The organism is uncultured Phocaeicola sp. (assembly GCF_948499155.1).
GTDB classification, from domain to species: domain Bacteria; phylum Bacteroidota; class Bacteroidia; order Bacteroidales; family Bacteroidaceae; genus Phocaeicola; species Phocaeicola faecalis.
The window spans coordinates 1-57,671 of the sequence record NZ_CAOOSE010000013.1 but is presented as its reverse complement, the minus strand read 5'-3'; the positions used below and the strand labels follow the sequence as shown (position 1 = coordinate 57,671).

Annotated in this window: 40 protein-coding genes (1 of these 40 running past the window's edge); 27 read left to right on the top strand and 13 right to left on the bottom strand. The window is 42.4% G+C overall.

What is annotated here, in order from left to right; genetic code table 11:
- The 13 genes from QYT14_RS10870 to QYT14_RS10810 all read left to right on the top strand — a co-directional run.
- A protein-coding gene (locus QYT14_RS10870) for a hypothetical protein (protein WP_288324895.1) crosses the window boundary here: on the top strand, window positions 1-1,225 show its 3' portion. It extends 173 nt beyond the left edge of the window; the window shows 1,225 of its 1,398 coding nt (coding positions 174-1,398); the start codon falls outside the window, past its left edge; the stop codon is at window positions 1,223-1,225.
- 91 nt (window positions 1,226-1,316) lie between these two features.
- The gene (locus tag QYT14_RS10865; protein ID WP_288324843.1) at window positions 1,317-2,327 is read left to right on the top strand and encodes a FecR domain-containing protein; all 1,011 of its coding nucleotides are present in this window, start codon (window positions 1,317-1,319) and stop codon (window positions 2,325-2,327) included.
- 469 nt (window positions 2,328-2,796) lie between these two features.
- A complete protein-coding gene (locus QYT14_RS10860) occupies window positions 2,797-6,006 on the top strand; it encodes a TonB-dependent receptor (protein ID WP_288324892.1) in 3,210 nt (1,069 codons plus the stop codon).
- A 13-nt stretch (window positions 6,007-6,019) separates the two neighbouring features.
- Window positions 6,020-8,008 (top strand): RagB/SusD family nutrient uptake outer membrane protein, encoded by a 1,989-nt coding sequence (locus tag QYT14_RS10855; RefSeq protein WP_288324844.1) that lies wholly within the window; start codon window positions 6,020-6,022, stop codon window positions 8,006-8,008.
- 134 nt (window positions 8,009-8,142) lie between these two features.
- Entirely contained in the window at window positions 8,143-10,665 is a 2,523-nt protein-coding gene (locus QYT14_RS10850; RefSeq protein ID WP_288324845.1) for a glycoside hydrolase family 95-like protein, read from the top strand.
- Between the two features lie 231 nt (window positions 10,666-10,896).
- Window positions 10,897-13,023, top strand: coding sequence for a right-handed parallel beta-helix repeat-containing protein (locus tag QYT14_RS10845; protein ID WP_288324846.1), 2,127 nt, complete (start codon window positions 10,897-10,899; stop codon window positions 13,021-13,023).
- A gap of 1,175 nt (window positions 13,024-14,198) precedes the next feature.
- Window positions 14,199-15,746: a sulfatase gene (locus QYT14_RS10840; protein WP_288324847.1), complete on the top strand. Its 1,548-nt coding sequence runs from the start codon at window positions 14,199-14,201 to the stop codon at window positions 15,744-15,746.
- Between the two features lie 5 nt (window positions 15,747-15,751).
- Window positions 15,752-17,782: an alpha-L-fucosidase gene (locus QYT14_RS10835; RefSeq protein ID WP_288324848.1), complete on the top strand. Its 2,031-nt coding sequence runs from the start codon at window positions 15,752-15,754 to the stop codon at window positions 17,780-17,782.
- Between the two features lie 36 nt (window positions 17,783-17,818).
- A complete protein-coding gene (locus QYT14_RS10830; protein WP_288324893.1) occupies window positions 17,819-19,321 on the top strand; it encodes an arylsulfatase in 1,503 nt (500 codons plus the stop codon).
- The gene (locus tag QYT14_RS10825) at window positions 19,318-20,937 is read left to right on the top strand and encodes a beta-N-acetylhexosaminidase (protein ID WP_288324849.1); all 1,620 of its coding nucleotides are present in this window, start codon (window positions 19,318-19,320) and stop codon (window positions 20,935-20,937) included. The genes QYT14_RS10830 and QYT14_RS10825 overlap by 4 nt, the downstream gene beginning before the upstream one ends.
- Window positions 20,930-22,165: a glycoside hydrolase family protein gene (locus QYT14_RS10820; RefSeq protein ID WP_289307091.1), complete on the top strand. Its 1,236-nt coding sequence runs from the start codon at window positions 20,930-20,932 to the stop codon at window positions 22,163-22,165. Before QYT14_RS10825 ends, QYT14_RS10820 begins: the two co-directional genes overlap by 8 nt.
- A gap of 191 nt (window positions 22,166-22,356) precedes the next feature.
- On the top strand, window positions 22,357-22,719 hold the full coding sequence (locus QYT14_RS10815) for a BlaI/MecI/CopY family transcriptional regulator (protein WP_237038568.1): 363 nt from the start codon (window positions 22,357-22,359) through the stop codon (window positions 22,717-22,719).
- 10 nt (window positions 22,720-22,729) lie between these two features.
- Window positions 22,730-24,400: a M56 family metallopeptidase gene (locus QYT14_RS10810; protein ID WP_289307481.1), complete on the top strand. Its 1,671-nt coding sequence runs from the start codon at window positions 22,730-22,732 to the stop codon at window positions 24,398-24,400.
- Window positions 24,401-24,615: 215 nt separating this feature from the next.
- Here QYT14_RS10810 and QYT14_RS10805 read toward each other — a convergent pair whose 3' ends face one another.
- The 8 genes from QYT14_RS10805 to mscL form a co-directional block, all read right to left on the bottom strand.
- The gene (locus tag QYT14_RS10805) at window positions 24,616-25,389 is read right to left on the bottom strand and encodes a LytTR family DNA-binding domain-containing protein (RefSeq protein WP_288324853.1); all 774 of its coding nucleotides are present in this window, start codon (window positions 25,387-25,389) and stop codon (window positions 24,616-24,618) included.
- Window positions 25,382-26,410 (bottom strand): histidine kinase, encoded by a 1,029-nt coding sequence (locus QYT14_RS10800; RefSeq protein WP_288324854.1) that lies wholly within the window; start codon window positions 26,408-26,410, stop codon window positions 25,382-25,384. Before QYT14_RS10800 ends, QYT14_RS10805 begins: the two co-directional genes overlap by 8 nt.
- Before the next feature lie 41 nt (window positions 26,411-26,451).
- Window positions 26,452-27,741 (bottom strand): TolC family protein, encoded by a 1,290-nt coding sequence (locus tag QYT14_RS10795; RefSeq protein WP_288324855.1) that lies wholly within the window; start codon window positions 27,739-27,741, stop codon window positions 26,452-26,454.
- Between the two features lie 32 nt (window positions 27,742-27,773).
- Window positions 27,774-30,800: an efflux RND transporter permease subunit gene (locus QYT14_RS10790; protein WP_288324856.1), complete on the bottom strand. Its 3,027-nt coding sequence runs from the start codon at window positions 30,798-30,800 to the stop codon at window positions 27,774-27,776.
- A 136-nt stretch (window positions 30,801-30,936) separates the two neighbouring features.
- Window positions 30,937-31,986 carry an efflux RND transporter periplasmic adaptor subunit gene (locus QYT14_RS10785; RefSeq protein WP_288324857.1) on the bottom strand — a complete coding sequence of 350 codons (1,050 nt, stop codon included), beginning with the start codon at window positions 31,984-31,986 and terminating at the stop codon, window positions 30,937-30,939.
- Between the two features lie 122 nt (window positions 31,987-32,108).
- Window positions 32,109-32,936, bottom strand: a complete 828-nt coding sequence (locus tag QYT14_RS10780) for an SDR family oxidoreductase (RefSeq protein WP_237038554.1) — start codon at window positions 32,934-32,936, stop codon at window positions 32,109-32,111.
- A gap of 72 nt (window positions 32,937-33,008) precedes the next feature.
- On the bottom strand, window positions 33,009-34,562 hold the full coding sequence (guaA, locus tag QYT14_RS10775; protein ID WP_237038553.1) for a glutamine-hydrolyzing GMP synthase: 1,554 nt from the start codon (window positions 34,560-34,562) through the stop codon (window positions 33,009-33,011).
- Window positions 34,563-34,816: 254 nt separating this feature from the next.
- Window positions 34,817-35,260, bottom strand: coding sequence for a large-conductance mechanosensitive channel protein MscL (mscL, locus tag QYT14_RS10770; RefSeq protein WP_237038552.1), 444 nt, complete (start codon window positions 35,258-35,260; stop codon window positions 34,817-34,819).
- 151 nt (window positions 35,261-35,411) lie between these two features.
- Here mscL and gap point away from each other — a divergent pair, with 151 nt between their 5' ends.
- The 8 genes from gap (at window position 35,412) to kdsA (ending at window position 41,352) form a co-directional block, all read left to right on the top strand.
- Complete coding sequence (gene gap / locus QYT14_RS10765) at window positions 35,412-36,422, top strand: type I glyceraldehyde-3-phosphate dehydrogenase (protein ID WP_237038551.1); 1,011 nt, start codon at window positions 35,412-35,414, stop codon at window positions 36,420-36,422.
- 154 nt (window positions 36,423-36,576) lie between these two features.
- Window positions 36,577-36,912, top strand: coding sequence for a TM2 domain-containing protein (locus QYT14_RS10760; RefSeq protein ID WP_005939244.1), 336 nt, complete (start codon window positions 36,577-36,579; stop codon window positions 36,910-36,912).
- On the top strand, window positions 36,912-37,316 hold the full coding sequence (locus QYT14_RS10755) for a DUF2752 domain-containing protein (protein ID WP_237038550.1): 405 nt from the start codon (window positions 36,912-36,914) through the stop codon (window positions 37,314-37,316). The genes QYT14_RS10760 and QYT14_RS10755 overlap by 1 nt, the downstream gene beginning before the upstream one ends.
- On the top strand, window positions 37,313-37,729 hold the full coding sequence (locus tag QYT14_RS10750) for a DUF4870 domain-containing protein (protein WP_237038549.1): 417 nt from the start codon (window positions 37,313-37,315) through the stop codon (window positions 37,727-37,729). Before QYT14_RS10755 ends, QYT14_RS10750 begins: the two co-directional genes overlap by 4 nt.
- Complete coding sequence (locus QYT14_RS10745) at window positions 37,726-38,526, top strand: M48 family metallopeptidase (RefSeq protein ID WP_288324858.1); 801 nt, start codon at window positions 37,726-37,728, stop codon at window positions 38,524-38,526. The genes QYT14_RS10750 and QYT14_RS10745 overlap by 4 nt, the downstream gene beginning before the upstream one ends.
- Window positions 38,527-38,644: 118 nt before the next feature.
- Window positions 38,645-39,568: a tRNA (adenosine(37)-N6)-dimethylallyltransferase MiaA gene (gene miaA, locus QYT14_RS10740; RefSeq protein WP_288324859.1), complete on the top strand. Its 924-nt coding sequence runs from the start codon at window positions 38,645-38,647 to the stop codon at window positions 39,566-39,568.
- A 5-nt stretch (window positions 39,569-39,573) separates the two neighbouring features.
- Window positions 39,574-40,503, top strand: a complete 930-nt coding sequence (locus QYT14_RS10735; protein WP_237038546.1) for a YegS/Rv2252/BmrU family lipid kinase — start codon at window positions 39,574-39,576, stop codon at window positions 40,501-40,503.
- Window positions 40,504-40,551: 48 nt separating this feature from the next.
- A complete protein-coding gene (gene kdsA / locus QYT14_RS10730) occupies window positions 40,552-41,352 on the top strand; it encodes a 3-deoxy-8-phosphooctulonate synthase (RefSeq protein WP_237038545.1) in 801 nt (266 codons plus the stop codon).
- Between the two features lie 287 nt (window positions 41,353-41,639).
- Here the strand turns inward: kdsA and QYT14_RS10725 are convergent, their stop codons facing one another.
- The 5 genes from QYT14_RS10725 to QYT14_RS10705 all read right to left on the bottom strand — a co-directional run bounded on the left by QYT14_RS10725 (window position 41,640) and on the right by QYT14_RS10705 (window position 48,114).
- Window positions 41,640-42,152 carry a ferritin-like domain-containing protein gene (locus tag QYT14_RS10725; RefSeq protein WP_288324860.1) on the bottom strand — a complete coding sequence of 171 codons (513 nt, stop codon included), beginning with the start codon at window positions 42,150-42,152 and terminating at the stop codon, window positions 41,640-41,642.
- A gap of 30 nt (window positions 42,153-42,182) precedes the next feature.
- Window positions 42,183-42,335: a CcoQ/FixQ family Cbb3-type cytochrome c oxidase assembly chaperone gene (locus QYT14_RS10720; protein WP_288324861.1), complete on the bottom strand. Its 153-nt coding sequence runs from the start codon at window positions 42,333-42,335 to the stop codon at window positions 42,183-42,185.
- An 851-nt stretch (window positions 42,336-43,186) separates the two neighbouring features.
- Window positions 43,187-43,888 (bottom strand): Crp/Fnr family transcriptional regulator, encoded by a 702-nt coding sequence (locus QYT14_RS10715; RefSeq protein WP_237038542.1) that lies wholly within the window; start codon window positions 43,886-43,888, stop codon window positions 43,187-43,189.
- 111 nt (window positions 43,889-43,999) lie between these two features.
- Window positions 44,000-46,189 carry a glutamine synthetase III gene (locus tag QYT14_RS10710; RefSeq protein ID WP_288324862.1) on the bottom strand — a complete coding sequence of 730 codons (2,190 nt, stop codon included), beginning with the start codon at window positions 46,187-46,189 and terminating at the stop codon, window positions 44,000-44,002.
- Window positions 46,190-46,545: 356 nt separating this feature from the next.
- A complete protein-coding gene (locus tag QYT14_RS10705) occupies window positions 46,546-48,114 on the bottom strand; it encodes a beta-N-acetylhexosaminidase (RefSeq protein WP_288324863.1) in 1,569 nt (522 codons plus the stop codon).
- A gap of 114 nt (window positions 48,115-48,228) precedes the next feature.
- Here QYT14_RS10705 and QYT14_RS10700 point away from each other — a divergent pair, with 114 nt between their 5' ends.
- The 6 genes from QYT14_RS10700 to QYT14_RS10675 all read left to right on the top strand — a co-directional run bounded on the left by QYT14_RS10700 (window position 48,229) and on the right by QYT14_RS10675 (window position 57,601).
- On the top strand, window positions 48,229-50,433 hold the full coding sequence (locus QYT14_RS10700; RefSeq protein WP_237038539.1) for a DUF5686 family protein: 2,205 nt from the start codon (window positions 48,229-48,231) through the stop codon (window positions 50,431-50,433).
- A gap of 81 nt (window positions 50,434-50,514) precedes the next feature.
- Entirely contained in the window at window positions 50,515-51,987 is a 1,473-nt protein-coding gene (locus tag QYT14_RS10695; protein WP_288324864.1) for a TolC family protein, read from the top strand.
- 8 nt (window positions 51,988-51,995) lie between these two features.
- Window positions 51,996-52,991 carry an HlyD family efflux transporter periplasmic adaptor subunit gene (locus QYT14_RS10690; RefSeq protein ID WP_237038537.1) on the top strand — a complete coding sequence of 332 codons (996 nt, stop codon included), beginning with the start codon at window positions 51,996-51,998 and terminating at the stop codon, window positions 52,989-52,991.
- An 11-nt stretch (window positions 52,992-53,002) separates the two neighbouring features.
- Window positions 53,003-54,169 (top strand): ABC transporter permease, encoded by a 1,167-nt coding sequence (locus QYT14_RS10685; RefSeq protein ID WP_288324865.1) that lies wholly within the window; start codon window positions 53,003-53,005, stop codon window positions 54,167-54,169.
- Window positions 54,153-55,403, top strand: a complete 1,251-nt coding sequence (locus tag QYT14_RS10680; protein ID WP_288324866.1) for an ABC transporter permease — start codon at window positions 54,153-54,155, stop codon at window positions 55,401-55,403. The genes QYT14_RS10685 and QYT14_RS10680 overlap by 17 nt, the downstream gene beginning before the upstream one ends.
- A 257-nt stretch (window positions 55,404-55,660) precedes the next feature.
- On the top strand, window positions 55,661-57,601 hold the full coding sequence (locus tag QYT14_RS10675; protein WP_237038534.1) for a glycogen debranching enzyme N-terminal domain-containing protein: 1,941 nt from the start codon (window positions 55,661-55,663) through the stop codon (window positions 57,599-57,601).
- The last annotated feature ends 70 nt before the right edge of the window (window positions 57,602-57,671 follow it).

Here is a 57,671-nt window from a genome sequence, read left to right as displayed (position 1 = left end):
TTTGTTTGAGACGCCCTTGTCTCTAAACACGTTGCAGATAGATGACGAACTCATTATATATAATAAGGTGGAAAAAGAAGCGGATTGTTTTTTGCTGAAGGATTGCACACGAGGAGCCTTCAAGACGAAAGTGTCCAGACATTCTGTAGAAACTCCTTTATATAAATTATCTGATTATGCTTATAAAGTGTTTTTTCCGGATTTGGTCTTGCAGGATACATTGGCCGATCGGATTGCTGATTTGATGAACAAGACCAGTTTGAGCCAAATCTCTTTTGACGGATTGGAGGGCTGTGCCTATACCGGACACGATGAATATGCCACATCTCGTTTTGTAACCCGTTGCTATGCGCAGTTTGATCATAATGTGCTGAATGACGCCAGTCGTTTGAATCATAATTTGTGGCATATCCACACTCGGATGAACTGGGGCGAGCCATGGGGCGAAGCGATGCGTACGGGGCAAGTGGCTAACAGAATAAAGAACCAGGATTTTTTCCGCAGGAATCTTTTCCCGCGTATGCTTGGATGGTTTCTGATTCGATTGGCCGATCGGAAATTCGAATGCTCCACATTGGAGGACGTGGAGTGGGCCTTGTCCGAAGCGGCCGGTTTCGATGCCGGTTATGCGATGACCATTAATACTTCTACGTTGAATAAGCACGGACAGATAGACCAGTTGCTGAAGGCTATTAAGCATTGGGACATTTTGCGTGAAGCCGGAGCCTTTACCGAAGAACAAAGAGAGCGTTTGAAAGACCCTCAGACCGAATGGCATTTGCAGGCAGTGGACGAGAAAAATTATCAACTCTATCCTTTGTTCGTTTCTAAACGCTATCATTGCAACTTGGCAGAACTTCAACCCGGTCAGCCGGGAGGAGCGGACTGGGTTTGGGAAAATACCTATTCCGCTCCCTGTAAACTCCAGTTGAGAGTAGAAGGAGAAGGTTCCGTTTCCAACCTATCGTTTACCACTTCGGAAGGAGTCGTTAGGTTTCCTTGCAAGTTGGAGGGTGGACAATACTTGTTGTATGACTTTGACGGAAAAACTATGATAACAGACAAAAATTATAATCTCATAGAAAGAGTGAATGTGGAAGGAAAACTCCATCTTCCCGCAGTTTCTTCTGCGGTATCTTTCTCTTGCGAGCCGGGAGTAGGAGAGACACCCGAGGTTGTTGTGCGATATGTAACTCGTGGGACTCCCGAGAAAGTTTCTCTGTGAAAATAGATTTTTTTGAAAAAAAATGTATTTAAGTTTAGGAATGTGTCTTTCCTGACTGCCATATAATTAGAAGGACCTAAAAAACATGCGTATGGATTTTAAAGAAAATAATATAGAATTGTTACTTCCCCGTTATTGCGAAGGTATTGCAACGGAGGAAGAACGTCGGCAGGTAGAAAGTTGGATTCAGGAATCAACAGAACACCACCGGATAGTAAAGCAAATGGAGATGCTTTATTTGGCGGCGGACACAGTTCATGTAATGAATAAGGTAAATACAGAAAAGGCGTTAGTTAAAGTAAAAGGTAAAAGGATTGGTAAAAGGAAAGTAGCTTGGTGGGAGTGGACACAGCGTGTTGCCGCAGTGCTGTTTCTCCCGCTGCTTGCTGCTTCGTTGGTTCTGTATTACGGCAATAAGCCTGAACTGGTGCGGATGTTGGAGGCGCGGACAAATCCGGGTATGATGACTTCGGTAGTTCTGCCCGACAGCACAGTGGTTTACTTGAATTCTGAATCGACATTGCGGTATCCTTCCACTTTTGAAGGACGGAATCAGAGAAAAGTGGAACTGACAGGTGAGGCATTTTTTAAAGTGATAAAGGATGTGGAGAAACCTTTCATCGTGTCTACTACCCATCAATCTCAAATAGAAGTGTTAGGAACAAGTTTTAATGTGGAGGCCTATGACGATATGTCGGATGTGTCGACTACCTTGATTGAAGGAAAAGTAAATTTCAGTTTCCAAACCGGTGCTCAGAAAAAACGAGTAGCGTTGAAACCGGGACAAAAAGTAGTGTATGATTCGACAAATGGTACAACACATTTATATGAAACTTCGGGTGAAACTGAAACATCATGGAAAGACGGAAAGATTATTTTTAATAATACATCATTGAACGATGCTTTGCATATTTTGAGCAAACGTTATAATGTAGTCTTTACGCAGACCAATGCACATTTGGATGAGTCGTATACAGGAACCTTCACCAATCAACGGCTGGAACGTATTTTGGAATACTTTCAGTTGGCATCCAATATCCGGTGGAGATATATTGACGGAAAAGACGCATCACAACAAAAGACGCATATTGAAATCTATTAATAACCTTAAATTGAATGTAATATGAAAGAATTATCACCTTAGAAACAAAAAGCATACGGGAAAATATTGGCGTATCTTCCCGTATGGAAAATCGGTCTTTAATTAAAGCTTGTTTGGCGACAAGCTGAAACTAACTAATTTTAAAACTTTAAGTCATTACAAAAGTATGAAAAATAATTGTAGTATCCAATTTTCGAGGATACCAAATTTCTTATGGCTTGCCTCGAAAAAAATTCCACGAACTATGAAGCTATTTGTTCTTTTCTTTATCTGCTCCTTAGGATTGGTCTATGCGTCCGATTCGTATGCACAGACGGCTATTGTCAATGTAGAGGTACAGAACAAGACGGTTAGGGAAGTCTTGAAGGAAATTGAAAACCAGTCTGAATTCGGATTCTTTTTTAGTAATAAGCATATTGATCTGAATCGTCGTGTATCGGTCACTTCACGTAACAGTGATATTTTTAAAGTGCTGGAGAAGGTATTTGAAGGTACGAATGTGAAGTATTCCGTTTTGGATAAAAAGATTGTTTTGACCACCAAAGCTGAAAGTGTATCGGTTGTGCAACAGGGTATTTTTAAAGTAACGGGTAAAGTGGTAGATGAAACGGGCGAAGGTGTCATCGGGGCTACTGTACAAGAAAAAGGAACTGCCAATGGTACTGTCACTGATATGGATGGAAATTTTGGATTGAATGTATCTAAGAAAGAGGTTTCTTTGGAAGTTTCTTATATCGGTTATAGCAAAATGGTAGTTAGGGCGATTGCTGGAACTCCAGTTAAGATAACCTTAAAAGAAGATACGGAAGTATTAGATGAAGTGGTGGTAGTGGGTTATGGTACACAAAAGAAGGTGAACTTGACTGGAGCTGTTAGTCAGGTCGGTGAAAAAGCGCTAGAGTCGCGTCCTGTACAAAATGTATCGCAGGCATTGCAAGGGTTGGTTCCCGGTATGACTTTTGGTGTTGATGCCAAAGGTGGTCAGTTGAATAATGCCCCTTCCGTATCTATTCGTGGTGCAGGAACAATTGGCAAAGGTTCTACAGGCTCTCCATTGATTTTGATAGATGGTGTAGAGGGTAATATGAACTTGCTTAATCCGTTGGATATTGAAAGCATTTCTGTATTGAAAGATGCATCGGCTTCTTCTATTTATGGTTCTCGCGCTCCGTTTGGGGTTATTTTGATTACAACTAAGCAAGGAAAGACTGGTAAACCGGTAGTAAGCTATAATACTAATATTCGTTTTAATAGTCCTCTTACTGATTATGATATGATGGATTCCTATCGCTTCATGCATTATTATAATGATGCACGTACTAATGGTGGACAGGCAGCTTATTTTAGTGATGAGCAAATAGCTAATGTTTTGGCTTATCAGCGTGGAGAAGTAGGAAAAATTATTCCGGTTACAACTTCAAATACATATACACACAACTGGGCAAATGCTAATACCGATTGGTATGATGTATTTTTCAAAGACCATGCCATGTCTCAGGAACACAGCTTGAGCTTGAGTGGTGGTACGGAACGTTTTTCTTATTATCTGTCCGGCAATTTTATGGATCAGGAAGGCTTGTTGAATTATGCTGACGAAAGCTATTATCGTTATTCTGTAAATGGGAAAATCAATGCGAAAATAAACAAAAACATAAGTCTCTCTTATAATACCAAATGGTTTCGTACTAATTATGAAGCTCCTTCTTATTTGAATCAATTATTTTTCCACCAAATAATGCGTAAATGGCCTAATGCGTTTGTTACTGACCCACAAGGATATTGGGCGGATAACAGTGAGATTATACCATTAAAAGAAGGAGGACGAATGAAGGAAGATTTGGATCAGAACTTCCAACAATTGCAGTTGGATGTCACTCCATTGTCAGGATGGAATATTCACTTACAGGGCAATATGCGTATTACAACTAATTTTACTCATACTGACAGACAAGCTGTTTATGCCCATGACGCCAATGGAGAACCTTATGCTATAGCTATCACTAATGCGACGCAGCCAGGTCAGTCCAGAGTAATTGAAAAAGGAACAAAGAATGAATTTTATACAGTCAATCTTTTCTCGGATTACTCTCGCCAGTTGGGTGACCATTATTTCAAAGTAATGGGTGGATTTAATGCCGAGCATCAAAATGTGAGGACTTTAAGTGCTCAGCGTGATGGCATTATTGTACCAGATTTACCTACAATTGATACTTCTACTGAGCAGGACGTAGCGGGGGGCGGTTATAACCATTGGGCTACTGCCGGTTTCTTTGGGCGCTTGAATTATAATTATAAGGAGAAATATTTGCTGGAAGTAAATGGACGTTATGATGGAACTTCCCGTTTTATGAAAGATCAGCGTTGGAACTTTTTCCCCTCATTTTCTTTAGGTTGGAATGTGGCCAGAGAAAATTTTTGGAAACCGCTGGAATCAGTTGTCAATCAATTTAAACTGAGAGGCTCTTGGGGTGAATTGGGAAATCAAAATACATCGAATTTGTACCCATTCTATGAAATCTTACCCGTGAAAAGCAATTCCGGTAATTGGCTGGTGAATGGAGGAAAAACAAATACGGCAGATATTCCTTCATTGGTTAGTACATTATTGACATGGGAACGTGTGCGTTCTTTTAATATAGGTTTTGACTTTGGTGCTTTCAATAATAGATTGACAGGTTCTTTTGACTATTTTGTACGCAAGACTGTCGATATGGTAGGTCCTGCTCCACAATTACCCTTAGTTTTGGGTATTGCTCCTGCTATAGTAAATAATGCTGATATGAAGTCTTATGGTTTTGAAATAGAACTTTCATGGCGCGATAGAATAGGAGAAGTAGATTATGGAGTGAAGTTTAATTTGGCTGATGCCCAGCAAAAAGTGGTGAAATATCCCAATACTACAAATGCTTTCAGTGACTGGTATGCAGGAAAAATGAGTGGAGAAATTTGGGGGTATACTTCATTAGGTATTGCAAAAACAGATGAAGAAATGAAAGAGCATTTGGCATCTTTACCTAATGGTGGCCAAAATCAATTAGGAAACAAATGGGGAGCTGGCGATATTATGTACGCAGATATAAATGGTGATGGCAAAGTAGATGGCGGTAAAGGTACATTAGCTGACCCGGGAGATCAGAAGATTATTGGTAATTCAACTCCTCGTTATAATTTTGGATTGGTTTTGGATGCTTCTTATAAAGGATTTGATGTTTCTATCTTCTTTCAGGGAGTAGGTAAAAGAGATTATGCTCCGATTGTAGGAACTAATGGTGCTGTCTTTTGGGGAGCTGTAAATAATATCTGGCAATCAATGGCGATGGAAGAACATTTTGATTATTTCCGTCCTGAGGACCATCCTATGGGAGCTAATCTGAACGGGTATTATCCGAGGCCGGACTTTACTAGCAACAAGAATCATCAGGTGCAAACTCGTTATCTGCAAGATGCGTCTTATATCCGTTTGAAGAATTTGCAGATTGGTTATACATTACCTAAACAATGGATTAATAAATTGCACATTAATAGATGCCGTGTATATGTGTCTGGTGATAATTTGTGGACTGGAACTAGCTTGGCCAGTATGTTTGATCCTGAAACACTAGCTGCCGGAGATTGGGGATCAGGAAAGACTTATCCATTATCTAAAGTGATATCTTTTGGCTTGAATGTTAATTTTTAAATAGAAATATAATATGTCTTACATAAAAAATACAGTAGCTTCTGTAGCCATGTTATTTACCTCAGTGGTATTGACATCCTGCAATGATTTTCTAGATTGTGAACCGTTGGATAAAATAACCCCGGATGCTTATTTTAATTCAGAAAGTGATTTGGCTGCCTATTCTATTCAACAATACAAATTTCCATCTTATCTTAATTTTGACATTTCTTTAGTAAAAACTGATAACGATTCGGATGACCAGGCCGCAACGGACGCTTCTACCGCGTTGTGGGTACCGGGAGAGAAACGTACTCCTGCTGATAAAGGAGTATGGGATTTTACAGAAATCCGTAAAGCTAATTATTTCTTCCAACAAGTATTACCCAAGTATGAGGCCGGAAGTATAAAAGGCGATGGGGTAATGATAAAACATTACATTGGAGAAATGTATTTTTTGCGTGCTTACCAGTATTTCAATAAATTGGTAAGTCTCGGTGATTTTCCTATTGTAACGGAAGTATTACCTGATGAAACAGAAGCGTTGAAGGAGGAAAGTAAAAGACAGCCTCGTAATAAAGTGGCTCGTTTTATTATAGAGGATTTAGATAGAGCTATTGAATTGATGTCATTGACTACCGATAATGGTAAGAATAGATTGACAAAAAATGTGGCATTGTTGTTTAAGTCTCGTGTAGCTTTGTTTGAGGCTACCTGGTTGAAATACCATAAAGGTACAGACCGTGTGCCGGGCGGTCCGGGATGGCCAGGAGCACAGCAAGAATATAATGCTGGCTTTTCTATTGATATAGACAAGGAAGTAGATTGGTTTTTGGAACAGGCAATGGATGCTTCTGCTCAAGTAGCCGATTGCATTTCATTGACAAAAAATACCGGTATATACAATCCGGACTCGAATCCTTATAACTGGAATCCTTATTTTGAAATGTTTTCGGCTGTTGATATGGAACCGATAGATGAGGTTTTGTTTTGGAGAGCATACAGTTCTGTGCAGGGTGTTACTCATAGTGTAAGTTCTTATCTTTGCAAAGGAGGAGGGGATTTAGGATATACTCGTAGTTTAGTAGATGCATGTTTAATGAAAAATGGATTGCCTATTTATGCGCCAAATTCTGGCTATGTTGGTGACATGACGATTGAAAATGTTAAAAAAGACAGAGATGACCGTTTACAGTTATTTATGGGTGCTCCTAGTGATTGTTCAAGACTTGATCCATATGAAACATATAAATATCCTAAGATATTGGAGCAGACCAATGATAGATGCCCGACAGGTTATACGGTTCGTAAATTCTTGACTTATGACCCAGCTCAAGTTGTAATCGGTTCTGGTGCGGTCAATACGTATGGATGTCTTCTTTTCAGATCTGTTGAAGCTAACTTGAATTATATTGAAGCTTGCTATGAAAAAAATGGAAGCTTGGATGCAAAAGCGATAAAGTATTGGAAGGAGATTCGTAGTCGTGCAGGTGTGTCTGATAATATCGATATGACAATTGCTGCTACCGATTTGTCTAAAGAAAATGATTGGGCTAAGTATTCTGCCGGTCAGTTAGTAGACCCCACCTTATATAATATTCGTCGTGAAAGACGCGTAGAACTAATGAGTGAAGGTACCCGTATGCGTGATTTGAAGCGTTGGCGTGCTTTGGACCAAGTGGAAAATTATCAAGTTGAAGGATTGAATTTATGGGGGGGCGAACTGGAAAAATTGTATGTGGATGAATCTGGTAATAGTTTGTTGATTCCGGAAGGTTCTTCGGGTAAGCAACCTAATGTATCCAACAAAGAAAACAGCAGCTATTTGCGTGTTAATCAAATTGTAAAGAAGAATAACTTGTTATATAATGGTTATACTTGGATACCGGCCAACTATTTGGAGCCTATTTCTGCTATTAACTTTACACTTACCTCCTCAAATCCTGACGACTTGGAAAGTTCAACGATTTATCAAAATCCGGGTTGGAGTAAAATAGCTAATGAACCGGCTATAGGATATTAATATAAAAAATAGAATCATTTTTAAGGAGAAGACATAAAAGAGAGTGTATAAGGAACCTTTCTCTTTTATGTCTTTTCTGTTTGTGTATGTAACATCTTTTGTCTAGATAAGTACATCTTTATTTTGTAAATACCATGAATATAAAAAAACAGATTATACTGTATTCTTTTCTTGCCGGAGGAATGGCAGCGAATTCGCAAAATACGGATTATATCTATTTAAAAATGCAGTCAGCTCCTTTTGAGGTGAATGGCAATTACCTTTCCAAACATGATATCGTTTATTTTTCACCTATGCAACTGGAAGCGGAGGGCTTTCCGATGGGTAATGGTGATATAGGCGGCATGGTGTGGAATCACGACAATGGCATCGAACTGCAAATCAATAAAAATGATTTGTGGACAAAGGCACAACCGGAAGAATACGGAATGTCATTATTGAGGCATGCGGCTCGTCTGAAGATTGATTTTGGTGCGCCGGTATTCAGTTGGATGCACTTGAAAGAGTTTGAAGGAAGGTTATCGTTGGCGAATGCCGAAAATACGTACCGTGCAGTTACGGGTTATTCCGCTACAACTATTCGTACTTGGCTGGCGCAAGATCGTAATGTATGGATAGTGGAATGTGAGAATATACCCGACTCTGAAATGCTGGGAGATCGTTCGGTAGCTACGGTTTCGTTAGAAAGGCTGGGTAGCCGTTCCTTTACTGGATGGTATGGAGGCTGGTTTGCGAAGAGTCCTTCAGTGGGGCTTGGCAAAACGCGTGCAGCGGCCGATGCTCGCGAAATGATATTGGAAGAAACGGATGGTGGATTGCACTTTGCTGTGGCCTGCAGGGTGGTGGAGTCGTCCGGAAAACCGGAAACAGTGAATATGCGCCGTACCGAATGGAGGACAGATAAACAGAAATTCACGATTATGATTAGCGTGGTGACTGACCGCGAGGACGAAGATCCGGTACGTGCGGCAAAGAAGTTACTTGATGAGGCGGAAGCGAAGGGGGTAAACGAATTGCGTCGCGAGAAAGATGAGTGGTATCGCAATTTCTGGTCCAATTCGTTTGTGAAGTTGGGTGATGATTATTTGGAGAATATCTATTACCTGCGCCGCTATCTGATGTCGGCAGGTTCGCGAGGTGAGTTTCCGTTAGCTTTCAATGGCGGGCTGTGGCGTTGGAACCGTGATGTACTCAACTGGGGGGCACCGCATCATTGGAACCAGCAGCAGGAATATTGGGGACTGTGTGCGCAAAACGATTGGCGGCTGATGAAACCTTACCTAGACACATACTTCAAGATGATACCGTTTGCCGAAGAACTGGCAAAGGAGTATGGAGCGGAGCATGATGCGTTGCTCATTACCGAAGCGCATAACTTCAACGGCATACAATGGGGAAAGGACAAGCACTATCTGAGGAATAATTTTACCCCTGCTTCGCAGATAGCTTCTCTCTTTTGGGATTATTACGAATTTACGGGAGATAAGGATTTCTTGAAAGAAAAGGCATATACGTTTATGAAGAAAACTTCTCATTTCTATTTAGATAAGTTGGAATGGGATGAAGAAAAAAATGAATATTTTCTGAAGGCTTCTTTGTATGAGTCGGCTCCTATCGCTTATGTGAAGAATCCTATCAGTGACCGCAACTGCATCGAAAGACTTTTCAAGGATTGTATCCGTGCGGCCGAAATATTGAATGTAGACAGAAATGAGGTGAAACAGTGGCGCCACGTGCTCAGTCACTTATGGGAAAGAGGCTATCAGCAGTTTGGCGAATGTGGTGAAGTTACCTCTCCTGCCGAGGAGTATTATACGGAAAAACGTTATTCTCCGTGGATTTGGGGTAACGGTGGAGCTGTAGTTTTTCCGGCAGGGCTGATTGGCATGGATGATAAAGACACTCGCTTGGGAAAAGCTGTTGTGAATCTGTTGAAGCACGACGACGAGTGTAACGCGCATTATCCTTATCCGCAGATAGCCGCGCGAATGGGAGAGGGGGATGCGGCCTTGAAGTATATATGGAATGGGGTGAATGTGCATCAGATGTATCCGCAAGGATTGATGCACAATGTGACCGGTTATCCTGACAATATTTACGACCTTGCCTCTGTGCACAATTTGTTGAAGGATGCTTATGTGATACGTTCGCATGATTTCTTTCAGTGTGGCATGGAGCCAATGAGTAATTATTGTACGGGCATAAATGAAATGATGCTTCAAAGTAACGAGGGGAAAATCAGAGTATTTCCTGCTGTGCCTTCTGTATGGGATTCTATTCCTATGTCATTTACTTTGTTGGCAAGAGGGGCATTTGTAGTTTCTGCTGGTAGAAATGGCCAAGCTGAGGTAACACAAGTCGGCATAAAGAGTTTGAAAGGGAATCCGTGTAGGATACAGAATCCTTGGGGCAATAGGAAATGTGAGGTGTTGCGATACAGAGATGGCAAGAAAGTACTTGCTAAGACAGGAAAGGATAATGTCTTGACTTTCTCCACACAAACGGATGAAGAATATGTTGTCCGACTTGCAGGTATGGGAGTTCAGGTTAAGGAAATCTATTCCGGTAAGCCCAATATGAAAGTGAAGCAACTGGGGAAAAGAGTACTAGGGAAAGTTAGTGGCTGGAACGATTTCAATGTAGAGACGAAAAAATAACTTATACTCTGTTCGGATTGTGCTATAGAATATCAAACGATGGTTTTTAATCCATTAAAAAATATATATGTAAGAAGTACTAGGAAGCATAAACGGACTTTTCGATAAATAAAAAATAAAGTTATATGGTCATGAATAGTACAAGAATTTTATTAGCATCTATGTTGTCAATAAGTATTGCCAAATATTGGGGAAGATAATTAATAGGTGAAATTATAGAATAAATAAACAATGAAAATAAGAAAAATTATATTGGCAGGCTTGCTGCTTCTTTCTGTTTGCGGAATTTCTGCAAATGATGTAACTTTTTATGTGTCTCCTAAAGGAAACGATTCTGCCGAAGGCACTTTGTCACATCCTTTGAAGAGTATTCAAACGGCTCTTGAAAGAATTAAGGAAACAAATTCTCCTCAGAGTGCTGAAATCATACTTCGTGCAGGTACATATGAACAAACCGCAACTATAGAAATAAACCGGGATAATATTTCGATTCACCCTTATCAAGATGAGAGAGTCATTATTTCAGGTGGTACACAGATAGCCGGAAAACATTTTAAATCAGTAAAAGACCAGTCTGTATTGAATCTTCTACAACCGCAAGTCAAGAAATTGGTGAAAGAAATAGATTTAAAAAAACTTGGAATAGCTATGGCTGATTTGCACGCCACAGGATTCGGACGTCCTAGCGAGGCGGCATGGACTGAAGTTTTTGCAGATGGACAGCCTTTGCATATTTCTCGTTGGCCGAATGACTCTACCGTATTGATTGGTAAAATAGATGAATCGGGCATTGCTAAAGATGGGAAGGAAGCACCTTATCCCATATTTGGTTATGCCGAAGAGCGTCCGTCTCATTGGAGAAATATAGAGAATATGTGGATAAGCGGATATTTTGCACATGGTTATGCCGATGATATGATTCGTGTGGCAAGGATAGACACATTGCGGAAAACTATTCATACGGCACAGCATACGGTATATGGCTTTATGACCGGAGCGCCTTGGCGTCAATGGTTCGCCTTGAATTTGTTGGAAGAACTGGACAAACCGGGTGAATATGTAATGGATGCCACACGGGGGAAGATGTATGTTTATCTTCCCGATGAAAAGGTGAATAATCTGCAAGTTTCTATATTGGAAGGCCCATTGCTGGCGATTGAGAATTGTAAAGATGTCGTAGTGCAAGGCATCACTTTCCAGTATGGTCGTCACATAGGTATTTATATGGAGAATACTCATCACGCTTTGATAAAGAATTGTGTTATACGCAATATGGGTGGAGTAGGCATATCCATAGGGAAAGGAACTTTGTTGGCAGGTAACGAGCAAGGGCATAAGCTAGGAGGAGAACCTGCTTCTCGTGTGGTAGGTGATTTAATGGGAACGATTTATCAGAATATATTGTTTGACCGTGAGGGTGGAACAGAGAATGGTGTGGTGGATTGTCATATTTATAATGTGGGTGCCGGAGGTATCAGCTTGGGAGGAGGAGACAGGGCTTCGTTAACTCCTGCCGGAAACTATGTGGAGAATTGCCGGATACATCATTATAACCGGATTGAGAAGTCCTATCGCCCCGGTATATGGATAGACGGCGTGGGCAATCATGTTTCTAAATGTGACATCTATGATGCTCCCAGTATGGCAATCCTGTTTCATGGTAATAATCATGTCATAGAATTGTGCAATATAACGAACGTATGTAGTGAAGTGGATGATCAAGGTGCGGTATATTATGGCCGTGATCCTTCAGAACAAGGAAATATAATCCGCTATTGCTATTTTCATGAATTAAGTCCTCGCCATCGTGTTACGGCCACTTATCATGATGATGGGGCTTGTGGGGCAACCGTTTATGGAAATATTTATTATAAGGCCGGTTCTTTGCCTGTACTTATAGGTGGAGGGCATGATAATCATTATTCAAATAATATTTTTATTGATTCTCCGGTCGCCATACATGTAGATAACCGTATGCAGAACTGGGGAAAAGGTATGATAGCCCCCGGTGGAGTGATAGACCAGCGCTTGCAAGCTGTCAATTATCAGAATCCACCATATAGTGTTGCCTACCCTTCATTAAGCAAATATTGGGAGAATGATGCTTCCTATCCGGAAGGAAATGTGATAGAAGGAAATTTGTTCTATAAGATAGGTAATGTGGTACATGGACGCACGGAGTGGCTGGATTTACATAATAATTGGGTAACAAATTCAGATCCGGGTTTTGTGGATTCTTCAGATCCATTAAAAGGATTCAAACCGGATGCTAAAGTGTTTCAATATATCAAGAACTTTCCACGGCTGCCTTTTGATGAAGTAGGGTCCAATCTGCCGGAAGAAGAGTATTTGTTTTAATCTTTTTATTAGTGGCGATTTTAAAATAGTAAGGTTTAATCTATATAAATAAAGGGAAGATGAAATGTGTATTAATGTGTTTATTGTGCGTTTTATGTGTGGGGAAAGCTTATGCTTTCGATCATGGTGACAGTTTGCGTATCATGTACTATAATGTGCACAATTGCCCGAGCACGAAGAAGCTCGTGTGCTATTAATTGTAGAATATGAGAAATATATATTTTTAGCCACTTATTTTTCATTGACTCCTGCCGATCAGGAAACTTCTGCTGAAATGATATTAAAGGAAATCGCTTCTATGAAGAAACCTGTATTTATGGCTGGGGATATGAATTCTATACCTTCTTCCAGCCAATCCGGATCCAAAAGTGTTTACCCATGACGGTAAGCGATATTATATGCCTTTTGAATCAACAGTCTGCGCAGGTGGTTGTAATTGTATTGATTCTCTCTATTAATTTTATGTTTGTGTTTTATCTCTCATGCTCTCACCTATTTCTCTGAAACCCATATATACAAGGCGTTTCAATGATGAGAGATACAGGTGAGAGATAAGGGAAAAAGTGAGGGCATTGCTCTCATTTTCCACTAAAAAAGGTATCTTTTGTGCCATTCATGTCTTTCATCCGTGTAATACATGTGAGATTGCGCCTATCTACTATGTTTCGTAGGCACAGCCGGTTATCAGGAAACATAGGGAATACTAAGGCTTTTTTGCCTTATCGTTAACTCTTTTTGTCAGGTTATCTACTACAGTTTCCGCTAGTGGACTGTAGGGTCTACTATAATGGACTGTATAGACGACTGTAATGGACTGTATAGTCCATTGGCGGAGACTATAGTATATAACTGCAAGAAAGGATTTACCAGTAAGGAAGAAAAGGCTTGCTCATAAGGCGAAGAAGCATAACTTTTATATCCTTTGCAAGTCTCTTAAGACTATACAGTAGAGGCATTCGCAACATCATGATACAATCATTATAGAAATGCGCTATATTCCTTCCACGAAAGGTTGTGTAAATTATTGAACGTTTGCCCTGTCTCAAAATACAATTTTCAAAAAAACATTTTATTTTTTTAGGAACATCCCTTTCCCGATTGCCATATAAATAGAAGGTCCGATTGTTTGGCGACAAAGGAATCCTCTATTTTAAAACTTTAAGTCATTACCATTTATGGAACATTGTAACAAATTACTTTATGGCGGGATATTATCTTTATCCGCATTGACCAGCTGTACGGAGCCGGTAACAGAAAAACCTTTGAATATTGTCTACATTATGACAGACGATCATACGGCTCAAATGATGAGTTGCTATGACAAACGTTATATGGATACGCCCAACTTAGATCGGATAGCTAATGAAGGGGTACGTTTTACAAACAGTTTTGTCGCAAATTCGTTGAGTGGGCCCAGCCGAGCTTGTATGATTACGGGTAAACATAGTTGTGCCAATAAATTCTATGATAACTCTACCTGTGTATTCGATTCCTCGCAGCAGACTTTTCCGAAACTATTGCAGAAATCGGGTTATCAGACGGCATTAATCGGCAAATGGCATTTGGAAAGTTTGCCGACAGGCTTTACTTATTGGGAAATAGTTCCCGGACAAGGTGATTATTATAATCCGGATTTCATCACACAAACCAATGATACCATTCAGAAACATGGGTATATCACTAACTTGATTACCGATGATGCCATAGACTGGATGGAAAATAAACGGGATAAAGACAAGCCTTTCTGTCTGCTCATTCACCATAAGGCAATTCATCGTAATTGGATGGCGGATACCTGTAATCTGGCCTTATACGAAGATAAAGAATTTGCTTTGCCCGATAATTTCTTTGACGATTATGAGGGACGTGAAGCTGCCGCAGCTCAGGAGATGAGTATTGTGAAAGATATGGATATGATTTATGACTTGAAGATGCTCCGTCCTGACAAGGAAACACGTTTGAAATCATTATATGAAAGCTTTATTGGACGTATGGATAAAGGACAGCGTGCGGCATGGGATGCATTCTACGGTCCTGTGATTGATGATTTTTATCAGAAGAATCTGCAAGGAAAGGAGTTGGCTAATTGGAAATTCCAACGTTACATACGCGACTATATGAAAACAGTCAAATCACTGGATGATAATGTAGGGCGTGTGCTTGATTATCTGAAAGAAAACGAGTTGTTGGATAATACATTAGTCGTCTATACATCAGACCAAGGATTTTATATGGGAGAGCACGGATGGTTTGATAAACGTTTCATGTACGAGGAATCCATGCGTACTCCGTTGATAATGCGTTTGCCGAAAGGATTTGACCGGAAAGGTGATATAACCGAAATGGTACAGAATATTGATTATGCACCTACTTTTTTGGAATTGGCAGGTGTCAAGGTTCCCGATGATATTCAAGGAGTATCTTTATTGCCGCTACTGAAAGGGGAGAAGCCTGCCGACTGGCGCCGCTCATTATATTATCATTTTTATGAATACCCTGCCGAACACATGGTGAAGCGTCACTATGGAGTGCGTACAGACCGTTATAAATTGATTCACTTCTACAATGACATTGATGCATGGGAACTTTATGACTTGGAAAAAGATCCTGCCGAGATGCATAATGTAATCAATGATCCTGCTTATAGTGGCGTATTGACCGATATGCAGGCAGAACTGAAGAAATTGCAAATCCAATATAACGATACTGACTTTGTAAAATAAAGATAATGAATAAGACATTTTTATTAAGTGCCATATTGGGAGTTTTATGCTTTCCGGTAAAGGCACAGACCTTGCCTGTACCTACACCGGTACAGTTGCAGTGGCAGCAGATGGAAACAACGGCATTTGTTCATTTTAGTGTGAATACTTATACGGACATGGAGTGGGGGTATGGCAATGAGTCCCCTGCCATCTTTAAGCCGACTAAGTTGGATTGTCGTCAATGGATACGGACTTGCAAGGAAGCGGGGCTGAAAGGAGTGATTCTTACCGCCAAGCATCATGACGGGTTTTGTTTGTGGCCGTCGGCTTATACGGAATACAGTGTGAAGAATTCTCCGTGGAAAAACGGAAAAGGCGATTTGGTACGCGAATTTGTAGATGCTTGTCATGAATATGGAATGAAAGTGGGGCTGTACCTTTCTCCTTGGGATTGTAACCATCCTGATTATGGAAAACCGGAATACATCACTTATTTCCGCAATCAGTTGCGCGAATTGCTGACTAATTATGGGGAATTGTATGAGTTTTGGTTTGATGGCGCCAATGGGGGTCGCGGTTATTATAGTACAGATTCCTTACATACCCGAAAGATTGCCGCAGATTACTACCCATGGGAATCTTTGACTGAAATGGTATATGAATTGCAACCCAACTGTGTGGTGCATGGGGGAAGTGCACAGAACATCCGCTGGGTAGGCAATGAGGAAGGATATGCTTTGGAAGAGCATTGGAGTACAGTGAGAAAGCCGGAGCTTTATGATAAGGGAATACCAAATGGTAAGCAGTGGATGCGTGGACATGCGGATGGTACGTTATGGATTCCTTCAGAAACCGATGTATCTGTCCGCCCCGGTTGGTATTATCATGCCTCGGAGGATCATAAACTGAAGTCATTGTCCAAATTGACCGATATTTATTATGAGAGTGTGGGGCGTAACAGCTTGTTATTGCTTAATCTGACTCCCAATCAGGAGGGGTTGATTCCTGAGCAGGATTCCTTGCGCTTGGTAGAATGGCATCGGCGATATACCTCTGAACTAAAGAAGAATCTTGTTGATAAGAAGATGAAGACGATAGGCGGGAACAGCAAGAAATTGAAATATGCTTTGGATGGTAATCGAAGTACATATTGGGAAGCTGATACAAAAACACCTGTACTGGAAGTGGATTTTGGAAAAGAATTAACTTTCAACCGTTTACTGTTACAAGAGTTTATTGAGAAAGGGCAAAGAGTAAAACAGTTTGTTGTAGAATATTTTAATAATGGAAATTGGCAGAAATTGGATGAACAGACTACTATCGGTTATAAACGGATTCTGCGTTTTCCCGAAGTTACTGCTTCACGTCTGCGAATACGGATAACAGATGCATGGGAGGCACCTTGTCTGGCAGAAATACAGGTCTTTAAAGCGGAAACTCCGCTGGATGCTCCTGTGATTACCAGAAATAAGGATGGAGAGGTGAAGTTGGTATGCAGCAATAAGGATGCTTCTATCTATTATACTACAGATGGTAAAGAACCGCAACCGGGTGTAAGCTCTCGTTACCAGTCGCCTGTTCCGGCAGACGGTGATCGGATTATTAAAGCGGTAGCGGTGGACGGAAAGAAAAAGTCAACAACTGCTACGCGTACCTTTACCGGTAGTAAGGCTCACTGGAGCACCTTGCCTGATAAAGCCGGTACACTTGTCTTTGATGAAAACCAGCATACAACTTGGGTTGGAAAAGACATGCTTGAGGTTGACTTGAAATCAGAAAAGGAAATAACCGGTATAAGTTATCTGCCCGATCAGGCACGATGGGCTAATGGAATCATTGTAAAATATAGGGTTGAAATTTCTTTGGATGGAACCCGATGGGAGGAGGCAGCCTGTGGAGACTTTGCCAATATTCAGAACAATCCTGTAGAACAGCAGGTGATTTTCCGGCAGACGCATAAAGGACGCTATATCCGTTTCCGTGCATTGTCAACAGTAGGTGGCCAAAAGAGCATGGGGGTAGCGGAATTGGATATTTTATTTTCTAAAAACTGATAAGTAATGAAAAAGTATAACTATGTAGGATGGTGTATGGCCGGTAGCCTTGTTTTGTCCGCTATGTCCGGACAGGCTGCACAACCGGAAAAGAAACAACCGCATATCATCTTGATAATGACTGACCAACAACGTTGGGATGCATTGGGGTGTGCGGGAAATGAAGCTGTGATTTCTCCAAATGTGGATCGCTTGGCGGCCGATGGACATTTGTTTTGTAATGCCTATACTGCTGCTCCAAGCAGTACTCCGGCACGTGCGGGTATGCTCACGGGTATGTCTCCCTGGCATCATGGCTTGTTAGGATATGGACAAGTGGCGGAGCATTATCAATATGAAATGCCGCAGATGTTAAAAGACTTGGGTTATCACACATTGGGAATAGGAAAAATGCATTGGCATCCGCAGAATGTGTTGCATGGATTCGAAGCGACTATCCTGGATGAAAGCGGACGTGTGGAGTCTCCTTATTTTATGAGTGATTATCGTAAATGGTTCAATACGCAGGCTTTCGGTCTGAATCCCGACAGTACGGGGGTGGAGTGGAATGCCCACGGAGCGAAAGCGTATGCTTTGCCCGAACGGTTGCATCCTACTGTATGGACAGGAGACAGGGCGGTGGAGGCGATAAAAGGTTATTCTTCTGAACAGCCTTTATTCCTGAAAGTATCTTTTGCCCGCCCGCATAGTCCGTATGATCCCCCTCAGCGAATAGTGGATAAGTATGAGGGCAGAGAAATACCCGCCCCTGCTGTAGGTGACTGGTGCAAGGATCTGGCAATAGATACTCATCCCGAAAAAAATCCTGAAGCGGCTGTAGGAAACTATGGAGTGGAATATGCCCGGAATTCTCGTAAGTATTATTACGCTTCGGTTACTTTTATTGACGAGCAGGTAGGGCGTATCGTGGATGAACTGAAAAAGAAAGGGATGTATGACAATGCGTTGATATGCTTTGTTGCCGATCATGGCGATATGTTGGGAGATCATCATTTGTGGCGTAAAACGTATGCTTATGAAGGCTCGGCAGCTATTCCTTTTATTGTCAAGTTACCCGAAAACATGAAGAGTAGCCTGAAACCCGGTGAAAAAATAGAGGCTCCGGTGGAGTTACGCGACTTGCTTCCTACTTTCCTGGCATTGAACGGCTGCCGGATTCCGGAAGAAATGGACGGTCTGTCTTTACTTCCTTTATTGGAAAAAGAGAAAGCTCCCTGGCGTGAATATATTGATATAGAACATTCCACCGCTTATTGGGCGGATAATTATTGGTGTGCCTTGACGGATGGAAAAATAAAGTATATCTGGTTTTTCCGTACAGGTGAGGAACAATTGTTCGATTTGTCAAAAGACCCATACGAATTGCATGATTTGTCAAAAGTCAAGGCTTCCGGAAAAACATTGGAAAAGATGCGGAAAGCGATGGCCGGACATTTGCAGGAAAGAGGAGAGGAGTGGGTGAAAGATGGCAAGTTGGTCATCCGCAATAAGAATCTTTTATATAGTCCGAATTATCCAACAAATAAAAATAAACCATGAAGAAATTAATTCTAACCTTTTCATTTTTAGTGTTGTTGTTCGGTACTTTGCAGGCATCGGTATCCATTATCCCGATGCCGCAGAAGTGTATCGAAAAAAGAGGCAACTTTACGGTAAATGACAAAACTGTAATTACTTTGTCAGTAGATAACGAGGAGATGCGTAATGCTGTATCTTTCTGGAATGAGTTGTTTGACAGGGCTGCCGGGTTCTCATTGGAGGTCTCTTCTACCCCCCGTTCTTCCAATGTAATCCGTTGCCGGCTTAACACATCGCTTCCCAATGAGGAATCATACAGGCTGACAGTCTCTTCATCTTCTATCCATATAGATGCCAAGACCCCTAAAGGCATTTTCTATGCGTTTCAAACTTTGCGCCAATTATTGCCTGCTGCCATTGAAAGTGACCGGCTGGTGGCGGAAAAAGTAAAATGGAATATTCCTTGTGTGGTGATAGAAGATTCGCCTGCATTCTCTTATCGCGGAGTGATGCTTGATGTTTCCCGCCACTTTATTCCGAAGGAAGATGTAAAGCGTCACATTGACTTGCTTGCTTTTCATAAATTGAATATCCTTCACTGGCATTTGACTGATGACCAGGGGTGGCGTATCGAAATCAAGAAATATCCCAAACTGACTACCGTTGGCGGTTACCGTAAGAAAACGATTGTGGGATATATGTGGGATAATCCTACCGAGTGGGATACCAAACGCTATGGCGGATTCTATACACAAGAAGACATTAAGGAAGTAGTAGCATACGCAAAGAAGCGTTTTGTGGAAATTATTCCTGAGATAGAAATGCCGGGACATAGCGTAGCGGCACTGACTGCTTATCCTGAATATTCCTGTACGGGAGGCCCTTTCGAAGTGGAAGGCCGTTGGGGTGTTTTCAATGATATTTATTGTACCAAGGAGTCTACTTTTACCTTTATGCAGAATATTTTGGATGAGGTGGTGGAACTATTTCCTTCCAGTTATATCCATTTAGGTGGGGATGAGGCTCCACGCATCCGTTGGAAGAATTGTGTACACTGTCAGGAGCGAATGAAGCAGGAACATTTGACAAAGGAGGCTGAATTACAGACCTATTTCATCAATCGGATTGAGAACTATCTCAATGCTAAAGGAAAGAAAATTATCGGTTGGGATGAAATATTGGAAGGAGGCATTCCGCAACGTGCTACTGTGATGTCATGGCGGGGAGAGAAAGGGGGAATTCATGCCGCGAAAGCCGGATATGATGTCATTATGTCTCCTAATATTTATATGTATTTCAATTGCCTTCAGTCTAAAGTCAATGAAAAGAAAATTGGAAATCCCAATCGGGTGATTACCTTGGAGAAAGCTTATCATTATCATCCGGTTCCTGAAGCCCTGAGTGTGGATGAGGCCAAACATATTAAAGGAGTGCAGGCCAATTTGTGGACGGAGTATATGTCGGCGCTTGATGAGATGGAGTATATGCTTTATCCGCGTGTGGCAGCTTTGTCCGAGGTGGCGTGGAGTAAAAAGGAAAATAAGGATTATGGAAGATTCTGTACCCGTTTGGAGAGCATCCGGCAGCATTATGATGTGTTAGGAGTAAATTATTGCAAGAAAATCAGTAATGAATAATCTGTCAGTGATGAATATGAAAAGAAAAATACTATTTGTTTGTTTCGCCTTCCTTGCTTTGTTGCAAGGGTGGGCGCAACATACCTGGCAGGCCGGTCCGGTCAATTTGGAATTGATTCAACGGGGAGATTCGGAATTTCCGTCCGGCTTTTCCGCTTTCTCATTGAAGGATCATTTTATTTGGTGTGGTTCGGCTATTCAGGCAGAGGAAGATGGAAAGTATTATTTATTTTATTCCGCTATGGAATCAGGACCGGAGCACCCTAGATTTATAGACGCTTGGTTGCTGGGTTCGATGATTGGAGTAGCCGTGTCCGACTCTCCTTATGGGGGATATAAAGATATAGGTATTGTCTATAACAAAGATGGATATCATCCGGATAGCCGTTCATGGGATTCACAGTCGGTTCACAATCCGCATGTCAAGAGATATAACGGAAAGTACTATTTGTATTATTGCGCTACGGTGGATCCGGGTGAGGGTGCTTATGTAAAGGGAAAGTTAAGCAGGAGGGACAGGCTCCAGCAAAATCAAAAGTTGGGAGTGCTTTGCTTTAATTCCATAAAAGAATTACTGGAAGGTAAATTTTCATGTAATGAGCAACCCCTGCTTGCTCCGCGTACAAGGGTGAAGCCTGATAATGTGCTGGAACCCTCACCTGAAGGAACCGTAACCAAGCCTGATAATCTCATTTTGGTCAATCCGGCAGTGGTATATCATCCTTTAAAAAAGAAATATTATCTTTATTTTAAAGGAAATGTTTATGATCCTACTTGGCGTGGTGTGCATGGAGTGGCTATAGCCGATGCTCCCGAAGGTCCTTTTATTGTGCAGGATGACTATGTGTTTGAGTTTGAAACGGGGGATAACCAGAAGTTGAATGCCGAAGACCCGTTTGTATGGTATCACCGGAAAGACAACTGTTTCTATGCCGTTTTTAAAGATTTTACCGGTGGATTTACAAAAGGCAAACCGGGGTTGGCTATGATGTATTCTGAAGATGGCATACATTGGAAACTTCCTGAGCATTCTTTGTTTATGAATAAAGAAATTATCTTGAAAAATGGAAAGCGTATGGAGGTGGATCGGTTGGAACGGCCTCAATTAGTGTTGGATAAAAATGATGATCCGATTGTTCTTTATTCGGCTTGTTCCATTACTCCATTGAATATGAAGCAGGATGGAAGTTCGTTCAATATTCAGATTCCAATTCTTAGAAGGAAATAAAAGGAGGCTCATAACAAAAGAAGTCCGGCAGGTTGATGAATAACTGTGCCGGACTTGTTTTGTTAATAATCCTATTAAACTAAAACAATGTAGTTAATAACTAATAATTATAGTAGTATAACTAATTAGATTAGTTGTTTATTGATTTTAATTAGTTATATTCGCCTCAGAACTTTAAACCGTTAGCTTTTATGAAACGTTTAGCCCCTAAAGAAGAAGAGATTATGCGGATGTTCTGGAGCAAAGGCCCTATGTTTGTCCGTGATTTACTCGAATTGTATAATGAACCGAAACCGCATTATAATACCGTATCCACATTGGTGCGCGGACTGGAAGAAAAAGGCTTTGTGGGATACAAAGTTTATGGGAATACATATCAGTATCATCCTATTATAAGCGAGTCCGAATACAAAGGTTCTGCATTGAACGAAGTGGTTTCACAATTTTATGATAATTCTTATATAAATGTGGTGTCTCAATTGATAGAAGAAGAACGGATGCCACTGGATGAATTAAAGGACTTGATAGCCCGCATCGAAAAAGGCAGAGGATAAGGAGGTGTTTATGGGAATTTTCTTGTTTTTCATTCTAAAGAGTAGTGTTTGCCTGTTTCTTTTTACAATGTTGTATATCACATTGTTGAAGGACATCACTCATTTTCGTTTTAGCCGTTGGGCTTTTTGGGTGGGAACAGTGCTTTGTTGGCTCATACCTCTAATTCCTGTATCGGTCAGTGTCCCCTCGCCGGTTCAACAGTCAGTCATGATGGTAGGGGAAATACTTGAAGAAACGCCATCGGATGGTCCAAAGGTTGTTGCCGGATTCCCGACAGAAAGCGGATGGGATACAAGAGCAGAATATTTATCGCTTCAACAAGGAAAAGCAGAAGAAATATATGGTCTGTCTCTTTTGACCGTTGTGAGTCTCTTGTATGGTATGGGTGCCGTTGGCGTATTTTTGTTCTTTGCTTATTCCTTCGGGCGGTTGTGGCATCTTATCTATGGTAAGCCGGTGCAGAGAGAAGGAAAATTTCGATTAGTGATTATTCCTGGGGAAGTATGTTCTTTTAGTTGGTGGAAATATATTGTGATGTCTGAAGAAGATTACCGGCAAGATGGTTCACTCATTCTGATACACGAAAAGATGCATTTGTCTTACTACCACACATTGGATTTGGGATGGATGCATTGCCTGCTTATTTTCCACTGGTTCAACCCGATGACGTGGGTATTGTGGAAGGAATTGCGTGATTTGCACGAATATGAGGCCGATGAAGGAGTAATTTTGTCGGGGGTAAATATGGTTCAATACCAATTATTATTAGTAAAAAAAGCTGTTGGCACAAGGCTCTACTCTATGGCCAATGGCTTCGATCATAGTAAACTTAAAAATCGTATTGGCATGATGCTTAAAAAAAGAAGTAACGGATGGGTACGGCTACGTATATTGCTGGCTGTTCCCGTGGCAGCAGGGGTGGTATATGCTTTTGCACAGCCCGAAATGAGTGAAAAACAAATGTTGTCGCAAGTGGAAGTTGTGGCACAGGATGCACTGCTTCAAGACACGGCGGCACAAAGCAGGATGACTGAAGAGATTGCTTCAATGACTAAATTCTTTAAAGAGAAATCGGATGCATGGTGGGAACATCATCGCACCCCGGAGGGGTGCTATATATGGCGTACGACGCAAGTGCATCGAATCTTTATCAATGGTAACAATGAGGTTTTGTTTGATAATGATTATCGCAAAAGGCCCTTTGATGTTCGCCGGGCAGTAGCGGAACGATTGCGTTCTGCTCGTGAAGCTGACGTTCGTCAGAATGGAAAGGATGAACCTCATTTTCTACGCTTAGTGTATGATGTGAAGTCGGACAAGCAATTAGTGCTTCAGATGCTGAAGGATATAAAGTCGGCATTAGATGATTTGTGTGAAGAATATGTGGCAAAAGGAGTTAGTGACGTGGATGAAGTTTGCCCGTATATGGTAAGTGTATTTGGTCCGAGAAAGTTTGGTATAGATGGCACCGAGTTATTGATTGGTGCCGTAGGTAATGAGCCGAAAGAACGTATATATAATATCAGTTGGAAGACATTGAAGCATTATCAGAAAAAATATGGTAAGAATGCTTCCGTTATGTTTCGTGCAGACGACTCGGTAGGTGAGGAAAGTTATGCATGGATGTGCAAGCGGATAAAGCAATATTTCCCGAATGCAAAAACCAATCATGTGAGGTGATTCTTCCTTCCTCCTTTCATTGACTGCTGAAACGCCTTATTGATGGGGGGTGGTGAGTGGACGTACGCATCGGCCTACACATACGGTGGCATCGGCCTACACGTATATACGCATAAGCCTACACGTACGTCCGCATCGGGCTACATGTACGTACGCATAAGCCCATACATATATTGTAAAATGTTACCCTCAAAAGAATGTGATAAGTTACGGTTTTAATAATTAAGCCATAACTTGAAAGAAGAAAGTTTTTCTTCACTGATGGTGATTTGTGATTTATAAGGAGGAAGGACGCTGACTACTATCTTACCGTTAAAGTAAGGTTCGGCATGGTCTATGGAGTCAATGCTGATAATGATTTGGCGGTTGGCACGGAAGAACTGTTCAGGGTCCAGTTGTTCCATCAGTTTGTTTAGGGATAGGTCGATAATGTGTTCCTGTCCTTTCTTGGTGACGGCAAAAGTAACTTTGTTTTCAGAATAAAAATAGGCGATGTCCGTTACTTGGAGTGACCAGAAACGGTCGGCGCCATAAATGAGGAAACGCGTGCGGTAACGTCTTTCTTTATGTTGCAGGGTGTCCAGCAAAGTATCCAGATATTCTTGGGGTTGGGGGATTCCCTTGTTTTGTAAAGTCTCGTATTTGATGATGGCATCAAGCAGTCGTGTTTCATCGATAGGCTTCAGTATATAATCTACGCTGTTTACGGTAAATGCACGGATGGCATATTTATCGTAAGCAGTCGTAAAAATAATGACAGAGGAAGGATGCACAGCCGAAAGAAAATCGAATGCGTTTCCGTCTGCCAGTTGGATATCGAGGAAGATAAGGTCGGGCTGTGGATTTTCTTTAAACCAAGTTACAGCTTCGTCCACACTACCCGGTATGATGGTCAGTGTCCATTGCGGGCGCAGACGGGTAATCATGGAATGTAGCAGACGTGCTGCGGGTACTTCATCTTCTATAATGATTGCGTTCAGTTTACTCATATCCTAAAGGTACTTTTACAGTAAATAAATGATTATCTTTGATGACTATGATTTCCTCGCCGAGCATCAGTTTGCAGCGGTTGGAAAGATTTTCTAATCCTACTCCCGAAGAGGACTCGTTGCTCTTTTTAGGTTGGACTGGGTTGTTTACTATCAGGTAATTATTCTCTATTCCTATGCTGATTTGCATGGGTTTGCTTTGGGTGATGGAGTTATGTTTAATGACATTTTCCACCAGTAGTTGCAAAGTCAGGGGTGGGAGCATGGCATCAGAATAGTCATCGGGAATAAAACATTCACAGTTGATGCAGTTTCCTAACCGTACTTCGTGCAGGAAGAGATAGGATTTCATAAAATCCAATTCTTCACTTAGAGGAACCAAGGCTTTATCCTGACTTTGAAGGACATAGCGGTAGACGCTGGACAGGTGTTTGGTGAAACGGACAGCATTGCTTGGATTGTATTCTATCTCGGCAATCAGCGTGTTGAGACTATTGAACAGAAAGTGCGGATTAAGTTGGTTTTGCAGGGCGGCATAGCGGGCTGTATTGTTTTCCTTTTGCAGTTCGGCGGCTTCCTGTTGCAATCTTAATGTATTCTGAATGGAACGATTGGATAGAAGTAGTCCCACGATTACTAATTCTACCAGCCACACCAGAATGAGGATGCGCCAACCGCCATTGGGAAAAATAAAGATGTTGTAGGAACCCACCAAAAGCTTCCCGACAATCAGCAGACTATAGTTCAGTAGAAGGAACAGCAGTGTTACGGCTATATAAATCATGATGATTTTCCAGCGTTTGCGGAGGTTCAGTGCATACTGATTATTTAACCAGGAGCTAAGCCGCAAGGTGGAGTAACCGAGGACATTGAAGGCGGCTATGAAAAAGATAAAGGCGCCTTTGGAATAAAGCATATCCGCTACCTGAGGTGGTAATTCGGAATAATTGGCTAGCAGGAGATAGGAGAAGACTCCTAACCCTGAGAACAAAAGGCCGTATAATATAGCATTCCATTTCATGTGAACAAAGCTACAATATTTTATAGAATAATAATCACTTTCTAGTATTTATTCAATGCTTTCAGCAGTGTGGAATAATATCCTTGTGCGGATACTTTGGCTTGCACATAATTGGTTTGTGAGGCCTGCCGGTAGTTCTGTGCCTCTATCACCTCCACTACTGACACTTTTCCTTCCGCATATCTTTCCAATGCCATGCGTTCGTTTTGGCGCGCTTTGTCCAGTGAGTTTCCGGTCAGTTGTACTTGTTCCATTGCTTGGGATAACGAAACGCGGGCGGTCTGGACCTCAAGGTTCACATGGTCACTTACTTGATGAAGGTTATCGGTAGCCGCACCGACTTGGAAAGAAGACGCCCGTTTCTCATTGCGCCGTTTTCCCCATTCGAAAATAGGAACCGACAGTTTGGCATAAACAGCATAATTGGGGTCAAGGTCGGATTTGAAGTTATATCCGGGTGAGGAGTAACTTCCCTCTATGCCGACATAAAGTTGCGGCTTATATTTGGAGTCTGTCAGTTTCTTTGAACTTTCGGCTATGTTGATTTGGTCGTATGCCATTTTTAATTCCGGCCGGTTGGAGCCGTTCAAACTCCATAACTGTTCATTCATGACGATGGAAGGAATAGTGTCTTCCACTTCCGTCGGTTCATTTAGTTCCAGCCCAATCAGCGAGTTGAACGCCATTCTTCCGGTTTCAAGATTGCTTTTTGCCTGAAGCAATTGGTATTCGGCTTCGTTTAGCTTTACCTCTGCCATGAGCAGGTCTTGTGGGTCCACCAAGCCTACCTCCACCCGTTCACGGATGGTTTGAGTGAGTGAGGCGATGGAGTTCCGATAGTCGGTGGCTACCTGCAGAAGTTCGGCACGGGCTACGGTGTTCCAGTATTGCATATCGGTTTGGTAGCACACGGCGGAACGGAAATATTCCGCCTGATGTGCTGCCAGACTATGTTGATGCTTTGCCATTCGGATGGTTTCCAGTAGACGGCCGCCTGTATAGACCGGTTGCAATAGGCTGAGAGAGGCGCCGTATTTCATATCCTTACCTTCGAAGGTCAACGGATTCTGCATACTGGGCAGGTTCAGAGTGAGCTGGATGGGATTGCCGGTATATTGAAAGTTGGCGTCACCCGATAGTTTGGGACGCAAGTCCTTCTGGGCAGCTTTCTCCAGTTCGATACTGGCCGAGATATGTTTATCCGCCGCCTTCAGGTCATGGTTGTATTCTACAGCCATTGACCTGTACTTTTCCAATAAATCACTTTGTTGGGCGAAAGTAGCGGACGGAACACTAAAAATAAAGATAAACAGTATATTAATTTTTTTCATGAGCTATATCTATTTTGAGGGTGATAGTACGATTACTTAATCTTATAAAATATGGCATACAGTGCCGGTGTTACAAATAATGTCAATAACGTAGCGAATGTCAGCCCGAAGATGATAGTGGCTGCCATTCCTCCAAACGCTATATCGAATAACAGAGGAACCATTCCCAGAATCGTAGTGGTAGCTGCCATCAGTACAGGACGTGTTCTGGATACGGTGGCCTCTATGACGGCTGTATAAGGAGTGACACCGTTCCTGCGCTGTATATTTATTTCATCCAACAGTACGATGACATTCTTGATAATCATACCCAGCAGCCCCAACCATCCGGCGATGGGGAAGAATCCGAAATCAAACCCGGTGAGCAGCATACCTACAGCTACCCCGATAAGGGAGAGCGGAAGCACACATAGGATAATGACCGGTTGACGGAAATTGCCGAATAAGGCTACCAAAATCACGACCAGCATCAAGAAAGCCAAAGGAAAGAATTTGGCAATGGCCTGCATTGCTTCACCTTGGTCTTTGTATTGGGCGTCCCAAAAGAAGGTATACCCTTCGGGCAATTCTATGGCTTCTATTTCTTTCCGTATTTCTCCATGTACTTCGGCCATGGTGTGTCCCGGTTTTACTCCGCACATGGCGGCCATGGATAACTGGCGGTTATAGGTACGTATCTGTGGAAACTCCCAAGTGGTTTCAATCTTTTCCGTCACTTGCGACAGAGGTGCTGAATGTTCTCCGTTCCAAACAGAAAAATCACCTAAAGACCGGGCGTCTGTAATATGGACTCCTTCCGATTTCAGTAATACGGGTACTTTCTTTTCGTTATCCCGATAAATTCCTACGGGAGTCCCGTCACTGATAGACTTGACAGATTGCATCATTTGCGCTTTGGTAATGCCTAGCGCACCGGCTTTTACCGGGTCGTAGACGGGGCGAATCATCAGGGCCATATTTCCCCATTCGTTACGGGCATCCGCTACTTTGGGATTGCGCCGCATGATTTCTATGGCTTTTCCTGCCAGTGAATCCAGTACGGCAGGGTCCGGTCCTAGGAAACGGGCCTCGATGACGGCTTCCGTCAAAGGGCTAAGTTCGAACTTGTTCACTTTTATCAGTGGCTCGGGATACTTCTGACGGATGGAGTCTTGCAGCAACGCGTGCAGTTGCCTGGACTCTTTCGGGGTCTTGCACTTCACCAATATCTGTGCATAGTTGGACTGAGGACCGAAAGCTACATTAGACAGATAGTAACGAGGCGGAGTGCGGCCTATGTAGGTAGAAACCATTTCCGTTTCTTCGTGTCCGCGAATATAGTCCGCCAAGTTACTTGCCATACGGTCTGTTTCGTTGATGTTCGTTCCTTCGGGCAACCACATATCTACGGTAAAGTATTGTTTGTCTAGCGCAGGTACAAACACTTTGGGGATAAATTTGAAACTCCAGGCAGAGAGTATCAGCATAACTACCAGTGAACCGATAGTGACCGACCGATGGCGGAGTACCCAGTGCAGGGCGTTGCGGAAGCGATTGTAATATTTTCCGTCGAATAAAGCCGATTTCAGTTCCTCGGGACGCGGACGACGGACAAACTCCTGTATAAAGAAAGGGGTCTGCGTCAGTGCGAACACCCAGCTGAACATCAGTGATACTCCAATGACCACAACCAATGAAGATAGCAATTCACCTGTGATATGTGGTGAATAATAGATAGGGAGGAAGGTAAGAATAGCGATGATTGTTGCCGCCAACAAGGGCAAAGCGGTAGCAGAGCAGGCACGCATGATAGCTACACGCTTCCGCATTCCGCGCTCCATGTTGATTAAGGCTGAGTCTGAAACCACGATAGCATTGTCTACCAACATTCCCATGGCGATAATGATGGCGGCTAATGACATTCGTTGAAGTGCGATGCCGCAAGCCATCATGACAATGAGTGTGGCGAAGATGGAAAAAATCAGTCCGCTACCAATCAAAGTACCATTCTTGAATCCGATGAAAAATAATAGAATGGCTATAACGGTTAGAACGGAAATGATGAGGTTCAAGATAAAGCCTTGATTGGCAACGTCTGATTCATATCCTTGGTCATAGATGGAGGTCAGTTCATATCCTTGAGGCATGGATTGCGATAATTCGTCAATTCTTTTTTTCACGGCTTCTGCCATATCCACTACGTTTCCGGTAGGGACGGTAGAGATGGCAATGCCTACGGCCGGATGACCGTCAATGCGCATCAGGTTGCTGGCAGGTGTCTGATAACTTTCTTCTATCCGTGCTATATCGGCGAGGCGGAAATGTTCGCCTGAGCGTGAAACGATAGTCAGGTCTCTGATATCATCCAATGAATAGAAATTTCCGGTAGACTCGATGCGCAGCCGGTTTTGTCCGGCATCAATTCCTCCTGCATCCACTACTTTGTTCTGTGCTTCGAATGCTCGGGCTATATCAGAAGTGGTGATTCCACTTTGTGTCATGACGGACGGGCTGACAGATACGTCGATAGTGGGTGTCTGTACTCCGTAAATTTCCACTTTGGCTACATCCTTTACTTTCAGGAGCTCATTCTTGATGATTTTAGCCTCGTCTTCCAGTTCCCTATAGGTATGACCGTTTCCGGTGAGGCCATAAAAAACACCTAATACATCCCCAAAGTCATCATTGACGACCGATGGACCTGCTCCGGCGGGAAGTTTGCCTTGTACATCGTTCACTTTGCGGCGTAGTTTGTCCCAGAGTTGTTGCATTTCGTCTGCACGGGTTTCCTTTTTCACATATACGGTGATTTTGGAGAGTCCGGCCCGGTTCTCTGTTTTCAGATAATAGAGCTCACCAAGAGACTGGATGGATTCTTCCAGAATATCGGTTACCTGAGATTGTACTTCGGAGGGCGATGCTCCGGGGTAAGGAGTCAGTACGAGTGCCTGTTTGATGGTAAAGGGGGCGTCTTCCAGTTTTCCCATTTTGATGTAGGAGAACAGACCGCCGGCCAGTATCAGAACCAATAACAAGAGGGTGACTGACTTTTTTTGTAGAAAGTATTTTACTAATTTCATATTTGTTTTTTTCTTTGTCTTATTACGTTTTTGTTGACCGTAGGGGCGGACCCATGTGTCCGCCCGATAACAATTGGCAATACCCATAACTATATGCATTCGGGCAGACACATGGGTCTGCCCCTACGGTGGGGCGTTACAGTTCGGTTGCGTTGATTTTCATTCCGTCCGAGAAAAAACGGAGTCCGCTTGTCGCTACGATTTCATTGGGATGCAAACCTTCGGTGATAGCTACATAGCCATTCGGTAACAAATCTCCTTTCTTTACTTTTCTTCGGTTTACCTCTTGGGTATTTGTATCGACTACCCATAGATAGTCACCTTCCGTGGGACGATGGCAAAGAGCCGTTTGAGGGACAGCCACCCCTTTGGAGGCATCTGTTGTTATAGAGGAGCGGTTCAATCTTGCTTTGCCGGACATGCCTGCCAGTAATTTTCCTTCTTTGTTAGGAAGTAAAGCGGTCAACAGATAAGAGAGGTTGTTGCGGGTGGTTCCTTTGGAAACTTCCGCTATCTGTGCTTTATATACTTTATCGGGTTGTGCATCGAATCGTACTTGTATCGTATCCAGTGCCTGCGCTGCATAGGCAATATCCTGAGTGACATAGATTTCCAGTTTAAGTTGGTCAATATCAATAAAAGAAATGACGGGCTGGGTTGCTTTTACATCCTGATATTTCTCTATATATACCTCACCTACATAACCATTGAACGGAGCGATAAGGCGTGTATCCTCCAGTTCGTATGAAGCGGTATCGAAAGCTGTTTTGGCGGTGGTATAGTCCGCTTTTGCCTTTTCGTAGGAACTTGCCGAGATGTTGCCCTTATCATATAACTTTTGTATACGTTCGAATTCTGCCTTTGCCTGATGGTAGACTGCCTCGGCACGTTCTTTGCGGATGCGGAAATCGCGCGGGTCTATTTCGGCTATGATGCTGCCTTGTTTGTATCGGTTACCGGCATATACATCAAAACGGTCAATGGGGCCGCCCACCCGGAAGGATAACTCGGAAGTGCGGAAAGGTTGGGCGATAAAGGAGAACTCTTTGTCGTCCTGATGTGAAACGGGGACAGCTTGTGTGGTCTTTACAATAAAGTCTTGTTTCTTTTCATTGCCTCCGGCGGCACAGGAAGAAAGTAGTGCGGCGAGGCTTAGTAATAGCATAGAATGTACGTTTATCTTCATATTTTGTCTTTTAAGTTTGCGACAAAAGTAAGAAGTGTGTGGGTACTAAATAGGAAAGAAGATGCTGAAGCCGGAAAAAATAGAAACAGAAAGGGAAATATACAGATAAAGGTGGAGGTGATTTATTCTATATAAATCATCTTTTTAGTCATTCCACCATCAATCGTTATGTTTTCGCCATTGATAAAATCATTTTCTTCTTGACAAAGAAACAAGCACATTCGGGCAATATCTTCCGGTTTTCCCACCCGACCGGAGGGATGCTGTGCGTGGTCCTCGGGGCGGAGAAGCCCATACTCTTGTGTCTGTATCCATCCCGGTGAGATAGAGTTGACAGTGATATGCTGATTGGCAAGCGATAAGGCAAGTGCGTGGGTGAGCGAATAGATTCCTCCCTTTGAGGCAGCATAACCTTCACTTCCCGGTTCACTCATTAAATGGCGCGTGGAACAAATATTAATGATTCTGCCATAATGCTGCGGAGAGTCTTGAGCTTTGCGGTGGATGGCAAGAAGTCTTGAGGTTATAAACACCGGTCGGAGATTGATGGATAAGATTCGGTCAAAGTCTTCTACACTTGTTTCGGTGAGGTCAGAAAACAGGCTTACTCCGGCGTTATTGATTAAGATGTCTATATCTCCCCACCTTTCTATGAGTGCTAGCATACAACTTTCCAGTGCTTCTCTATTTTGTATGTCTACAGGATAGAATGCAGCTCCTGTTTCTTTGGCAGTTTGCAGTCCCGATGTTTCATCTTTGTCGCAAAACGCTACCGGACAACCTTCCTGTCTGAATGCTTTTACGATAGCCTTACCGATGCCGTTGGCTCCTCCGGTTACAAAGACTCTTTTGGAGTTCGCTTTCTTGGGAGTATGTTTGGGTGTCTTTTGCCAAGCGGCCTTTTTAGCTTGATATTGTTCGAACTGTCTTTCTATATAGTTGTCTGCCATGGTTATTGAGAAATTTTAATCATCCGCTGTAGGGGGCAGAAAATTTCCGCCCTACAGTGGATATTATTTAGATTATTCCCACTCAATTGTGGCGGGTGGTTTGGAGGAGATATCATAGCAAACGCGGTTAACGCCTTTTACCTTATTAATGATATCATTTGAAACCTTAGCCATAAACTCGTAAGGAAGATGGGCCCAGTCAGCAGTCATGGCATCGGTACTGGTTACAGCACGCAGAGCCACGGCACGTTCATAAGTACGTTCATCGCCCATTACGCCTACACTTTGTACCGGCAACAGGATGACACCTGCCTGCCACACTTGGTGATAGAGGGCAATATCATTACCGTCGGCATCTTTTACCATCCAATCACGTAAGCCTTGAATAAAGATGTCGTCTGCATCCTGCAGAATGCGTACCTTCTCGCGGGTAATATCGCCTAAGATGCGTACAGCCAAGCCCGGACCGGGGAACGGATGACGGGTAATCAGATGTTCGGGTATGCCTAATTCACGACCTACACGGCGTACTTCATCTTTGAAAAGCCATTGCAAGGGCTCACATAGGCTAAGATGCATTTCTTCGGGCAGACCACCTACGTTGTGATGACTTTTGATAGTCTTTCCGGTGATGTTCAGACTTTCGATGCGGTCAGGGTAGATAGTACCTTGTGCCAACCATTTGGCATCGGTTATTTTATGTGCTTCGGCATTGAATACTTCTACAAAGTCACGACCAATAATCTTACGCTTTTGTTCGGGATCAGTCACGCCTTCCAAGTCTTTAAAGAACTTGTCGCTGGCATCTACGCCGATTACGTTCAGACCCAGACATTCGTAATCATGCATCACATTCTTGAATTCATTCTTGCGCAACAAACCGTGGTCAACAAAGATACAAGTCAGGTTCTTGCCAATGGCACGGTGCAACAACACGGCTGCAACAGATGAATCCACACCTCCGCTTAGACCGAGAATAACGCGGTCGTTACCTACTTGTTCTTTCAAGGCTGCCACTGTGGTATCAACAAATGAACTTGCACTCCAGTCTTGCTTGCCACCGCAGATATCTACTACGAAGTTTTTCAGTAATTGGGTACCGTCTTCACTGTGGAATACTTCCGGATGGAACTGTACGCCCCATACTTTTTCTCCTTCTGCCTGATAAGCGGCGATAGCGACTTTATCTGTTGAAGCGATAATTTTGAAGTTATCAGGGATGGCAGTGATTGTATCTCCGTGGCTCATCCATACTTGAGACTGTTCGCGGATGCCTTTCAGTAAGGGGTTCTCATGTTCGAAAGTAGAGAGATGGGCGCGTCCGTATTCACGTGTGCCGGCCGGTTCTACTTTTCCGCCATTGGTGTATGCCATAAACTGTGCGCCATAGCAGATGCCCAAAATAGGGTATTTCCCACGAATATTGCTTAAATCAACCTTGAATGCACTTTCATCGTAAACAGAGAAAGGGCTTCCCGACAGGATGACACCGATAACCGATGGGTCATCATGTGGAAACTTGTTGTAAGGCACAATCTCGCAATACATATTCAGTTCGCGGACACGACGGCCGATAAGCTGTGTGGTCTGTGAACCGAAATCGAGAATAATGATTTTTTCTTGCATATTATTATGATATGTAAATGTTTTCGTGCCGCAAAGATACTCAGAAAAACTATAAATCCGTCATACCATAGAGGCATTTTTATAGTTGAGTGTAAAAAACTTCATGCTTTGGTATGCTGTAGCTTCATCTTGTCTTCACAATGGAAGCAATTCTGAATATATATAAGAATGTGTGGAACTACACATATTTTATATGCATAGGCCCACACATACGAATGTGTAAAAAATCCCTTTCTATCCTAAGAGCTTTCCTGTTATTTCCGGTCTGCCTGTTCTTTCAACAAATCGCGGATTTCGGTTAACAGCACCTCTTCTTTACTTGGGGCAGGAGGGGCTGCAGGAGGAGCCGGAACTTCTTCCTTCTTGCGGTTCAGGCGGGCGAGCAATCTGATAAATAAGAATATAGAGAAAGCGATAATGATAAAATCAAACGTGGCCTGGAGGAAATTTCCATAATTGAGGGTTACGGCGGCTTTCTCTACGCCATCCACCACTTCGGCAGGCTTTAATTGTAGTTTTAAATCTGTGAAGTTTACACCGCCGACTAACAGCCCGATGGGAGGCATAATAACATCCGCAACGATGGAAGAGACAATCTTTCCAAATGCACCACCGATGATAACACCGACTGCCATGTCAATAACGTTTCCACGCATGGCAAACGCTTTAAAGTCTTGTAAAAAACTACTTTTTCCCATTTTTTTTTATTTTAATATGAAATTATGCGCGAATATAAAAACAAATTCTTATTTTTGCACCGCGTTTAGGAAATAAATACTAAATGTTTAACAACATTCCAAATTAGAGTGTTTAAAAGCTATATTATAAAACCTTTAAAAATTAAACAAAATGATTAAAGTAGGTATTAACGGATTTGGTCGTATCGGCCGTTTTGTATTCCGTGCAGCTCAGAAAAGAAACGATATTCAGATCGTAGGTATCAATGACCTTTGCCCGGTTGATTACTTAGCATATATGTTGAAGTATGACACAATGCACGGACAATTTGAAGGTACTATCGAAGCTGACGTAGAAAACAGCAAGTTGATCGTAAACGGCAATGCAATCCGCGTAACAGCTGAAAGAAATCCGGCTGACTTGAAATGGGATGCAATCGGTGCTGAATACGTAGTTGAATCTACTGGTTTGTTCTTGACTAAAGAAAAAGCTCAGGCTCATATCGAAGCTGGTGCTAAATATGTAGTTATGTCAGCTCCTTCTAAAGATGATACTCCGATGTTCGTTTGCGGTGTAAACGAAAAATCTTATGTTAAGGGTACTCAATTCGTTTCTAACGCTTCTTGTACTACTAACTGCTTGGCTCCTATCGCTAAGGTATTGAATGACAAATGGGGTATTACTGACGGTTTGATGACTACAGTTCACTCTACAACTGCTACTCAGAAAACAGTTGACGGTCCTTCTATGAAAGACTGGAGAGGTGGTCGTGCTGCTTCTGGCAACATTATCCCTTCATCTACTGGTGCTGCTAAGGCTGTAGGTAAAGTTATTCCTGAATTGAATGGTAAATTGACTGGTATGTCAATGCGTGTTCCGACTTTGGATGTTTCTGTAGTTGACTTGACAGTGAACTTGGCTAAACCGGCTACATACGCTGAAATTTGTGCAGCTATGAAAGAAGCTTCTGAAGGCGAATTGAAGGGTGTTCTGGGTTACACTGAAGATGCAGTTGTTTCTTCTGACTTCTTGGGTGACACTCGCACTTCTATCTTCGATGCTAAAGCTGGTATCGCTTTGACTGATACTTTCGTTAAAGTAGTTTCTTGGTATGACAATGAAATCGGTTACTCTAACAAAGTATTGGATTTGATCGCTCACATGGCTTCTGTAAACTGCTAATCAGTTATATAATCCATATAGCAACAGCCGCCCGAAGTAATTCGGGCGGTTTTTTTATGTCCTGTCAGCAATTAATTGTGAAAAGATGTGGTATATATTAAATATAATTATACCTTTGTGCAATTTGAAGAATAATATTAAACAAATAAAAGTTATGGATGCACAAAAAGTAGATGCCTTTATAATGGCAAACGGAAAGTTCTTTCCCGATTATCAAGTGGCAGCAATTAGAGATATGTTGCTTGCTGCTGACGATTCAAAATGGTCAATGTTGCAGGTTATGCAGTTCAAAGACCCCACTATCTGTTTGATTATCTCTCTGTTTGCCGGTTCGCTGGGTATTGACCGCTTCTTTATTGGAGATACAGGATTGGGAATTGCGAAGTTAATCACTTGCGGCGGTTTTGGCATTTGGACTATTGTAGACTGGTTCCTCATTATGGGAGCTGCCCGCGACAAGAACATGCAAAAACTTCAAATGGTACTTTAATGACGAAAAAAGCTCTGTACATACTTTCGGTTGTCGCTTGTGCTGCCGGGTATGTATGGCTTGCCGTTTCGTCCATACATGCGGAAGAGGGAGTGTGGCGAGGGTGCTTGTTTAAGCAGTTATTCCATATTCCTTGTCCTGCATGTGGTTCTACACGAGCCCTCATTGCACTCTGTCAAGGGCATTGGAAAGAATCATTGTTACTCAACCCGAATGGTATGTTGCTGGCAGTATTGATGTTGCTGCTTCCTGTGTGGATCTTATTGGATATCATCAGGCGGGAAGATTCTTTTTTTCGTTTTTATCTATGGATTGACCGGATTTTCATTCGAAAACGCGTCTTCATTATTTTCCTTTTTCTTGTATTAATTAATTGGTGCTGGAATATTTATAAAGGCTTATGATATACTATAAACCCGCGGAACATGAATTGGAGGCTGCTTCAAACAGTTATCTAATGTCATTATTGGCTGTGATGGCCGGACTACCTTTTCCTATTATAAACTTGTTGGCAACGGTTGTTTTCTATTTAGCCAATAGGCGGCGGACGTATTTTGTGCGATGGCATTGTACGCAGGCGTTGGTGTCCCAACTTCCATTGTTCTGTACTAACAGTGTCTTGTTTTGGTGGACGGTCGGTTTGCTTTTTGGAGGTGTGGAACTCACTTCTTTTTATTTCGCTTATCTGTTTACCGTTGTATTGTTCAATGTTGTAGACTTTGTAGCTACAGTGGTCTCTGCCGTACAAGTGAGAAAAGGCAAGCAGATAGAGTGGTATGTTTACGGAGGTTTGACTGATTTGATTTGTAAGCCATGATAAAGAAAATACTTTTGCAGTCGCTCGTATCGGTAGTGTTGTTTTTAGCCGTGCTATTCTCTTTTTCGCGTGTAGACTGGCTTTCGGTTTTTGATTTGCGCGAGACGGTTATCGAGGAGAAACTGGGAGATATGTATTGGGATTTGTATTCCGGTTCTGCTGTCTTTGTAGAGTCGGATACAGTTATTGCTCCATTGGATTCGTTGCTGTTACATTTATGTGAGGCCAATGATATAGAACGTGATAAAATAAAGTTGCATGTTGTCCAAAGCGATGAAGTCAATGCTTTTGCCTTTCCCGATAATCATCTTGTTGTTTTTACTTCGCTTATTGCCAAATGCGAAAATCAGGAAGAATTATGTGGGGTAATGGCGCATGAGATAGCTCACATGCAGAAAGGTCATATCATGAAGAAACTAGTGAAGGAAGTAGGGCTTTCTGTTTTAGTGGGCATGGCATCGGGGGGACAAAGTGGAGAAGTGTTGAGAAGTACTGCCAAACTTCTTTCTTCTACTGCCTATGACCGTACGTTGGAAAGTGAGGCTGACAAGACAGCCGTTCTCTATCTTTTGCAATCCGGAATAAATCCGGAACCTTTTGGAGAATTTCTGTTCAGACTATCTAAAGAGGAAGAACTACCTTCGTTGACCGAGTGGGTAAGCACTCATCCTGATTCTGAAAAACGATCCATTCAAATATGTAATTGGGCAAAGGAAGGGAGTGATGATATCCGGTTTGAGAAGGTATTGAGTCTGGAAACGTGGAAAACTCTTCAACAAGCCGTTTCTGACAAGTAATTCTGTGACTTTTATTCTTTTTCTTGGTTGTAGATTACACAAATTCGTTATCTTTGTGCAATTATTAACCGAAAGACTGTTTCGGATTAAGAGAAACAGTGGCAGAAATATTTTTTAGATGGTAAATTATGATTTGATAACGATATTAGGTCCTACTGCTTCGGGGAAAACTCCATTGGCGGCTGCATTGGCATATAAGCTCGACACTGAAATTATTAGCGGAGACAGCCGGCAGATATATCGCCGGATGGACCTTGGAACAGGGAAAGATTTGGCGGACTATGTCGTAGACGGTCATCAAGTGCCTTATCATCTGATTGATATTGTGGAGCCTGGGTATAAATATAATGTATTCGAATATCAGCGAGATTTTCTTTCGGCATATAACGAAGTTAAACAAAAGGGCAAGTTACCGGTTTTATGTGGTGGCACGGGCATGTATTTGGAGTCTGTGCTGAAAGGATACAGGTTACTGCCGGTTCCCGAAAATCCCCAATTACGTGCTTCATTGGCTGGTAAGTCGCTGGAAGAACTGACGCAAATGCTGTCGGTATACAAGAAATTGCATAATTCTACCGATGTGGATACTGTGAAGCGGGCTATCCGTGCTATTGAAATAGAAGAATACTACAAGCAGCAACCGCCTGAATACCGCGAGTTCCCCACACTGAATAGCTTGATAATAGGAGTGGATATTGATAGGGAATTACGTCGGCAGAAGATTACCCACCGGCTGAAACAACGTTTGGATGAAGGGATGGTGGATGAAGTGAAAGCTTTACTAGAAGGAGGTATTGCCGCCGAAGATTTAATATACTACGGTTTGGAATATAAATATCTGACTTTATATGCCACCGGAGCACTCTCTTTTGATGATATGTTCCATCAACTAGAAATTGCCATTCATCAATTTGCCAAGCGGCAGATGACATGGTTTCGCGGAATGGAGCGCAGAGGGTTCAGCATTCATTGGCTGGATGCCCGGATGCCTACAGAAGAGAAAGTTGAGAAGATAATAAATTTGTTAGATACTAAAAGTTAGATATTATGGCCGTAGAACCAAGCAGATGGGGAATCATATATAATCCGAAGGCCGGTAGCCGCAAGACTCAGAAGAGATGGAATGAGATACGAAACTATATGGAAAGCCGCAAAGTCGTGTTTGATTATGTTCAGTCGGAAGGGTTTGGCTCGGTGGAACGGTTGGCGCGAACTTTGGCCAATAACGGTTATCGTACGATAGTGGTTGTGGGGGGCGATGGTGCTATTAATGATGCTGTCAACGGCATCATGAGTTCTTCTGCCGAAGACAAGGAGAATATTGCTTTAGGAATTATCCCTAATGGTATAGGCAACGATTTTGCCAAATATTGGGGATTGGATGAAGACAATTATAAGCAGGCGGTGGACTGGATTATCAATCGCCGTTTGAGAAAGATAGATGTGGGATGTTGCAACTTTTTTGATGGTGAACAGCATACTAACCGTTATTTCATCAATGCCATTTACATTGGGCTGGGCGCCCGTATTGTGCAAATCTCGGATGGAACCCGTCGTTTTTGGGGAATTCGTGAACTCTCATTTGCCGCTTCCATGTTCCTGCTGTTGTTTGAACGTAAGCTTTATCGTATGCATTTACGTGTCAATGACGAACATATTCGTGGTCGTATTATGACTGTTTGTGTAGGTAGTGCCCGTGGTTATGGCCTTACTCCGAGTGCAGTTCCTTATAATGGCTGGCTTGATGTGTCTGTTATATATCGTCCCGAATTGCTGCAGTTGCTTTCTGGATTATGGATGTTGTTGAAGGGACGAATTCTGAATCATAAAATGGTGAAACCATACCGCACGCGTAAAGTCAAGATTCTGCGTGCGCAGAATGCTTCTGTCAGTTTGGATGGACGAATCTTGGATAGGCATTTTCCTTTGGAAGTGTCTGTCATGCCGGAAGCTATTACGTTAATCATTCCTAAATAGGGGCTTCAATGATGTAAGATGAATAACTTCTCAAAGTATAAAATAAATATGATAACAATTTCAGATTTAAAGAAGAGTGACAATTTTTTCCTGTTGGCCGGTCCATGTGTGATAGAAGGTGAGGAAATGGCTCTCCGTATAGCAGAACGTGTAGTAAAGCTGACAGATAAACTCAATATCCCATACGTTTTTAAAGGCTCATACCGTAAGGCAAACCGTTCACGTTTAGACTCTTTTACAGGTATTGGTGACGAAAAAGCGTTGAAAGTTTTACAGAAAGTAAGTCGGACATTTGATGTTCCCGTAGTGACCGACATTCATTCTGCTGAAGAAGCGGCAATGGCAGCCGAATATGTGGATGTACTTCAGATTCCGGCATTCCTCTGTCGTCAGACCGATTTATTGGTCGCAGCAGCACAGACCGGAAAGATTGTTAATATAAAGAAGGGACAGTTCCTCTCTCCCGGTGCCATGCGCTTTGCAGCCGATAAAGTGGTGGAAGCAGGCAATGACCAAGTGATGCTGACCGAACGTGGTACTACATTTGGTTATCAGGACTTGTTGGTGGATTATCGCGGTATTCCCGAGATGCAGTCTTTCGGACATCCTGTGATTCTTGATGTGACTCATTCGTTGCAGCAACCTAATCAAACCTGTGGAGTGACCGGTGGTATGCCCCAATTGATTGAGACGATTGCCAAGGCGGGGGTAGCAGTGGGAGTGGACGGTCTGTTTATGGAAACACATGAAGACCCCACCGTTGCAAAAAGTGATGGAGCCAATATGTTGAAGCTTGATTTGCTCGAAGAATTGCTGACTAAGTTGGTTCGTATTCGTCAGGCTCTATAAAGGTGATGAGATAAAACAGTGAAGGGGCTGTGTCGGAACTCTCATAAACTAAAAAATAAGAGGTGTGTCAAAACTAAAATGACCTATCCAATCGTCAGCTGTAGGGGCAGGGTTTGCCTGCCCGAATACACAAAGAAACGGTTTTCGGGCGAGCGAACCTCGCCCCTACGAACTAAACGACAGTATTATCCATATTTTGACACACCCCCGATTTCGAAAGAAGGGAAGTTTTGACACAGCCCCTTCTTCTCTTCCTGCATTATAAGGAAGCACATTGGCAGATGTGGTTATTTCTTTAAAATATATGCTTTCATGCGGGCAATATCATTCAAGTAATCCTGCAAATCTTGTTCGTGGTCTTCTTCTTCGGCCATGATATGTTTGGCAATGTCGCAAGTCGTGAAATCAATTCCATTGGTGAATTCGGCAATTTGCTGATAGCGGTAGATAGCGCAGCGCTCTGATTCGACATTTTGTTTTAATAAGATTTCCGAACCGAAATCTACCGGAGCATCGTATTTGCAACGTGCCAGGTCAAACCACTGTTTCGGGTCGAGCACAGGTACACCTTCCAGCTCGATAATACGGTCGGCCAATAGTTTTGCATGATTATATTCTTCGGCAGCATGTTCTTGGAATTCGCGTTGCACGTCACCGCGCATGGCACCTTCTACTACAAAAGAACCTACCCAATACTGATAGAAAGCCAACCATTCTTCAGACAAGGCTGCATTTAATTGAGCCAGTAACTCTACAACGTCAATTTTATCCTTTAGGATATTCACTGTTTCTTTAGCCATAATGAAAAAGTTTAAGTTAGTGTTTATTATTTAGTTTACGGCAGGGATAGTCATATCATCTAATACTTCTATGCCTTCCTTGTCCACATCTTTTTTTACATTAGAACTAGTGTACAGCCAGATGCCGAATCCCAGTACTATTAATATAAAGAGGATTATTCCCCATAACTTACCTTTGCTCATAGTTTTTTGGTTTTGGTTTTATGATAAGAACAGCCGAAAAAGAAAATTGTTTTTTGGTGGAAGAGATTTTATTTTGTGCAGAAGAGGGGCAGTCTCACAAACATCGGGCGGTTAATATGAGGATATTCTGAAAGTTCTTGTTGCAGTATTGTAATGAAAGGCCTGTGTATTTTCAGAGTAGTGCCCTAAGGTTTTGAGGCTTTTCAAACAAGACTTTGAGCTTTTCAAAGAAAGGCCTGTCGGTCTTTTAAAAGGCTGTAGAGCTTTCCGTAACGGCCCGGTCCTATTGAGGAAAGATGGAGTTACACTGTTTTCTTGGGGATTTAAATCATTATTTTTTCTCCTTATAACATATATCATAAACCAAGGGAAGAGTAAGCCGTTTCTTAGGCTCAGCCAAGGCCTTTTAAACGGAAGATTATTACAGACTCCGACAGCGGACTGTACGGTCTACTGTAATGGACTGTACAGTCTACTGCAACGGACTATATAGTCTACGGTGGAAGACTGTAGTAACTCGACTGACAGACAGGCATAATCGAAAGGACGAAAACGCTTAGTCCGGCTAATGAAACGACTTAGGGAGTTCAAAACGTATGCAGAAGTTGAAAACCGGAGAAGACAACATCCGGTGACAGGAAGGGAGAACATTATGTCGGTGAGTCAGTAAAGATGTAAATTCTTTCACACATAATGGGAATTGAAGGCTCTTGTCCATGGGGAGGCTGTGTGAAAGCGATTGTTTCTGTAGGAGGGGGCACCCTAAATCAGAAGGTAGTAGACAACTGCCGCACCCCTCCTCCTTACAGTGATGAAAGTGCAATGATACTAAAAAGAAGAAGCAGGGAATTTTATCCTATCTTACTAATCTTCTTCAGCTTTTCTTCATCTATGATTTTAATCTTTCTGCCGTCGATTGTGATTAATCTTTCAGTAGCAAAATTGGAGAGTGTGCGAATGGCATTCGAAGTTGTCATATTCGATAAGTTAGCCAAGTCTTCACGTGAAAGATAGATACTCAGTGTAGATTCGTCCTCTTCCAATCCATAGGTCTCTTTCAAGAAAAGAAGAGATTCGGCCAGACGGCCACGGATATGTTTCTGGGTTAAGTTGACAGTTCTTTCGTCCGAGATACCCAAATCAATCGAGAGCTGGCGGATAAAAAACAATGCCAATTCAGCATTTTCTTTCACTAACTTCATGATAGCCGGCATGGGAATCAGACAGACGGTACACGGTTCGAAAGCAGATGCTGCCGTAACAAAGTTACCCTCGGCAAAGTAAGCGCGGTAAGCAAAATATTCTTTTGTCTTTAAAACCCGGATAATTTGGCTGCGTCCGCCTACACCTTCTTTGTAAATTTTTACCTTACCACTGAGGAGGCACATCAAATGCATGGGAGTTTCTCCCTCGCAATAAATGGTCTCATTCTTCTTATATTTTTGTATCGTAAAATTCTGAGCCAAGAACTCTCTTTGCTCTTGGGTTAAAGGTTGCCACAAATCAGGTATGCTTTCGGCAATCTCTGTTTCTGATAATTCTTTTTTAACCATAGGTGTGCTATAAAACCGTGTTATAGAGCACAAATATAGAAAGAAAATAATGAAAGAAGAAATTTAGCTTAGAAAAATAACGGAAAAAGGGAGATTGCTCTCCCTTTTACTTTATTTCGTGAATAATAATTCGCGATATTTGGGCAATGGCCAGATTTCGTCGTCTATTTCGAGTTCTAAACTGTCAATGTGTTCACGAATCTCTTCGAGGTAAGGACGGACTTTTTCTTCGTAGCTGAATGCTTTTTCAACTTGACTGCCGAGGTGATTGGCTACCTTTCGAGCTTCGGTCATGTTACGCACGGCTTCTTTGATGGAGAGGATGCGGCGTTGGATTTCGCGTACCAAATCTTTGCGGTCGGCTGTCATTTCTTCATATTCTTCAGTAGAGAATATCTCTTTCAGGCCACGCAGGTTTTCTAGTAATCTGTTTTGATATATTACTGCAGTAGGGACGATGTGATTGATGGCAAGGTCACCCAGTACGCGGCTCTCAATCTGCACTTTTTTGGTAAATTTCTCGAGCTCTACTTCGATACGGCAGTTTAACTCGTTTTCGTTGAATATCTTTTCTCCAATTAAGACTGAACGTGATTGCGGGTCGTTGAATTTCATGATGGCTTCGGGCACATGGCAAATGTTGGTCAGTCCGCGACGAGCTGCTTCATCTTTCCAGTCCTCTGAATAACCATCGCCTTCAAAACGGATATTTTGGGAAGCAATGATGGTTTCTTTCAATACCTTGTACAGTGCTTCTTCCTGCTCCATTCCGCCGGATACTAGTCTGTCTATCTGTGTCTTGAATTCGTTCAACTGGTGAGCCATGGCTGCATTGATGACAATCATTGAAGCGGCACAGTTGGCAGAAGAACCTGCGGCACGGAATTCGAAGCGATTTCCGGTGAAAGCAAAGGGAGAGGTACGGTTGCGGTCGGTATTGTCCTGCAGAATGGCAGGGATACGGCTGATACCTAACTGTATCGCCTTCTTTTCATCGGGAGTAAGTTTGGCATCGCTCAGGCGTGCCACTACTTCGTCCAACATGTGGGATAAATGGCGTCCCAAGAAAATGGACAGGATGGCAGGGGGAGCTTCATTGGCTCCTAAACGATGGCTGTTACCGGCACTTACAATGGAAGCGCGGAGTAAGTCCTGGTTTTTGTATACCATCATCAGCACATTAACGATAAAGGTGAGAAACAACATATTTCCTTCGGCGGTCTTTGCCGGAGAGAATAAGTTGATGCCGGTATCAGTGCAGAGTGACCAGTTGTTGTGTTTACCTGAACCGTTGACTCCTTTAAATGGTTTTTCGTGAAGTAGGACAGTGAAATTATGTTTGGCGGCGATGCGTTTCATTAAGTCCATAACCAATTGATTATGGTCGTTTGCCAGATTGACATCTTCAAAAATAGGGGCCAGTTCGAACTGGTTGGGGGCAACTTCATTGTGACGTGTTTTGGCAGGGATGCCCAAACGGTGACATTCCAATTCCAATTCTTTCATGAAACTGGTGACACGGGAAGGTATGGAGCCGAAATAGTGGTCGTCCAACTGTTGGTCCTTGGCAGAAGAATGTCCCATCAGGGTGCGGCCGGTGAGACACAAGTCGGGGCGTGCATTATATAGTACGGTGTCTACCAGAAAATATTCTTGTTCCCAACCTAAATTTGCATAGACGCGTTTCACGTTCGGGTCAAACATTTTGCAAACTTCGGTAGCGGCTTTGTCCACTGCACCGAGCGCTTTCAGCAAAGGTGTTTTATAGTCAAGTGCTTCGCCTGTATAGGAGATGAAAATGGTGGGGATACACAATGTGCTGTCTACAATAAAAGCGGGAGAAGAAACATCCCATGCCGTATAGCCGCGTGCTTCGAATGTGTTGCGGATTCCGCCATTAGGGAAAGATGAGGCATCAGGTTCTTGCTGGATGAGCAGTTTGCCGGAGAAGCGTTCTATCACATCGCCGTCGTCACCGAATTCGATAAAACCGTCGTGCTTTTCGGCTGTTCCGTCTGTCAGGGGTTGGAACCAATGGGTGTAATGGGTAACGTTGAAAGTCTTTGCCCAGTTTTTCATACCGTTGGCTATCATATCAGCCATTTCCCGGTTGATGGGAGTTCCTTTTTCAATTGCGTTTATAACTGCTTTATATGCCTCACTGGGCAGATATTCCTGCATTTTCTTACGGTCGAAAACGTGGTCGCCGTAGTAATCAGATAACTTCTCAGAAGGATAGTCAACCTTGACAGGGCGTCGGTTGGCAAGTTCTTGAAGAGCAAAAAATCTCATTTTTGACATGTTGTCTTTCTTTTACTGGTTGTTGCGGCGCAAAATTACTGCTTTTTGATTAAATATTTGCTATCTTGATTATCAAATTTCAGTTTACTTAAGAGATTTGTTTTGCAGTAGGAGGTGAACTTGGGTGTGCTCCATTTTTCCAAATGCTGTTTACTGAATGCATATGGGGTTGTGTCAAAACGTGGATAATGCTGTCGTTTCGTTCGTAGGGGCGAGGTTCGCTCGCCCGAAAACAGTTTACTTTGTGTCTTCGGGCAGGCAAACCCTGCCCCTACAGCTGACGATTGGATAGGCTGGTTTAGTTTTGACACATTCACTCCCATATATAAAATGATAGAAGTTATGATGAAACTAGGTTAGCCGTTCTGTAGTACATCCTCTTTTTCGGGCGCCCCCGGTTCTTCGCGTTCAGTCGGGTTTAGGGGGTTGAAATAATAGATATCCATACTATCCAGATATCTCAGGAAGTAGGGCAGACGCTGCATAAACATGCTGCATTCTTTTGCTTTTTCAGGTGTCCAGGCTGCTTCTGCCAAAGCTATCAGGCGTGGGAAGACCATAAAATCCAATCGCTTGAAGTCGGCTACTCTTTCTGTCCATAAAGACATTTGCATACCCATAACTTGGTCTTCGTATCCTTTCATCAAATGGGATATAGGCTCGGGGAAGTTATATAAATTCTCGATGGTGTTATATCCTCCCCATTGGCGTCCCACTTTGTGGGCCCCGAACTGGGTGAAATCAGCATACATGGGGCGGCGTGGTGTCAATATTACCCGGTAACCGTTCTCCAAAGCCTTTACCAGTTGGTGTTGGCGGTCATGTCTCCACCACATTACTACCGCTTTGCGGGGTGAAATGCCGGCATCGATTATTTCATCCCAACCGATCATGGTTTTTCCCTTTGAAGCTACAATGTCTGCGGCACGGCGAAGAAAGTAGTGTTCCAGTCCTTTTTCGTCTACTAATTCTTTTTCTTTAATGAAATTCTGAATTTCGGGGTCGGTAAACCAACTTTGGTTGCCATAGTGTACTTCGTCACCACCTATATGTATATAAGGAGAGGGAAACAAGCTTACGATTTCATCCAGTACGTCACTGATAAATTGGTAAGTTCCTTCCCGGCAGGGGTGGAACGTGAAATGTTGCCAACGACCTTCACCACCTCCCGAATATTCAGGATAAGCGCGGCATACGGCAGTGGCATGTCCCGGCATGTCAAATTCGGGAACTACCATAATCTGTCGTTCGGCAGCATAAGCTACTATTTCTTTTATATCTTCCTGAGTATAGAAGGTAGCAGGGGCTTTCGGGTCATGATAATTACCGACAGCACCTATCTGGGTGAGTTTGGGATATTTCTTTATTTCAATTCTCCATCCCGGTTCATCGGTCAGGTGCCAATGAAATACATTCAGACGGAGTGAAGCCATGATGTCTAGATATTGCTTCACTTTCTCTTTGCCAAAAAAGTGACGGCTTTCGTCCAGCATGAACCCCCGCCACTGATAACGGGGAGCGTCATTGATAATGCAGCTTTTTACTTTTCCACTCCCGAAACGCGACAGTTGCAATAAGGATTCTTTGGCATGAAAAAGCCCGGCTTCAGTAGCGGCCTTCAGTATGATACTGTCTGTTTTCACTTGCAGGATATACCCTTCGTCTGCCAGTTTCAGTTGCGGATCTATGAAGAAAGCGATAACGTTCGCTGGGGCATTCTCATTAGACTGTGTTAAATTAGTAGAGACTTGTGAGGCCATTTTGTCGGCATACATTTGATTTCCGTAAGTTTTAGTGGCCTTCGTAATAATAAATTCACCCTTATTCCTTTGGTAGTTTGCCGGAGTGGGAAAGAGGGTTTGTGCTGATAATGAGGGAGAAATAACCCACAACAATAAGAGGGTTAAAATAGAATAATGTTTCATGGTTTTTTAAGGGTTAATAGTTCAGATGCAAAAGTAGCTAAAGTTTTTTGTTTTTCTTAAGGTCGTAATATTTTTATTGTATATTTGCTGTTCAGATAAAGAAAACAAGACTTAATGAAATATATACGGATTATTGGGATACTGATACTATGCTTGCTTCTTCCTTTGGGTGTATCTGCCAAAAGGTCAAAGAACCGTATGCCCGATAAACCTGTGGTAGCCGATTCTATTCTTCAGAATATATTTCAGTTTTCTCCTTTCTATTCACGCATCATTGATGAATATAAAGCCGATTTGTATTTAAAAGGAAAACTGAAGGTGCATAAGAGGAATCATCTTATCCGCTATGTGCCTTCTATGTTCCGGTTTGAGAAGAAAGTGAACGATTACTTGATAGAGTCTGTAAGTGAGATGCACTATACGGCTCCCGATATCTATGATCGTAAGATTAAAGCCGTATCTTCCACTTTCCCCCGTGACCGGGGACAGATTGCCGATATAGCGGAGTATCTGAATATGAATATTTATTCTTCGTCTCTGATGTCGGATAAGCTCCTTTCACCGCTTGATAAGAAGGCTAGTCGGTACTATACTTATTTACTTGATTCGGTAGCCGGTCCCAGTGATTGCCAGAAATATAAGATTCTTATTATTCCTAAATTTAAAGGGACTCAGTTGGTGAGTGGATATATGTGGGTGAGCGATCAGGTGTGGACTATCCGACAACTTTATATTGAAGGGATATATGATGTGATACATTTTAAGGTAAATGTCATGATGGGAGAGGAAGGCGATGAAGAGTTTCTGCCTGTGCGTTTTGACCTGAATCTGATATTCAAGTTTTTGGGGAATCATTTGGAGATGAATTGCAATGCCTGGATGAAATACCATGAGATACATTATTATAATCAGGGTGAAGCCAGACGTAAGTCGACTAAAAAGCATCATCATGATTTAACGGAGTCTTATCGGCTGACATGTGACTCTGCCCGGTTGATAACAGACAAAGATAAGTTTAAGGAACTCCGTCCCTTGCCTTTGTCGGTGGATGAGGACAGCTTATATAAGAAATTTGCTATGCGCCGTGATACGGTGTTGCATAACCCCAAGCAGGAAAAGAGTAAAAGTATAGAGTTTTGGGGACAGTTGGGTGATGCTCTTATCAGTAGCTATAATGTTAATCTGGCGGGTATTGGTAGTGTTCGTTGCTCTCCGCTTATCAACCCGGTGTTGTTCAGTTACAGTCATAGCCGGGGCTTTTCTTATAAACAGAAGTTCAAATACAACCGTTACTTCCAGCATACCGGGCGTTTGTTAAGGATTGTACCGCAGATTGGTTATAACTTTACGCGTAAGGAACTCTATGTAAAGACGGACGCAGAGTTTCAGTATTGGCCCGAAAAGCAGGCGGGATTTGAAATCAATGTGGGTAATGGTAACCGTATTTATAGTAGTGTGGTGTTGGATCAATTAAAACAACTGCCTGATAGTACGTTTAATTTTGATAAAGTGGAACTGGATTATTTTAAAGATGTCTATCTGAATTTGTTCCATAATATCGAAGTGGTGAATGGTCTGTATATCAAGGCAGGTGTCTCTGTCCATTGGCGTTATTTGGCAAGTAAGAAGAGGTTGGAGATAGAGAAGCCGTTGCCCGAAGAGGATTGGCTGGCACTGAGGGGTATTCGCTCGGAATATAATACTTTTGCCCCTCGTGTGCGTATCGAGTGGACGCCCGGAATGTATTATTATATGAATGGACATCGTAAGATGAATGTAGGTTCGAAAATGCCTACCTTTACATTAGATTATGAACGTGGCATCAAAGGAGTATTCGGCAGCACCGGTTCACATGAACGTTGGGAATTTGATGTTCAGCAAAACTTGAAATTAGGAGGTATCCGTAGTTTGGGTTATCGTATAGGCGGCGGTATGTTTACGGAGCAGAAAGATGTGTACTTTGTTGATTTTGCCAACTTCTCCCGTCATAATTTGCCGGAAGGTTGGAATGATGAAATCGGAGGTACTTTTCAATTGCTGGACGGGCGTTGGTATAATGCATCCCGTCAGTATTGGCGTGGTAATCTTACTTATGAATCACCGTTTATTTTGTTAAAGCCGTTAAACCGTTGGCTGGGGATGATTCAGCAGGAACGGTTGTATGCAGGTGTATTGTTTATGCCCCATTTGAATCCATATATAGAATTGGGTTATGGAATAGGTACGCACATATTTGATGTAGGTGCATTTGTGAGTACCATCAATGGAAGTTTCGATACCTTCGGTTTTAAGTTTACCTTCGAATTGTTTAATAGGTAATGGGAATTTTACTTTCCTTCCTATTCTAAACATTCTCTTGTGTTTTCTGTTTACTACATCATAACAGAAACAAAATCCTATATGTATCATTACAAAATATTTTTATGCCTTTTATTCCTTCCTGCCGGATTGTGGGCACAAAGCGGGGAGGTATCTTTAACTTTGGAACAATCCGTTTCCTTAATGAATAAAGGAAACCGGACGTTGCAAATGGCTGATAAGGCTGTAGGGATAGCTCGTAGCGAGCGTCAAAAGATAAACTCTTTTTGGTACCCGTCACTCAATGCAGCTGGGGCTTATGTGCATTTGTCTAACAATATAGAAGTGAAAGAACCATTAAAACAGTTTACAGATCCGGCGAAAGATTTTGTTCACTCCATTCTGCCTGATGATCAGTTTATTTCTTCTATTCTAGACAATATCGGAGCACATACACTTACCTTTCCATTGCTTCAGCGTAACCTGACCACTATTGATGCCAATATCACCTGGCCTGTTTTTACCGGTGGAAAGCGAATCTTTGCCACTAAAATAGGAAACCGTATGGTGGATTTTGCACAAGTTGGTCGTGAAGAAACGGGCGCCGTTCTTCAGACAGAGTTGGTGAAGACTTATTACGCTCTTCGCTTGGCACAACGTGTAGTGAAAGTGCGTGAGGAAACCTATAACGGCCTTCAAAAGCATTATCAAAATGCTCTGAAGTTGGAGGCTAACGGTATGATAAACAAAGCGGAACGCCTTTTCTCTCAGGTCACTATGGATGAGGCTAAACGTGAACTGGAGTCTGCCCGCAAAGATTTGACAGTTGCTCAGAATGCTCTGAAAGTTCTTTTGAATGTGGAAGATATTACTGCCATTAACCCTGTCTCTCCACTCTTTATGAACGATGACTTGCCGGATGAATTGTACTTCAAGAATTTGATAGGTAGCAGCAACTACATGGTCAATAAGCTCCGATTGCAAGAGTCGATGGCAGATAACCAACTGAAAATAAGTAAGAGTGCTTATGTCCCTGATATTGCACTTTTCGGTAAGCAAACTCTGTATGCTGATAATCTTCCTCGCAATCTGATGCCTCGCACAATGATAGGAGTGGGCTTTACATGGAATATATTTGACGGTCTGAATCGTGAAGCTACTGTGCGTCAGGCTCGGTTGACTAAACAGACACTTGCTTTGGGAAGAGAAAAAGCGCAGGATGAATTGGGGGTGCTGATTGATAGACTATACAGTGAGATTCAGAATGCCCGGGATAATGTAGCTGCCTTGAATACAACGATTGAAATGAGCCGTGAATTGGTGAGAATTCGTAAAAAATCGTTTCAGGAAGGTATGGCAACTTCCACCGAAGTGATAGACGCCGAAACAATGTTGTCTAAAATTCAGATAGCCTTTCTGATGGCATATTATCAATATGATGTATCATTGGCTTCCTTGCTTTCTACCTGCGGGGTGCCCGAGGCCTTTTGGCAATACAGCCGTACAGGAAAGACAGAGGATTTTATATTTCCTACTTATGAACCGGGGGATTCTCCAACAGTAATAAAAGAATAATTTAGAATATGGAAAAGCAAAAGAAACAATTAGCCGTTGCTTTCGTGGTGGTACTAGTAGCGGTCGTTATCGTGTCTGTTGTCGGTATTATTGCCATGAGCAATAAACCTGTGATATTGCAAGGACAGATAGAAGCCACCGAGATTCGCATTTCCGGTAAATTGCCGGGGCGTATAGATACCTTCTTGGTGAAGGAAGGGCAGAATGTCAAAATGGGTGATACGCTTGTGGTCATTAACAGTCCCGAGGCTTGGGCAAAATTCCAGCAGGTAAATGCACTGGAAGATATTGCCAAGTATCAAAACAAAAAGATAGATGATGGTACGCGTGAGCAAATAGTGCGTTCGGTAGAAGAACTTTGGAATAAATCGAAAAGTGACCTTCAATTGGCAAAAGTGACTTATAATCGTGTACAGAATTTGTATCGCGACAGTGTGGTGACCAGTCAGCGTAAAGATGAAGTGGAAGCTATGTATAAAGCAGCTGTGGCAGCCGAACGTGCTGCACATCAACAATATTTGTTAGTGAAGGATGGAGCTCAGAAAGAGGATAAAGAGAGTGCGCGTTCATTGGTGGATGCCGCTCGGGGCACCGTTAATGAGGTACAGGCCTTGTTGATGGATGCCCGCCTCACAGCTCCTGAGAATGGACAAATTTCTACTATCTATCCTAAACGTGGTGAGTTGGTGGGGGCAGGTACTCCTATCATGAGTCTGGTGATGCTGGATGATTGCCATGTGGTGCTCAATGTACGTGAAGATTATATGCATTATTTTCGTATGAATGAAAGTTTTATGGGAGATGTGCCGGCACTGAAAGCCGAGAATATAGAGTTTAAGATATATTACATCAGTCCATTGGGTAGTTTTGCCACTTGGCGTTCTACCAAGCAGACGGGAACTTATGATATGAAAACGTTTGAGATTCATGCTCTGCCTCTGAAACCGGTGGACGGCTTAAGGCCGGGGATGTCCGTACTTGTGAATCTGAATGAATTGAAATGAGGACTATTTCGATGGGAAATTTAATAGCAGTTATAAAGAGAGAAATAGACCGTATGTTGTCACGCCGCATTTATTTTGTGGCGTGTATTGTACTTCCGTTGTTTTCAATCTTCTTTATGGGAACAATTTTTGGTAACGGACAAATGGAGAATCTTCCCATTGGTGTCGTGGATGGTGATAATACGGCTACTTCTCGGCAAATCATTCGTATGGTTGAAGTAGACCCGACTTTTCGTGTCACCCAACATTATGCCAATGAGACAGAGGCGCGTGCTGATGTGCAAAAGAAAAATATTTATGGGTATCTGAGTATTCCTGTTGGCTTTGAAGCCAAGGTCATGGATGGTAAAGAAGTGGCTCTTACCTATTATTATCATTATGCGTTGTTGAGTGTGGGTAGCGAAATACACGGTGCTTTCCAAAGCTTGTTAAAGAATATATCGGTTACTCCTATTGTCACCCATGCAGTGGCGTTAGGGGTGGGCGAGGAAGAAATCAAGTCTTTCTTATTGCCAGTCACTACCCAGAATCATCCGTTATTCAACCCTGATATGGACTATTCTGTTTATCTGACTCATCCTTTTTTCTTTGTATTTCTGCAGGTATTATTGTTACTAGTCACCACTTATGCCATTGGCAGTGAAGGGAAATTCGGTACTTCCTCTGAGTGGTTACAGACCGCTGATAGAAGCATATTGGTAGCCGTTATAGGGAAGCTTTTGCCTTATACGGTAATCTTTATAGCAATGAGCATCTTTGCTAATTATGTCTATTTTGGTATATTTGATATACCGATGGATTGTGGGTTTTGGCCGCTGAACCTGACTTCGGCATTGTTCGTGCTTTCTACACAGGCATTGGCTGTGTTCCTTTTTTCCGTATTTCCGGCATTAAGTATCATTATCAGCGTCGTATCGATGGTAGGTTCGTTGGGAGCCACTCTTTCAGGAGTCACATTTCCGGTGCCACACATGTTTGCACCGGTCTATTATGCTTCCTATCTGTTTCCTGTCCGCCATTTTGTTGAAATAGGACAGACTTTGCTCTATGGTGATTACGGATATGCTTATATGTGGACTAATGTAGCGTCATTGTTACTCTTCTTGTTGCTGCCGCTCCTGTTGTTACCCCATTTAAAACGTTCTTTAATTAGTAGAAAATATGACGATATTGAATAATATACTTGCTGTTGCCGTGCGGGAATTTCGTGTGATGTGTACTCGTTATTCTATCTTAATGGTATTAAGTGGTGGCATTTTTCTATACGGCTTACTATATAATTATATGTATGCCCCCAATGTGGTACGCAATGCACCGGTGGCTGTGGTCGATATGAGTCGGACACCTTTGAGCCGTCATTATTCTCGTTTGCTAGATGCCACTCCGCAAGCCCAAGTTATGACAAACAATGCAGATTTACAAGCGGCTAAGGAAATGATGAAGCAGGGAGAGGTAGTGGGAATTGTTTATATACCCGAAGATTTTGATGCTCGGGTGGGGCGTGGTGAAGAGTCTGTTTATGTGATGTATAGCACCACTACGGCTTTTCTTTATTATGCATCTATGCAGGAAGCATCGGCTGGGGCTATGCTGGCGGTAAATGATGAGGTGCGTCCCAATCAGGTTGTTTTTCTTCCTCAGGAAGATATACAGCCTATTGTCCAAACGAGTTCGATAGATGTAGTGGGTACAGCGTTGTATAATTACACTGACGGATATGGCACTTACCTGATTCCGGCTGTGTTGATGGTTGTGATATTTCAGACTTTGGTGATGGTTATCAGCATGTTGAGTGGCAAAGAACGGGAAGAAGCTGCGCACCGCATGTCCCTTCAAGGGGATAACCGCGTAACTGCTTTCCATTTCTTTACTTCGCTGGGTACGAAAGACAATAGCGAGAGGCCAAAAGCAGAGTTGTCATTCTCCCGGATGGCTTCCATTGTTTTGGGAAAGACTTCGGTATATGTATTGTTTTATTCCTTTTTCTCAGTATTTCTATTGGGCTTGTTGCCGTTGGTGTTTCAACTGCCTCATTTGGCGCATCCCACACTTATCATACAGTTGATGATACCTTATATTATAGCAACCAGTTTCTTTGCATTAGCCTGTTCGGTGTTCTTTAGCGATAGTGATGCACCTTTGCTGATGATAGCTTTTTTTTCTGTCGGGCTGATATTTTTGTCGGGAGTTTCTTATCCGTTGGAATTGATGCCGTGGTATTGGCAATGGACACACTGTTTAATACCTGCTGCTCCGGGCACTTTGGCTTTCGTGAAAATAAACTCGATGGGAGCAAGTATGGCAGAAATTAGTCAGCAATACATTATTCTGTGGATACAATGTGGGGTGTATTTCATTTTGGCATGTCTGGCTTATCGTTATAATATGAAGAAAGCACTTCCTACTATATAGTATATCTTCATTAAGGTTATTTCAGTACAGTAAAATTCTCAGTGTTTTGTCTTTTCTAGAAAAGATTAAAGGTTTCATTTTGTCACATATATAGGTGTTTCTTTGTAATACTAATGATAAATGGGGAAAAAAAGAAAAATATTTTGCTATTTAATTTTGCTTTATCCATAAAATCACTAATTTTGAGCATTGCATAGAAATAGAAATATATATTGCAGACAAAAAACAGAATAATTTATAACCTTAATATAACAACTATGAGTTACTTACGATTTGACAAGACTCTTATGACGAACCTGGAGGAAGCACTTCCGAAAGAAATTCTTCGCACAAACCGTTCGGGAGCCTACCATTGTACAACCATTGTTGATTGCAATACGAGAAAATATCATGGACTGCTTGTCATTCCGGTACCGGAAATTGATGATGAGAACCATGTATTGTTATCGTCTTTGGATGAAACGGTAGTACAGCACGGCGCTGAATTTAATTTGGGGCTTCATAAGTATCAGGGCAATAATTACAGCCCTCGCGGACACAAGTATATTCGCGAATTTGAGTGTGAGAAAGTACCTACGACCTGGTATCGTGTGGGTGGTGTGGTACTGAAGAAAGAAAAACTGTTTGTACATCACGAAAATAGAATTCTGATTCGCTATACATTAGTCGAAGCTCATTCTGCCACAACTCTTCGTCTTCGTCCTTTCCTGGCTTTCCGCAGTGTTCGCCAGTATACGCATGAAAATGCACAGGCGAGCCGTGATTATCAGGAAGTGGATAATGGCATAAAGACGTGTATGTATCCGGGATATCCCGAACTCTTCATGCAACTTAATAAAAAGAATGAGTTTCATTTCCAACCCGATTGGTATCGCGGCATAGAGTATCCGAAAGAACAGGAAAGAGGATATGACTTTAACGAAGACCTTTACGTTCCGGGCTATTTTGAAGTCGATATCAAGAAAGGCGAAAGTGTGGTATTTTCGGGAGGAATTTCGGAGGCGAGCACACGAACTCTGAAGAAGACTTTTGAAGAAGAAATGGAAGAACGTACTCCACGTGATAATTTCCAGCACTGCTTGATAAATGCAGCTCATCAATTCCTCAATAAGCAAAACGGTGAATCCTATATTCTTGCCGGTTATCCATGGTTTAAATGTCGTGCCCGCGATATGTTTATTGCTCTTCCGGGGCTGACATTGGCTATTGATGAAGTGGCTAAATTTGAGAACGTGATGGAAACTGCTCGTAAAGCTATCCACGATTTTATAAATGATGAGCCGAGCGACCTGAAGATATATGAGATGGAACACCCTGACGTATTGCTTTGGGCAGTGTGGTGTATCCAGCAATATGCTAAAATGGTTTCACGCGACAAATGTCGTGAAAAGTATGGCAAACTGTTGGAAGAAATAATGGAATACCTGCGTCGGGAAAATCATCCCAATCTTTTCCTCCATTCCAACGGCTTGCTTTATGCCAATGGAACAGAAAAAGCTATTACTTGGATGAATTCCACAGCCAACGGACATCCGGTAATTCCACGTACAGGATATATCGTGGAGATAAATGCATTGTGGTATAATGCCCTTTGTTTTGTAGGTGAATTAGTGGGTGAAGCGGGAAACAATAATTTGGCTGAAGCGTTACAGACTTTGGCAGGGCAGACCGGTAAGTCATTTATAGATACTTTCTTGAATGAATATGGCTATCTGCTTGACTATGTGGATGGTAATATGATGGATTGGAGTGTACGTCCTAATATGATATTTACCGTAGCCTTCGATTACTCTCCATTGGACGCCCGTCAAAAGAAGGGAGTGCTGGATGTGGTGACCAAAGAGCTATTGACACCGAAAGGTCTCCGTTCACTCAGCCCGAAGAGTGGCGGTTATAATCCCAACTATGTAGGTCCGCAGATGCAGCGTGATTATGCTTATCATCAGGGAACTGCATGGCCGTGGTTGGCAGGTTTCTATTTTGAGGCTTATCTCCGTATTTATAAGATGAGTGCTTTGGGATTCATAGAACGTCAATTGATAGGTTATGAAGATGAAATGGTTTCTCATTGCATTGGTTCCATTCCCGAATTGTTTGACGGTAACCCACCCTTCAAGGGACGTGGTGCCGTGTCGTTCGCTATGAATGTGGCAGAAATCTTACGAGTGTTATATTTATTAAGTAAATACAATTATTAAAAGGAGGAGCCTGTATGAAAGTATTAATGTTTGGATGGGAATTTCCTCCCAAAATATATGGTGGTCTTGC

What these genes read in the sequence shown, in the direction of transcription:
- QYT14_RS10865 (WP_288324843.1), top strand. Translation starts at nt 1,317, where the DNA reads ATGGATTTTAAAGAAAATAATATAGAATTGTTACTTCCCCGTTATTGC.
- QYT14_RS10855 (WP_288324844.1), top strand. Translation starts at nt 6,020, where the DNA reads ATGTCTTACATAAAAAATACAGTAGCTTCTGTAGCCATGTTATTTACC.
- QYT14_RS10850 (WP_288324845.1), top strand. Translation starts at nt 8,143, where the DNA reads ATGAATATAAAAAAACAGATTATACTGTATTCTTTTCTTGCCGGAGGA.
- QYT14_RS10845 (WP_288324846.1), top strand. Translation starts at nt 10,897, where the DNA reads ATGAAAATAAGAAAAATTATATTGGCAGGCTTGCTGCTTCTTTCTGTT.
- QYT14_RS10840 (WP_288324847.1), top strand. Translation starts at nt 14,199, where the DNA reads ATGGAACATTGTAACAAATTACTTTATGGCGGGATATTATCTTTATCC.
- QYT14_RS10835 (WP_288324848.1), top strand. Translation starts at nt 15,752, where the DNA reads ATGAATAAGACATTTTTATTAAGTGCCATATTGGGAGTTTTATGCTTT.
- QYT14_RS10830 (WP_288324893.1), top strand. Translation starts at nt 17,819, where the DNA reads ATGGCCGGTAGCCTTGTTTTGTCCGCTATGTCCGGACAGGCTGCACAA.
- QYT14_RS10825 (WP_288324849.1), top strand. Translation starts at nt 19,318, where the DNA reads ATGAAGAAATTAATTCTAACCTTTTCATTTTTAGTGTTGTTGTTCGGT.
- QYT14_RS10820 (WP_289307091.1), top strand. Translation starts at nt 20,930, where the DNA reads ATGAATAATCTGTCAGTGATGAATATGAAAAGAAAAATACTATTTGTT.
- QYT14_RS10815 (WP_237038568.1), top strand. Translation starts at nt 22,357, where the DNA reads ATGAAACGTTTAGCCCCTAAAGAAGAAGAGATTATGCGGATGTTCTGG.
- QYT14_RS10810 (WP_289307481.1), top strand. Translation starts at nt 22,730, where the DNA reads ATGGGAATTTTCTTGTTTTTCATTCTAAAGAGTAGTGTTTGCCTGTTT.
- QYT14_RS10805 (WP_288324853.1), bottom strand. Translation starts at nt 25,389, where the DNA reads ATGAGTAAACTGAACGCAATCATTATAGAAGATGAAGTACCCGCAGCA.
- QYT14_RS10800 (WP_288324854.1), bottom strand. Translation starts at nt 26,410, where the DNA reads ATGAAATGGAATGCTATATTATACGGCCTTTTGTTCTCAGGGTTAGGA.
- QYT14_RS10795 (WP_288324855.1), bottom strand. Translation starts at nt 27,741, where the DNA reads ATGAAAAAAATTAATATACTGTTTATCTTTATTTTTAGTGTTCCGTCC.
- QYT14_RS10790 (WP_288324856.1), bottom strand. Translation starts at nt 30,800, where the DNA reads ATGAAATTAGTAAAATACTTTCTACAAAAAAAGTCAGTCACCCTCTTG.
- QYT14_RS10785 (WP_288324857.1), bottom strand. Translation starts at nt 31,986, where the DNA reads ATGAAGATAAACGTACATTCTATGCTATTACTAAGCCTCGCCGCACTA.
- QYT14_RS10780 (WP_237038554.1), bottom strand. Translation starts at nt 32,936, where the DNA reads ATGGCAGACAACTATATAGAAAGACAGTTCGAACAATATCAAGCTAAA.
- guaA (WP_237038553.1), bottom strand. Translation starts at nt 34,562, where the DNA reads ATGCAAGAAAAAATCATTATTCTCGATTTCGGTTCACAGACCACACAG.
- mscL (WP_237038552.1), bottom strand. Translation starts at nt 35,260, where the DNA reads ATGGGAAAAAGTAGTTTTTTACAAGACTTTAAAGCGTTTGCCATGCGT.
- gap (WP_237038551.1), top strand. Translation starts at nt 35,412, where the DNA reads ATGATTAAAGTAGGTATTAACGGATTTGGTCGTATCGGCCGTTTTGTA.
- QYT14_RS10760 (WP_005939244.1), top strand. Translation starts at nt 36,577, where the DNA reads ATGGATGCACAAAAAGTAGATGCCTTTATAATGGCAAACGGAAAGTTC.
- QYT14_RS10755 (WP_237038550.1), top strand. Translation starts at nt 36,912, where the DNA reads ATGACGAAAAAAGCTCTGTACATACTTTCGGTTGTCGCTTGTGCTGCC.
- QYT14_RS10750 (WP_237038549.1), top strand. Translation starts at nt 37,313, where the DNA reads ATGATATACTATAAACCCGCGGAACATGAATTGGAGGCTGCTTCAAAC.
- QYT14_RS10745 (WP_288324858.1), top strand. Translation starts at nt 37,726, where the DNA reads ATGATAAAGAAAATACTTTTGCAGTCGCTCGTATCGGTAGTGTTGTTT.
- miaA (WP_288324859.1), top strand. Translation starts at nt 38,645, where the DNA reads ATGGTAAATTATGATTTGATAACGATATTAGGTCCTACTGCTTCGGGG.
- QYT14_RS10735 (WP_237038546.1), top strand. Translation starts at nt 39,574, where the DNA reads ATGGCCGTAGAACCAAGCAGATGGGGAATCATATATAATCCGAAGGCC.
- kdsA (WP_237038545.1), top strand. Translation starts at nt 40,552, where the DNA reads ATGATAACAATTTCAGATTTAAAGAAGAGTGACAATTTTTTCCTGTTG.
- QYT14_RS10725 (WP_288324860.1), bottom strand. Translation starts at nt 42,152, where the DNA reads ATGGCTAAAGAAACAGTGAATATCCTAAAGGATAAAATTGACGTTGTA.
- QYT14_RS10720 (WP_288324861.1), bottom strand. Translation starts at nt 42,335, where the DNA reads ATGAGCAAAGGTAAGTTATGGGGAATAATCCTCTTTATATTAATAGTA.
- QYT14_RS10715 (WP_237038542.1), bottom strand. Translation starts at nt 43,888, where the DNA reads ATGGTTAAAAAAGAATTATCAGAAACAGAGATTGCCGAAAGCATACCT.
- QYT14_RS10710 (WP_288324862.1), bottom strand. Translation starts at nt 46,189, where the DNA reads ATGTCAAAAATGAGATTTTTTGCTCTTCAAGAACTTGCCAACCGACGC.
- QYT14_RS10705 (WP_288324863.1), bottom strand. Translation starts at nt 48,114, where the DNA reads ATGAAACATTATTCTATTTTAACCCTCTTATTGTTGTGGGTTATTTCT.
- QYT14_RS10700 (WP_237038539.1), top strand. Translation starts at nt 48,229, where the DNA reads ATGAAATATATACGGATTATTGGGATACTGATACTATGCTTGCTTCTT.
- QYT14_RS10695 (WP_288324864.1), top strand. Translation starts at nt 50,515, where the DNA reads ATGTATCATTACAAAATATTTTTATGCCTTTTATTCCTTCCTGCCGGA.
- QYT14_RS10690 (WP_237038537.1), top strand. Translation starts at nt 51,996, where the DNA reads ATGGAAAAGCAAAAGAAACAATTAGCCGTTGCTTTCGTGGTGGTACTA.
- QYT14_RS10685 (WP_288324865.1), top strand. Translation starts at nt 53,003, where the DNA reads ATGGGAAATTTAATAGCAGTTATAAAGAGAGAAATAGACCGTATGTTG.
- QYT14_RS10680 (WP_288324866.1), top strand. Translation starts at nt 54,153, where the DNA reads ATGACGATATTGAATAATATACTTGCTGTTGCCGTGCGGGAATTTCGT.
- QYT14_RS10675 (WP_237038534.1), top strand. Translation starts at nt 55,661, where the DNA reads ATGAGTTACTTACGATTTGACAAGACTCTTATGACGAACCTGGAGGAA.